42 protein-coding genes (1 of these 42 only partly in view) are annotated in these 57,656 nt (G+C 67.3%); 9 read left to right on the top strand and 33 right to left on the bottom strand.

The window, feature by feature from the left end; translation table 11 throughout:
* From LQD00_RS17090 to LQD00_RS17065, 6 genes are all read right to left on the bottom strand, one after another.
* The coding region (locus LQD00_RS17090; protein ID WP_232718320.1) for a non-ribosomal peptide synthetase at positions 1 to 4,046 on the bottom strand (4,046 nt) is incomplete at its 3' end.
* A 16-nt stretch (positions 4,047 to 4,062) separates the two neighbouring features.
* Positions 4,063 to 13,986 carry a non-ribosomal peptide synthetase gene (locus tag LQD00_RS17085; protein ID WP_232718319.1) on the bottom strand — a complete coding sequence of 3,308 codons (9,924 nt, stop codon included), beginning with the start codon at positions 13,984 to 13,986 and terminating at the stop codon, positions 4,063 to 4,065.
* Complete coding sequence (locus LQD00_RS17080; RefSeq protein ID WP_406567049.1) at positions 13,983 to 22,025, bottom strand: amino acid adenylation domain-containing protein; 8,043 nt, start codon at positions 22,023 to 22,025, stop codon at positions 13,983 to 13,985. Before LQD00_RS17080 ends, LQD00_RS17085 begins: the two co-directional genes overlap by 4 nt.
* Before the next feature lie 434 nt (positions 22,026 to 22,459).
* The gene (locus LQD00_RS17075; RefSeq protein WP_232718318.1) at positions 22,460 to 23,353 is read right to left on the bottom strand and encodes an ABC transporter permease; all 894 of its coding nucleotides are present in this window, start codon (positions 23,351 to 23,353) and stop codon (positions 22,460 to 22,462) included.
* Positions 23,350 to 24,165, bottom strand: coding sequence for an ABC transporter permease (locus LQD00_RS17070; RefSeq protein ID WP_232718317.1), 816 nt, complete (start codon positions 24,163 to 24,165; stop codon positions 23,350 to 23,352). The genes LQD00_RS17075 and LQD00_RS17070 overlap by 4 nt, the downstream gene beginning before the upstream one ends.
* 5 nt (positions 24,166 to 24,170) lie before the next feature.
* Positions 24,171 to 25,556: an ATP-binding cassette domain-containing protein gene (locus tag LQD00_RS17065; RefSeq protein WP_232718316.1), complete on the bottom strand. Its 1,386-nt coding sequence runs from the start codon at positions 25,554 to 25,556 to the stop codon at positions 24,171 to 24,173.
* Between the two features lie 208 nt (positions 25,557 to 25,764).
* On the opposite strand from LQD00_RS17065, the gene LQD00_RS17060 reads away from it, so the two are divergent.
* Both LQD00_RS17060 and LQD00_RS17055 read left to right on the top strand, forming a co-directional pair.
* A complete protein-coding gene (locus LQD00_RS17060) occupies positions 25,765 to 26,229 on the top strand; it encodes a phosphoribosyltransferase (RefSeq protein ID WP_232718325.1) in 465 nt (154 codons plus the stop codon).
* Positions 26,230 to 26,233: 4 nt separating this feature from the next.
* Positions 26,234 to 26,626 (top strand): GNAT family N-acetyltransferase, encoded by a 393-nt coding sequence (locus LQD00_RS17055; protein ID WP_232718315.1) that lies wholly within the window; start codon positions 26,234 to 26,236, stop codon positions 26,624 to 26,626.
* Between the two features lie 9 nt (positions 26,627 to 26,635).
* On the opposite strand, the gene LQD00_RS17050 is transcribed toward LQD00_RS17055, so the two are convergent.
* The 15 genes from LQD00_RS17050 to rpsJ all read right to left on the bottom strand — a co-directional run bounded on the left by LQD00_RS17050 (position 26,636) and on the right by rpsJ (position 36,853).
* On the bottom strand, positions 26,636 to 27,793 hold the full coding sequence (locus LQD00_RS17050) for a hypothetical protein (protein WP_232718314.1): 1,158 nt from the start codon (positions 27,791 to 27,793) through the stop codon (positions 26,636 to 26,638).
* A complete protein-coding gene (locus tag LQD00_RS17045; protein ID WP_232718313.1) occupies positions 27,790 to 29,040 on the bottom strand; it encodes a sensor histidine kinase in 1,251 nt (416 codons plus the stop codon). Before LQD00_RS17045 ends, LQD00_RS17050 begins: the two co-directional genes overlap by 4 nt.
* Positions 29,037 to 30,134: a hypothetical protein gene (locus LQD00_RS17040; protein WP_232718312.1), complete on the bottom strand. Its 1,098-nt coding sequence runs from the start codon at positions 30,132 to 30,134 to the stop codon at positions 29,037 to 29,039. The genes LQD00_RS17045 and LQD00_RS17040 overlap by 4 nt, the downstream gene beginning before the upstream one ends.
* On the bottom strand, positions 30,131 to 31,402 hold the full coding sequence (locus tag LQD00_RS17035) for a sensor histidine kinase (protein WP_232718311.1): 1,272 nt from the start codon (positions 31,400 to 31,402) through the stop codon (positions 30,131 to 30,133). The genes LQD00_RS17040 and LQD00_RS17035 overlap by 4 nt, the downstream gene beginning before the upstream one ends.
* A gap of 147 nt (positions 31,403 to 31,549) precedes the next feature.
* Entirely contained in the window at positions 31,550 to 31,840 is a 291-nt protein-coding gene (gene rpsQ, locus LQD00_RS17030) for a 30S ribosomal protein S17 (RefSeq protein ID WP_005194649.1), read from the bottom strand.
* Positions 31,837 to 32,070 carry a 50S ribosomal protein L29 gene (rpmC, locus tag LQD00_RS17025; protein ID WP_005194647.1) on the bottom strand — a complete coding sequence of 78 codons (234 nt, stop codon included), beginning with the start codon at positions 32,068 to 32,070 and terminating at the stop codon, positions 31,837 to 31,839. The genes rpsQ and rpmC overlap by 4 nt, the downstream gene beginning before the upstream one ends.
* On the bottom strand, positions 32,070 to 32,486 hold the full coding sequence (gene rplP / locus LQD00_RS17020) for a 50S ribosomal protein L16 (protein WP_004020548.1): 417 nt from the start codon (positions 32,484 to 32,486) through the stop codon (positions 32,070 to 32,072). The genes rpmC and rplP overlap by 1 nt, the downstream gene beginning before the upstream one ends.
* Positions 32,487 to 32,489: 3 nt before the next feature.
* Complete coding sequence (rpsC, locus tag LQD00_RS17015) at positions 32,490 to 33,296, bottom strand: 30S ribosomal protein S3 (protein WP_004020549.1); 807 nt, start codon at positions 33,294 to 33,296, stop codon at positions 32,490 to 32,492.
* Positions 33,297 to 33,298: 2 nt separating this feature from the next.
* The gene (gene rplV / locus LQD00_RS17010; protein WP_005194644.1) at positions 33,299 to 33,709 is read right to left on the bottom strand and encodes a 50S ribosomal protein L22; all 411 of its coding nucleotides are present in this window, start codon (positions 33,707 to 33,709) and stop codon (positions 33,299 to 33,301) included.
* Entirely contained in the window at positions 33,709 to 33,990 is a 282-nt protein-coding gene (rpsS, locus tag LQD00_RS17005) for a 30S ribosomal protein S19 (RefSeq protein ID WP_004020551.1), read from the bottom strand. Before rpsS ends, rplV begins: the two co-directional genes overlap by 1 nt.
* A 17-nt stretch (positions 33,991 to 34,007) precedes the next feature.
* Positions 34,008 to 34,844 carry a 50S ribosomal protein L2 gene (gene rplB / locus LQD00_RS17000; protein ID WP_127962541.1) on the bottom strand — a complete coding sequence of 279 codons (837 nt, stop codon included), beginning with the start codon at positions 34,842 to 34,844 and terminating at the stop codon, positions 34,008 to 34,010.
* Between the two features lie 31 nt (positions 34,845 to 34,875).
* Positions 34,876 to 35,181: a 50S ribosomal protein L23 gene (gene rplW / locus LQD00_RS16995; protein ID WP_005194638.1), complete on the bottom strand. Its 306-nt coding sequence runs from the start codon at positions 35,179 to 35,181 to the stop codon at positions 34,876 to 34,878.
* A 1-nt stretch (position 35,182) separates the two neighbouring features.
* On the bottom strand, positions 35,183 to 35,872 hold the full coding sequence (gene rplD, locus LQD00_RS16990; protein WP_006866075.1) for a 50S ribosomal protein L4: 690 nt from the start codon (positions 35,870 to 35,872) through the stop codon (positions 35,183 to 35,185).
* Entirely contained in the window at positions 35,872 to 36,528 is a 657-nt protein-coding gene (gene rplC, locus LQD00_RS16985; RefSeq protein WP_005194633.1) for a 50S ribosomal protein L3, read from the bottom strand. Before rplC ends, rplD begins: the two co-directional genes overlap by 1 nt.
* A gap of 19 nt (positions 36,529 to 36,547) precedes the next feature.
* Entirely contained in the window at positions 36,548 to 36,853 is a 306-nt protein-coding gene (gene rpsJ / locus LQD00_RS16980; RefSeq protein WP_003938093.1) for a 30S ribosomal protein S10, read from the bottom strand.
* Between the two features lie 405 nt (positions 36,854 to 37,258).
* Here rpsJ and LQD00_RS16975 point away from each other — a divergent pair, with 405 nt between their 5' ends.
* The gene (locus tag LQD00_RS16975) at positions 37,259 to 37,735 is read left to right on the top strand and encodes a hotdog fold domain-containing protein (protein ID WP_232718310.1); all 477 of its coding nucleotides are present in this window, start codon (positions 37,259 to 37,261) and stop codon (positions 37,733 to 37,735) included.
* A gap of 16 nt (positions 37,736 to 37,751) precedes the next feature.
* Here the strand turns inward: LQD00_RS16975 and LQD00_RS16970 are convergent, their stop codons facing one another.
* Complete coding sequence (locus tag LQD00_RS16970; protein WP_232718324.1) at positions 37,752 to 38,951, bottom strand: hypothetical protein; 1,200 nt, start codon at positions 38,949 to 38,951, stop codon at positions 37,752 to 37,754.
* A 317-nt stretch (positions 38,952 to 39,268) separates the two neighbouring features.
* Here LQD00_RS16970 and LQD00_RS16965 point away from each other — a divergent pair, with 317 nt between their 5' ends.
* The 4 genes from LQD00_RS16965 (at position 39,269) to LQD00_RS16950 (ending at position 45,461) form a co-directional block, all read left to right on the top strand.
* Complete coding sequence (locus tag LQD00_RS16965; protein ID WP_232718309.1) at positions 39,269 to 41,068, top strand: N-acetylglutaminylglutamine amidotransferase; 1,800 nt, start codon at positions 39,269 to 39,271, stop codon at positions 41,066 to 41,068.
* On the top strand, positions 41,065 to 42,978 hold the full coding sequence (locus LQD00_RS16960; RefSeq protein WP_232718308.1) for a S9 family peptidase: 1,914 nt from the start codon (positions 41,065 to 41,067) through the stop codon (positions 42,976 to 42,978). Before LQD00_RS16965 ends, LQD00_RS16960 begins: the two co-directional genes overlap by 4 nt.
* A gap of 8 nt (positions 42,979 to 42,986) precedes the next feature.
* Complete coding sequence (locus LQD00_RS16955) at positions 42,987 to 43,679, top strand: GntR family transcriptional regulator (RefSeq protein ID WP_232718307.1); 693 nt, start codon at positions 42,987 to 42,989, stop codon at positions 43,677 to 43,679.
* Positions 43,680 to 43,838: 159 nt separating this feature from the next.
* Positions 43,839 to 45,461 carry an NCS1 family nucleobase:cation symporter-1 gene (locus LQD00_RS16950; protein ID WP_232718306.1) on the top strand — a complete coding sequence of 541 codons (1,623 nt, stop codon included), beginning with the start codon at positions 43,839 to 43,841 and terminating at the stop codon, positions 45,459 to 45,461.
* A 93-nt stretch (positions 45,462 to 45,554) separates the two neighbouring features.
* Here the strand turns inward: LQD00_RS16950 and LQD00_RS16945 are convergent, their stop codons facing one another.
* The 6 genes from LQD00_RS16945 to mftE all read right to left on the bottom strand — a co-directional run bounded on the left by LQD00_RS16945 (position 45,555) and on the right by mftE (position 51,585).
* A complete protein-coding gene (locus LQD00_RS16945; RefSeq protein ID WP_232718305.1) occupies positions 45,555 to 46,418 on the bottom strand; it encodes an LLM class flavin-dependent oxidoreductase in 864 nt (287 codons plus the stop codon).
* 170 nt (positions 46,419 to 46,588) lie between these two features.
* Positions 46,589 to 47,173, bottom strand: coding sequence for a hypothetical protein (locus tag LQD00_RS16940; RefSeq protein WP_232718323.1), 585 nt, complete (start codon positions 47,171 to 47,173; stop codon positions 46,589 to 46,591).
* Positions 47,174 to 47,261: 88 nt separating this feature from the next.
* Positions 47,262 to 47,693: a PPOX class F420-dependent oxidoreductase gene (locus tag LQD00_RS16935; RefSeq protein ID WP_232718304.1), complete on the bottom strand. Its 432-nt coding sequence runs from the start codon at positions 47,691 to 47,693 to the stop codon at positions 47,262 to 47,264.
* 178 nt (positions 47,694 to 47,871) lie between these two features.
* On the bottom strand, positions 47,872 to 49,209 hold the full coding sequence (gene mftG, locus LQD00_RS16930) for a mycofactocin system GMC family oxidoreductase MftG (protein ID WP_232718303.1): 1,338 nt from the start codon (positions 49,207 to 49,209) through the stop codon (positions 47,872 to 47,874).
* A 49-nt stretch (positions 49,210 to 49,258) separates the two neighbouring features.
* Entirely contained in the window at positions 49,259 to 50,878 is a 1,620-nt protein-coding gene (mftF, locus tag LQD00_RS16925) for a mycofactocin biosynthesis glycosyltransferase MftF (RefSeq protein ID WP_232718302.1), read from the bottom strand.
* Positions 50,875 to 51,585, bottom strand: a complete 711-nt coding sequence (gene mftE / locus LQD00_RS16920) for a mycofactocin biosynthesis peptidyl-dipeptidase MftE (protein ID WP_232718301.1) — start codon at positions 51,583 to 51,585, stop codon at positions 50,875 to 50,877. Before mftE ends, mftF begins: the two co-directional genes overlap by 4 nt.
* Before the next feature lie 178 nt (positions 51,586 to 51,763).
* Between mftE and LQD00_RS16915 the strand changes: the two genes are divergently transcribed.
* The gene (locus tag LQD00_RS16915; protein WP_232718300.1) at positions 51,764 to 52,873 is read left to right on the top strand and encodes a CaiB/BaiF CoA transferase family protein; all 1,110 of its coding nucleotides are present in this window, start codon (positions 51,764 to 51,766) and stop codon (positions 52,871 to 52,873) included.
* 71 nt (positions 52,874 to 52,944) lie between these two features.
* Here LQD00_RS16915 and LQD00_RS16910 read toward each other — a convergent pair whose 3' ends face one another.
* From LQD00_RS16910 to mftA, 5 genes are all read right to left on the bottom strand, one after another.
* Complete coding sequence (locus LQD00_RS16910) at positions 52,945 to 53,757, bottom strand: mycofactocin-coupled SDR family oxidoreductase (protein WP_006866089.1); 813 nt, start codon at positions 53,755 to 53,757, stop codon at positions 52,945 to 52,947.
* A gap of 133 nt (positions 53,758 to 53,890) precedes the next feature.
* Positions 53,891 to 55,090: a pre-mycofactocin synthase MftD gene (mftD, locus tag LQD00_RS16905; protein WP_232718299.1), complete on the bottom strand. Its 1,200-nt coding sequence runs from the start codon at positions 55,088 to 55,090 to the stop codon at positions 53,891 to 53,893.
* 92 nt (positions 55,091 to 55,182) lie between these two features.
* Complete coding sequence (gene mftC / locus LQD00_RS16900; protein ID WP_006866091.1) at positions 55,183 to 56,472, bottom strand: mycofactocin radical SAM maturase; 1,290 nt, start codon at positions 56,470 to 56,472, stop codon at positions 55,183 to 55,185.
* A 70-nt stretch (positions 56,473 to 56,542) separates the two neighbouring features.
* Entirely contained in the window at positions 56,543 to 56,902 is a 360-nt protein-coding gene (gene mftB, locus LQD00_RS16895) for a mycofactocin biosynthesis chaperone MftB (protein ID WP_232718298.1), read from the bottom strand.
* Complete coding sequence (gene mftA, locus LQD00_RS16890; RefSeq protein WP_035753529.1) at positions 56,902 to 57,009, bottom strand: mycofactocin precursor MftA; 108 nt, start codon at positions 57,007 to 57,009, stop codon at positions 56,902 to 56,904. The genes mftB and mftA overlap by 1 nt, the downstream gene beginning before the upstream one ends.
* Before the next feature lie 159 nt (positions 57,010 to 57,168).
* On the opposite strand from mftA, the gene mftR reads away from it, so the two are divergent.
* Positions 57,169 to 57,656: the 5' portion of a mycofactocin system transcriptional regulator gene (gene mftR / locus LQD00_RS16885; RefSeq protein WP_232718297.1), read on the top strand. Its footprint extends 139 nt past the window's final position; the window shows 488 of its 627 coding nt (coding positions 1–488); the start codon lies at positions 57,169 to 57,171; the stop codon falls past the right edge of the window.

The raw sequence follows: 57,656 nt of genomic DNA, 5'->3' as shown, positions 1-57,656 counted from the left end.
GCCAACGCCTCACCCGAAGCAAACACATACCGAAGCGACGTCAACCCGCCGAGCCGATCACCCAACACATCGACAAACGCCGACAACATCGACGGCACGAAATGCACCACCGACACCGAACGATCGACGATCACCTCGCGCAGATACTCCGGATCACCATGACGACCCGGCTCCGCGATCACCAACGGAACCCCGGCAACCAACGGCCAGAACAACTCCCACACCGACACGTCGAACGTCACCGGCGTCTTCTGCAACACCCGATCCGACCCCGACACCGGATACCACGCATCCATCCACGCCAGCCGATTCAGCACCGACCGATGCGACACCGTCACACCCTTCGGCCGCCCCGTCGATCCCGACGTGAACAACGTGTACAACGCATCATCGACACTCAACGGCGCACGACGATCCGCATCCGACACCGGCCCCACACCGGCATCGAACGAACCCGACGCATCCACCTCACGCACCGACAGACCATCGACCTGCGCCACCGCAGCCGGCACCGGCAACCCGCCGGCCACCAGCACCAGCGAAGCACCCGACGTCGCCAACATGTACTCCACACGATCAGCAGGCGCATCCGGATCCACCGGCACATACTGCCCACCAGCAGCAACAACCGCGTGAACCGCGACCAACAACTCCACCGACCGCGGAATCACCACAGCCACAGCAACATCCGGCCCCACACCAACCGCGATCAACTCACGCGCCAACCCCCACACCCGAGCACCGAACTCACCGAACGACACACTCCGATCCCCGAACACCAACGCATCACGACCCGGGTACGCCGCCACCGCACGCGACAACCCGTCCGCCAACGAGCCAAGCCCGGCAAACGCCGCCGAATCGATCGTCGGCGAACCAGACTCCAGGGACGCGACAGCCGACGCCTCATCGTCCGACATCAGCGCGACGTCTCCCACCGGCGATGTCGGCGCCGCCGTCAGTTCATCAAGAACCGACACCATTCGAGTCGCGAAGGCATCCACCGTCGACGGATCGAACAGATCTGCGGCCGCGACCACCGAACCCGTCCACGAGCCGGTCTGGGAGATCTCGATGTTCACAGTGAGATCACGTTGCGCGGGTACTTCCTCGGTGACCACGGGGGCGAATTCGAGTTCCCCGAGTTCGATCGAACGCGGCACCCCAGCGGAGCGGGGCGTGGCGACGAGCATCACCTGCGCGAGCGGTGCGAATGCCTCACTGCGCACGGGGGCGACTGCATCGACTACCGACTCGAACGGCACATCCGCGTGGGCGAACGCATCCACATCGACGACGTGGACGTGGTCGAGCAACTGGGTGAACGAGCCACCGGGGTCGACCGTTGTCCGCAGCACAAGGGTGTTGACGAACATGCCGACCAGCGGGTCGAGCACCTCGCGTCCGCGCCCCGCGATGGGCGTACTGATGGCTATGTCGTCGGTACCACTGAGCCGGGACAGGGTCACGGCGAGAGCCGAGTGCAGCACCATGAACGGGGTGACCCCGTGGGCATCAGCAACCTGCCGGACGCGCGAGGTGACCTGGGGCGGGACCTGGAAAGGCCGTCGGACTCCGTGACCGGATGCCACCGGCGGTCGGGGTCGATCCGTCGGCAATTCCAGCACGTCCGGCAGACCCGCGAGCCGCTCGGTCCAGTACGCCAGCTGCCGACCGACCACCGACTCGGCATCGTCTGGCGAACCCAGCACCGCACGCTGCCACAACGCGAAGTCGGCGTATTGCACCTCGAGAGGCGCGAACACCGGCGACTCTCCGCCTGACCGCGCAAGGTACGCAGCGACGAGATCCGACACCAGAGGTGCGAGGGACTCTCCGTCTGAGGCGATGTGGTGCATCACCACCGCGACCACATGCTCCCCTGGTGCGGACTTCCAGACACGTACGCGCACAGGCCATTCGCGCTCCAGCGCGAATCCACTTGCGACGACAGCCTCGATGTCGCCGGCCGAGTCCACCTCCCGCCAATCCAGCCGTTCGGCGATCTCGGAAACCTCGTGCACCGACTGAAACGGCTCCCCTTCGACATCCGGGAACGTCGTCCGCAACGATTCGTGACGCGTCAACACATCACCCACTGCGGAACGCAGAGCCAGCAGGTCCAGCTCACCACGGACCCGCAACACCGCCGGGATGTTGTACATCCCGCTCGAAGGTTCGAGCTTGTTGATGAACCACATCCGCTGCTGCGCAAACGACAACGGAATACGATCCGGACGCGGATCCACCGCGGTGATCGGCGGCAGCGCGGCACCGCGGCTACTGGTGGCGCCCAACAACTCCCGCACGCTCGGGGCGTCGAACACGTCCCGGACCGTCACCTCGAAGCCCAGTTCATCCGAGACGCGTGCCGCGATACGGGCAGCCGAGAGGGAGCTTCCGCCGAGATCGAAGAAAGATTCGGTGACACTCACCTGCTCGAGCCCGAGCAGGTCGGCGAAAAGTGCGGCGACGGCCGCTTCCTCAGATGTTTCCGGAGCCACGAACTCGACGGCACCGAATTCCGGCGCCGGCAACGAACTGCGGTCCACCTTGCCAGATGTGTTCAGAGGCATGGATTCCAAGCGCACCCAGGTGGTCGGCCGCATGTACTCCGGTAGGCGTGCGGTCACACTGGCCGCCACGGCGTCCACGTCGACGTCGGCCGGGGCCAGATAGCCGACCAGTTGCTGCCCGCCGGGTGCGTCCACCACTGTCGCGGCCGCGTGCAAGACACCGGGAGCCGCGGCGAGCGCCGCTTCGACCTCCCCGAGTTCGAGGCGCTGTCCGCGTAGCTTGACCTGGAAGTCGTTGCGTCCGAGGTATTCCAGCTGGCCCTCGGTGTTCCAGCGCGCCCGGTCCCCGGTCCGGTAGAGGCGGGCTCCCGGCTCCCCGAACGGATCGGCAACGAAGCGCTCCGCTGTCAGGTCGGCTCGGCCGGCATATCCGCGGGCGAGCTGTTTTCCACCCAGATACAACTCGCCCGGCACGCCTGCCGGAGCGATGTCCAGCGAGTCGTCGAGAACGTAGGCTTCGACCCACCTCGTGGGGGTTCCGATCGGCACCGTCCGGCTGTCCGGCGTCACTCGGTGGACGGTGGCGACGATGGATGCCTCGGCCGGACCGTACTGATTCTGGACCCGCGTCTGCGGTAGGTACGCAATCAGGTCTCGCGCGACCGGTGGCGTGAGGGCTTCGCCTCCGGTCATGACCAGCCGCAGAGAGCACAACTCCCCGACTCGAGCCCCGAGGACCTCTGTGAACGCGGCGAGCATGGCCGGCACGAAGTGCACGATCGTGACGCCGTGACGACGGATCAGATCCGCCAGGTGGGCGGGATCGCCGTGCCTGCCGTGTTCAGCGATCACCATGGTCGCCCCGACCGTCACCGGCAGGAACACCTCGCGAACCGCTACGTCGAAATTGATCGGCGCCTTGTACAGAAAGACGTCCTCGTCACACAGGTCGTACTGTTCGGCATCCGCCTCGAGTCGATTGGCGACGCCCTCGTGCGTGATGACCACTGCTTTGGGGCGGCCTGTCGAGCCGGACGTGAACAAGGTGAAAGCAGCGTTGTCCGGCCTCACCGGCACGGCACGATCGGCGTCGGTGATCGGTGATTCGTCGCCGGCGGGACCCGTCCCGTCGAAGACGTGGACATCGGCGAGGTCGCCGAACCGTTCCATCGCCTCGGCTTGGCCGCTGCCCGTCACGACGACCAACCGGACCCCTGCCGTGGCCACCATGTACCGGGAACGGTCAACAGGGAGTTGCGCATCCAGCGGAACGAAGTGGCCACCGGCAGTGATCACTGCATGGATCGCGATGACCTGCTCGATCGAGCGCTCCATCTGGATCCCGACGGCGACCTCCGAACGGACACCGAGCGCGATGAGCTCACGTGCCAACGTCGCCACTCGCGATTCGAACTCGCGGCGACTGACCTCGCGATTGCCGTGGACGATTGCCGGACGGCTTGACCTGTTGCCCGGATCGGTCACCTTCGACACCTTTCGCGATTCCTCACTGTCAGTACGCTTACTCATCAGTTGACCACCGGGCTCATGCAGGGCTCGTCAGATGCACGAGCGTCGGAGACCCGATCACGCTCCGACGGCCTCGGGACCACTCCAGTATCTGATTCCGTTCACTGTCGGTGAGCAGTCGAGTACCCCCGATCGTCATCTCGGGATTCGTCGTGACCTCTGCGAGAACTCTGACGAACCTCTCGCCGAACCGGCTCACCGACTGTTCGTCGAAGAGATCGGTCGCGTAGGTCACGCGGACCTCGCCGTCGCCTGCCCGATTGGTGCCCACCGATATGGACAGATCGTTCTGCGCCGGGACGACCGGCGGCTCGAGCGGCGTGAACGCCAGATCGTTCGCGACCGCGTCGACGACGCCGGCTCCTAGGTCGACCGACCGGTCGATCACCGAGAGCACGACCTGCGCCAGGGGCGCGAACGCCTGCGAGCGCACGGGCTGAAGTCGCTCGACGACGGATTCGAAAGGTACATCCGCGTGTTCGAACGCCTCCAGGTCGACCGAACGAACCTGGTCGAGCAGATCGGCGAAACGCCCCCGCGACGTGACCTTCGTCCGCAGCACGAGTGTGTTGACGAACATGCCGATCACCGGTTCGAGAGCCTGCTGTCCCCGCCCTGCTATCGGGGTGGCGACCGCGATGTCGTCGGTCGCCGACAACCGCGCCAGCACCACCGCCAGGGCCGCATGCACAACCATGAAGGGCGTCACGCCGCGTCGGCGCGCGAGTTCCTCGATGCCCAGACTGACCTCTGCGGGCAGCGGCACCGAGACCACCGCGCCCCGGTGGGAGGCCACCGTCGGGCGGGGACGATCGGCCGGCAGCTCCAGGACATCCGGCACCCCGGCCAACTGCCGCGCCCAGTAGGCCAACTGGCGACCGACCACCGAGTCCGGATCTTCCGGCGATCCCAGGACGTCGCGCTGCCACAGCGCGAAGTCGGCGTACTGCACATCCAGTGGCGCGAAGGCCGGGGTTCGACCGTTCGAGCGGGCCGAATATGCAGTGACCAGGTCGGAGACGAGTGGTGCGAACGACTCCCGGTCGGAGGCGATGTGATGCATGATCACCGCGACCACGTGCTCGTCCGTGGCGGTCTTCCAGACACGCGCCCGCACCGGCCATTCGAGGCCGAGTCGGAAACCGGCTGCGACGGCGTCCTCGATGTCGGAGGCAGAGTGCACCTCTCGCCAGTCCAACCGCTCGGCGATCTCCGAGACGTCGTGCACCAGCTGGAAGGGCTCACCGTCGACGTCCGGGAAGGTCGTGCGGAGTGACTCGTGCCTCGCCACCACATCGCCGATCGCCGTCCGCAATGCCGCCACGTCGAGTCCACCGTCGACCCGTAGGATCAGCGGGACGTTGTACATCCCGCTCGACGGGTTGAACTTGTTGATGAACCACATCCGCTGCTGCGCGAAGGACAGCGGGACGTTCCCCGGACGCGACTCCGGCCGGGCCACCGGGGGCAGCGGGGCACGTCGCCCCCGGACTGCTTCGGCGAGCTCGCGCACCGTCGGGGCATCGAACACATCGCGGACCGTCACCTCGACACCCAGGGCATCCGACACCCGGGACGTCAGACGCATCGCCGACAGCGAGTTGCCGCCCAGGTCGAAGAACGACTGGGTGACACTCACCTGCTCCACGCCCAGCAGCCCGGCGAACACGCAGGCGATCGCCTCTTCGGCTTCCGAAGCGGGAGCGACGTATTCGGCCGCTTCCAGCTCGGGCTCGGGCAGCGAACGGCGGTCGACCTTGCCGGCGGAGTTCAGCGGCATCTCGTCGAGGAGCACCCACGCGGTGGGGCGCATGTACTCGGCGAGCGCGTCCGAGAGCGATGTGCGCACGGCATCGAGATCGACGGTCGCGGGGGCGACGTAGCCGACGAGCTGGTCCCCGCCCGGCCCGGCGACGACGCGGGCCGCGGCGTGGACGACACCGGGCGCGTCGGCGATCGCGGACTCGACCTCACCGAGTTCGAGTCGCTGTCCGCGCAGCTTCACCTGGAAGTCGGTGCGGCCCAGGTAATCCAGATCGCCGGTGCGGCGTCGGCGGACGAGGTCACCGGTCCGGTACAACCGCGCTCCCGGGGCCCCGAACGGATCCGCGACGAAGCGCTCTGCGGTCAGGTCCGGCCGGGCCGCGTAACCGCGCGCGGATTGGACACCGCCGAGGTAGAGTTCGCCGGCCACCCCGTCTGGGACCGGGTGCAGGCGATCATCGAGCACATAGGCGGTGGTGTTCGGCATCGGTCGACCGATCGGCACGACGTCGACGGGCTCGTCGAGTGCCGACGACATCGTGTAGACGGCGGCCTCGGTGGGACCGAACAGGTTGACCACCCGGGCGTGGGGCACGCGCTCGGTGAACCGCCGCAGAACCGCCGGAGGTAGGGCTTCGCCGCCGCTGAACAGCATCTGCAGCCCCGTGAGCAGATCCGGTCGATCGACGACGTCGAGGAACACCGAGAGCAGCGACGGCACGAACTGGGCGACGGTCACGCCGGTCTCGGCCATGACGTCGGCGAGATAGTTCGGGTCGCGGTGACCTTCGGCGTCCGCGACCACCATCGTCTGCCCCGCCGTCAACGGCCAGAACAGCTCCAGGACCGACGCATCGAATGTGTGCGGCGTCTTGAACAGCAGCCTCTGGGGCCCGGCGGGAATGAGCGAATCGAACCAGGCGACGAAGTTGGCGACGGCCCGATGCGAGATGGTCACACCCTTCGGCCTGCCGGTGGAGCCGGAGGTGAACAGCGTGTAGGCGGCGTCGTCGAGACGCAGTGTGGCGAGTCGTTCGGAAGGCGACAGCGGGGCCGCGTCTGCGGAAAGCGGTGCATCGGCGTCGAGTTCGATGATCGGCGACCGTCCGTCGAGCACATCGAGAACCTCGACGGGCCGGTGTCCCTTCTCCACGAGGACCGGTCCGATACCGGCGGTCTCGACCATGTACCGCGCGCGGTCGGCCGGGGTGTCGGGATCGATGGGGACGTACTGGCCACCCGCTGCCATGATGGCGTGCACCGCGATGACGGTGCCGGCAGACCGGCGCATGACGACGCCGACGGCCGTGTTCGGACCGACGCCCTCGGCGATCAACGTCCGGGCGACCGCGGCGACGCGGAGTCCGAACTCGCCGTAGGTCAGCGTGCGCTCCCCCGTGACGAGCGCGAGGGACTGGGCGGAGTCGGCCACGCGGGCACCGACGAGATCGGCGATCGTCTCCTCCGCGGCGGACGCCGCCGGCCCGACGGACCCGGCGAGCAGTGCCTGATCCTGTTCTGCTGCGAGGAGCCGGATGTCCCCGACGGCGGTCTGCTCGGATGCGAGCACACCGTCGAGCAGGCGGAGGAACCACCGGGACATCTCTTCGACGGTTCCTCGGTCGAAGAGATCGGTGGCAAAGGTCAGGATTCCCGACCAGTCCTCGTCGGCAGAACCGGTGGAGACGGTCAGATTGAGATCGACCTGGGCGGGGGCCTCGGTGATGTCCACCGGGGCGACCGTCAAACCGTTGACCGTGGCGGCACCGCTGACGTCGGTGCCGATCGGATCGACCGACAGGATGACCTGAACCAGAGGCGAGAAGGCCTCGGAGCGAACGGGATTGACCGCATCGACCACCGACTCGAACGGCACCTCGGCGTGCGCGAAGGCATCGAGGTCGTCGGCTCGGACGCGGTCGAGAACAGCGTCGAACCCGCTGGCGGAATCGATCTCGGTTCGCAGCACGAGGGTGTTGACGAACATGCCGACCATGGCGTCCAGCTCGCTCTGCCCGCGGCCACCGATCGGCGTACCGACCGCGATGTCGTGGGTACCCGTCAGACGGGCGAGCAGGACCGCGAACGCCGCGTGCAACACCATGAACCGCGTCGCGCCGTGCCGGGTGGCGATGGCATCGACGCGGCGGCCGATGTCGGCGGGGATGCCGAAGGTGAGCACGTCGCCCCGGTGGCTGGCGACGAGCGGCCGGGGCCGGTCGGCGGGCAGTTCGAGGACATCCGGCAGGCCTGCGAGTCGGTCTCGCCAGTAGGCGAGTTGTCCGCCGAGCACCGAATCCGGATCCTCGGGCGCGCCGAGCACCTCGCGCTGCCAGAGGGCGTAGTCGGCGAACTGGATGTCGAGAGGAGCGAACTCCGGTGCTGCGCCACGGCTTCGCGCTTCGTAGGCGGCGAAGAGATCGGTCGCGAGCGGACCGAACGACTGACCGTCGAAAGCGATGTGATGGGCGACGAGGGCGAAGGTCGCCCGCCCGTCACCGGTGAGCAGAACGCGGGCACGCAGGGGCCACTCGTGCGCGACATCGAACCCGCGACGCAGGTCGGTCGCGAGTTCGTCGGCGCTGGCCACGACCCGCCAGTCCAGGCGTTCGGCAACATCCGCGGGCTCGGCGATGTGCTGGTACGGCAGACCGTCGACGGCCGGGAAGGTCGTCCGGAGGATCTCGTGTCGGGCGACGACATCGACGGTCGCCGTCCGCAGGAGGTCCACGTCGACCTCGCCGGACAGCGTGAACACGGCCGGGATGTTGTATGTCGCCAGCTCCGGTTCCATCTGGTTGATGAACCACATGCGCTGCTGGGCGAACGACAACGGAATCCGTTCGGGCCGAGACTCGACACGACTCACCGGCGGCAGAGCAGGACGACGATCGGCCACCGCGGCAACCAGATCCCGCACTGACGGCGCATCGAACACATCCCGGATACCGACCTGCACACCCAACGCATCCGACACCCGCGCCACCAAACGCATCGCCGACAACGAGTTACCACCCAAATCGAAGAACGACTCGGTCACCGAAACCCGCTCGGCATCAAGCAAAGTCGCAAACACCGCCGCAACCCGCTCCTCGGCATCCGAAGCCGGAGCCACATACTCGACAGCCTCGAACACCGGCGCAGGCAACGCCTTACGATCCACCTTGCCCGACGACGTCAGCGGCATCACATCCAACCGCACCCACACCGACGGACGCATATACCCCGGCAACACCGACGCCACCGACTCGGCAACCACCTCCACATCCACATCAGCCGGCGCCACATACGCCACCAACTGCTGCCCACCACCAGACTCAGCCACCACCGCCGCCGCATGCACCACACCCGGCGCCGCCGCCACCGCAGCCTCGACCTCACCCAACTCCAGCCGCTGACCACGCAACTTCACCTGGAAATCGGTACGCCCCAAATACTCCAACTCACCCGAAGCATTCCACCGCACCAGATCCCCGGTCCGATACAACCGCTCCCCCGGCCCACCAAACGGATCAGCAACAAAACGCTCAGCAGTCAGATCCGGACGCGCCGCATACCCCCGCGCCACCTGCACACCACCGAGATACAACTCACCCGGCACACCCACCGGAACCCGCGCCAACCGCGAATCCAACACCCGCGTCACCGTATTGGGCACCGGCGAACCAATCGGCACCACCGCATCACCGGCCTGCACCGAATACGCCGTCACATCAACCGCAGCCTCGGTCGGCCCGTACAGATTGTGCAAACCCACACCCGGCAACCGCGACAACAACCCGCCCGCCACCGCCGGCGCCAACGCCTCACCCGAAGCAAACACATACCGAAGCGACGTCAACCCGCCGAGCCGATCACCCAACACATCGACAAACGCCGACAACATCGACGGCACGAAATGCACCACCGACACCGAACGATCGACGATCACCTCGCGCAGATACTCCGGATCACCATGACGACCCGGCTCCGCGATCACCAACGGAACCCCGGCAACCAACGGCCAGAACAACTCCCACACCGACACATCGAACGTCACCGGCGTCTTCTGCAACACCCGATCCGACCCCGACACCGGATACCACGCATCCATCCACGCCAGCCGATTCAGCACCGACCGATGCGACACCGTCACACCCTTCGGCCGCCCCGTCGACCCCGACGTGAACAACGTGTACAACGCATCATCGACACCCAACCGCGCACGACGATCGGCATCCGACACCGGCCCCACACCGGCATCGAACGAACCCGACGCATCCACCTCACGCACCGACAGACCCTCGACCTGCGCCACCGCAGACGGCACCGGCAACCCGCCGGCCACCAGCACCAGCGAAGCACCCGACGTCGCCAACATGTACTCCACACGATCAGCAGGCGCATCCGGATCCACCGGCACATACTGCCCACCAGCAGCAACAACAGCGTGAACCGCGACCAACAACTCCACCGACCGCGGAATCACCACAGCCACAGCAACATCCGGCCCCACACCAACCGCGATCAACTCACGCGCCAACCCCCACACCCGAGCACCGAACTCACCGAACGACACACTCCGATCCCCGAACACCAAAGCATCACGACCCGGGTACGCCGCCACCGCACGCGACAACCCGTCAGCCAACGAGCCAAGTCCTGCGAACATGGCCGAATCGATTGTCGCCGAGCCGTTCTCGAGGGACGCAACGGTCGACGTCTCGTCCTCGGAGATGAGTGGCGCGTCTCCGACGGACATCCGTGGCGTCGAGGTCAGGGCATCGAGCAGCCGTACGAATCGGCGCCCGATGAGCGCAGCCGTCGACGGATCGAACAGATCCGTGGCGAAGGTGACCGTTCCGGACCACTCACCCGAGTCGAGGGAATGCAGACCGACCGTCAGGTCGTACTGCGCGGGGATGACCGGCGGATCGATCTCGGTGAACTTCAGTCCGCCGACCGTCGCGTCCAGCTTGTGGGCCGACCGCGCGGGATCGAACGACAGCATCACCTGCGCGAGCGGTGCGAAGGCCTCACTGCGCACGGGCGCAAGGGTTTCGACGAGTGTCTCGAACGGGACGTCGCCGTTGGCGAAGGCGTCGAGATCGGCGGCCCGCACCTCGTCGAGGAAGTCGAGAAAGGACTTGCCGGCATCGACACCCGTGCGCAGGACGAGGGTGTTGACGAACATACCGACCAGCGGCTCCACCACGGCATGCGTGCGACCGGCGATCGGCGTGGCGATGGCCACGTCGTCGGTGGCGGCCACCCGTGACAGCAGCACGGCCAGTGCGGCGTGGGCGACCATGAACGGTGTGGCGCCGCTGATCCGGGCGATGTCCTCGACGCGTGCGACGACTTCGGCGGGTACGTCGAAGGCGACCTGGTCACCGCGGTTGGTCGCGACGCGAGGCCGCTCCCGGTCGGTGGGTAGGTCGATGACGTCGGGGAGATCGGCCAATCGCTCCGTCCAGAAGCGCAGCTGACCCGCGACCAACGAAGTCGGGTCGGACGCGTCGCCGAGAACGCGATGTTGCCAGAGCGCGTAGTCGGCGAAGTGCACCTCGAGCGGCGCGAAGTCGGGCTCGCGGTGCTCGGCCCGCGAGGTGTAGGCGGTGAGGAGGTCGGCGACCAGCGGCCGCATCGACTCGCCGTCGGCCGCGATGTGGTGCACCACCACGCCGAGGATCGTCTCGTCGGTGTCGGTGCGCAGCACAGCGACTCGGATCGGCATCTGCTCGGTGACGTCGAAACCGGCCGAGACCGCGGATTCGAAGACCTCCGGCGAGTCGGTGACCGTCCAGTCGAGAACCGATTCGGCCTGTGCGAGCGGCAGAATGACCTGGTTCGGCCGACCGTCGGCGGCCGGGAACACCGTTCGCAGAACGTCCTGGCGGGCGATCACGTCGGCGACGGCGGTACGCAACACATCGACGTCGAGATGTCCGGTGATCCGGAGCAGGACCGGGATGTTGTACGTCGGCAGCGTCGGGTCGAACTGGTTGATGAACCACATCCGCTGCTGGGAGAACGACAGCGGGATGACATCCGGGCGGGGATCGGCGGGAGTGATCGGCTCGAGACCGGGCGCCGCATCCTTCACCCGGGCTGCCAGGCCGCGGACGGTGGGTGCATCGAACAGATCGCGCATGTTGAGGTCGACGTTGAGGACCTCACACGCCCGACCCACGATCTGGGCTGCGATCAACGAGTTGCCACCGACGTCGAACACGGACTCGGTGACGCTGATGTCCTCGAGACCGAGTACCGCCGTGAACACGTCGACGAGCGCGCGTTCGGTGTCGTCCGCGGGCGGCACGTACTCGACACCGGACTCGAAAACAGGCTTGGGCAGTGCTTTTCGGTCCAGCTTCCCGTTCGCGGTGAGCGGCAGGCGTTCCACGCCGACGACTGCGTCGGGAACCATGTACCCGGGCACGTGTGCGGCCATCGCCGACCTGACCACGGCGGCGTCCACGTCCTCGCCGGGAGCCACCACGAGGTAACCGACCAGCTGGTCACCACGGTCCGGGTCCTCGATCACCCGAGCGGCTGCTGCGGCCGCCTCCGGCATCGCGGCCAGCAACGCCGCCTCGATCTCACCGAACTCGATCCGGAAACCGCGCAGTTGGACCTGCGCGTCGTTACGGCCGAGATACTCGATGTCGTCACCGACCCGCCGGGCGCGATCGCCGGTCCGGTACATCCGGGAGCCGTCATCGGCGAACGGGTTCGCGACGAATCGCGAGGCCGACAGACCCGGCCGTTTCAGGTAGCCGGAGGCCAACTGGCCTCCGGTCACATAGATCTCGCCCGGCACGCCCTGCGGTACCGGGTTCAACCGCTCGTCGAGTATGTGGATACCCAAGGAGGTCAGCGGTCGGCCGATCAGTGACGCGTCGGTGCCGGCGACCGAATCCCGGTCGAGCGCACGGAAACTCACATGCACGGTGGTCTCGGTGATGCCGTACATGTTCACCAGCTGCGCGGTGTCGGACGGGTTCTCGTCGTACCAGCGGCGGACCTGATCGAAACTGAGCACCTCGCCGCCGAACACCACGTACCGCAACGCCAGTTCGCGCCGATCGCCCCGACGAGCGTCGATCAACTGGTAGAACGCCGACGGGGTCTGACTCAGCACCGTCACCTGTTCGGTCACCAGGATGTCCAGGAATGCTCGTGGATCCCGTGCCAGGTCGCGATCGATCACCACCAGCCGAGCCCCGGAGAGCAGCGGGCCCCACATCTCCCACACCGAGAAGTCGAACGCATACGAGTGGAACATCGTCCACACGTCCGTGGCGGAGAACTCGAAATCGTCTGCCGCGGCGTCGATCAGGGTGACGACGTCACGATGGGTGATCTCGACGCCCTTCGGCCGCCCGGTCGACCCCGAGGTGTAGATGACGTACGCCCGCGAGTCCGCGGGCACCCGCACCAGGTCCGTGGAGGCGACAGGTTCGGCCGCGAGAGCCTCCACGTCGACGACCATCGCCCCGTCCGGGAGGCGATCCCACAGGGCGTGATCGGCCGACGACGCATCGCCGATGACCACCGCCACCTCGGCGTCGGCGACGATGAACGACAGGCGTTCGACCGGGTTACCCAGATCCAGCGGCAGGTACCCGGCCCCGGCCTTCATCACACCGAGGATCGCGGACATGAGGTCGACCGTCCGGGCGGTGGCGATGCCGACCAGGTCACCGGCGGCGACCCCGCGGGCGGCGAGCCCGGCGGCCACCGCGTCCGAGCGAGCATCGAGCTCGCCATAGGACAGCGACCGGCCCGACGCCGACACCGCGACGCGATCCGCGAACCGATGCGCGGCAGAGCGGAACAGACCCGGCAGCGACTCCCAATCGGAGGTTCCGGCCAGTGCCCACGCCGCGGTCCGGATCTGCTCGACGACGCGACTCGTCGTCGTGGCGATCTCATTCGGCGCGAGTCCTGCCAGCGACAACTGACCGGTGACGGCGGCTCCCACCGCCGCCTCCGTGTCGATCCCCTGCGCCGCGAGAACTCCCGCGGTCATCGAGACCGTCGCGTTCAGTGCGGCGAACGGAACCGGGCCGGACTTGCCCTCGAACGCGGTCTGCGCAGGAGCGACCGACGCGGCATGTGCGATCAGTTGCAGGGTGGACGGCCGAGCGCCCCAACCACGCGAGATGTCAGCGGCGTCAGAGTCGACGGTCACGTCCTGTTGTTTCCTTCTGAAGCGGTGGACAGATCGATGATCGCGGAGGCGTTGGAGCGCAGGCCGCTCAGAACCTCGTCGAGCGCGGCCGGACCACCTGCGGCCAGACTGGGCACCACACTCATCAGTGCCATCGTGAGCGTGGCGTCGGAGTCCGATCCCGGAAGGGCGGCCGCCATTGCTCTCACCATGTCCGCCAGTTGACCGAAGTCGACGCTCACGCCGTCGTGTTCCACGGCGATCGCCCCGGGATCGGTATCGCCGGCGATGGTGACGAGATCGGTGAGTCGGATGTCTGCCGGAACCGGATCGACGGCTTCGGCCTGCTCATCAGCGGTGAGGATCACGATGTCCCCGACGATACACTCGGCGTCGGCGGCGACGGCTTCGAGGATTCCGAGATACCGCTGCGCCATGACCTCGATCGTGGACCGATCGAAGAGATCGGTAGCGTAGACGAGCTGCGCCTTCATCGCGCCGGCTCCCGGGTTGTGTCCGGCCGCTGCCGGGTCGTTCGGGTACAGATTCAACTGCAGATCGACCTTGGCCGGGATGATCCCCTCGGCCACCGGTGACACGACCACGTCGCCGAGTTCGAGCGACGGGAAGTCGATGTTCTGGAAGGCGAACATCACCTGGAACAACGGATTGTAGGACGTAGTCGGCGCACTCAGGATCTTCGCGACGATCGTCTCGAAGGCGACGTCGGTGTTGGCCATGTCGGCGAGGTCATCACGACGCACCCGGGACAGCAGATCGCTGAACTTCTCCCCGTGGTCGATCCGGGTCCGCAACGCGAGGCTGTTGACGAACATGCCCACCACCTCGTCGAGCGCCTGTTCGCCACGTCCGGCGTACGGCGTGCCGATCACGAGGTCGTTGCGTCCGCTCAGACGCGACAACAGCACCGCGTAGGCGGCATGGGTGACCATGAACATCGTGGTGTTGTTCGCGCGTGCGACGGACTCCAGGGACCGCGCGAGATCCTCGGGGATCTCGAACTCCACCTGATCGCCGACGTACGACGGCGTCCTCGGCCGGGGCCGATCCGTCGGCAGATCGATGGTCTCGGGGGCCCCGGACAGGCGGTCGAGCCAGTAGTCGAGCTGGCGCTGCGCCTCGGTGACACCGTGGTCGTCGGTGGTCGCCAGCCGCTCGGCCTGCCACAGGGTGAAGTCTGCGTACTGGACCGGCAGCGGCGCCCACGTCGGCGGGAGCCCGTCGTGGCGGGCTGCGTAGGCCATCATCAGGTCGCGGGCCAGCGGCGCCATCGAGGCGCCGTCGGCGCTGATGTGGTGCACGACGAAGACGACCACGTGCTCGTCCTCGTCGACACGCAGCAGGGCGAGGCGGACCGGCGGGGCGGTCGTGATGTCGAACCCGCGGCCGGTCACGGCCGCGATGGCGTCGGCCACGCTCCCCGAGACCGGTACCGGGGTCACGTCGAGGCCGGCGACCTCGTCGGGTGGGCTGATGATCTGCATCGGTTCGCCGTTGATCATCGGGTAGCTGGTCCGCAGCGATTCGTGCCTGCGGAGCAGGTCGTCCACCGCGGCGCGCAGTGCGTCGACGTCCAACCGGCCGCGCAGCTCGAGAGCGAGGGCGACGTTGTAGGCCGGGGACTTCGGATCGGCGCGGCTGAGCAGCCACATACCACGCTGAACGGCGGACACCGGGACCATCTCGGCGCGCTGACGCGCGATCAGCGGTACCGCCGAGTGACCGGAGAGGCTGTTGGTGATGTATTCGGCGAGCCGGGCCACATCTGCGGACTCGAAGATCGCCTTCACTGGGACCTGCCGGTCCAGCGCCGCCGACAGACGTGCGGACACCTTGGTGGCCGACAGCGAGTTGCCACCCATCTCGAAGAAGCCGTCGTGCACGCTGACCCGCTCGACCCCGAGCACCTGGGCGAAGACCTCGGCGACGATGGCTTCGAGCTGCGTCCGCGGCGGGACGAAGTCCTTGCTCGCGCTGAAGTCGACCGGCGGCAGCTTGGTGCGGTCGATCTTGCCGACGTTGGTCAGTTCGAAGGAGTCGACCACGACGATCGTGTGCGGGACCATGTAGCGCGGCAGGAGCTGCGTGACGTGCTCGGTGAGCGCCTCGGGCATCGGCGAGCGATCGTCGGTCGCGGTCACATACGCCACCAGAACGTCTTCGCCGGCCGGTCCGGGCACACCGAGGCTGACCGCGTTGGCGACATCCGGGTGGGACATCAACGCGTTGTCGACCTCACCGAGCTCGATGCGGAGTCCGCGCACCTTCAGCTGGAAATCGTCGCGGCCGTGATAGATCAACCGCCCGTCGGCACGACGGACGACCCGGTCACCGGTCCGGTACATCCGCGTCCCGTTCGAGTACGGGTTCGCGATGAACCGCTCGGCGGTCAGACCGGGGCGGCCCAGATAACCGATGGCCAGCTGATCGCCCACGAGGTAGAGCTCGCCGACCACCCCGGCCGGGGTCGGCCGCAGTCCGCGATCCAGGACGAGGGCCCCGACTCCGGGTACCGCCGTTCCGATCGTCATGTCGTCGGCGGGCGAGAACGGTCCGTCCGCGGTGGCCCAGATGGTCGTCTCGGTGGGGCCGTAGAGGTTGAAGAACCGGCGACCCGCGGACACCCAGCGGCGCATCAGTTCCGGCGGGCATGCCTCGCCCGCACTCAGCACCGTGGTCAGCGACGGCACCGCTGCCGGCTCCAGGGTCGCCAGTGCCGACGGCGTCATGACCGCATGTGTCACACCGGATTCCGCGATCAGCTGCTCGAGCTGGTCGCCGGCGTAGGTGTCCGGGTCGGCGACGACCAGCTGACCGGCCGACCCGAAGGCCATCGTCAGCTCGAAGACCGACGCATCGAAGCTCGGGGACGCTACGTGCAGTACCCGCGAGGTCTCGTCGAGCCTCAGGATCTCACGCTGATTCGCCATCAGGTTCGCCAGACCGCGATGGCTCACCGCAGCGGCCTTGGGCTTGCCCGTCGAACCCGAGGTGTAGATGAGGTACGCCATCTCGTCGACGCGTGTGGGTCGGACGAGTTCACCCGCTCCGATCGGGGCGATGGGGTGGCCGGCGAGACGCAACTCGGTCTCGCTGTCGTCGACGATGATCCACTCCGCACCGCTGTCTATCGCGTCGACCCCGGCATCCGCGGTGGCCAGTCCGACGCGCGCGCCGCTGTCGCTGACCATCGCGGATCGGCGCTCGGCCGGGTGCATGGGATCGATCGTGACGAAGGCGGCACCGGAACGGATCACCGCGATCGTGCACAGCACCGAGCGCGCCGATCGGCGAGCACTGATGGCGACGACGTCGCCGGGTCCGATTCCCCGCGAGATCAGTTCCCGCGCAAGCTGATTGGTCCTAGCGTCGAAGACATCCGGGGTGATCTTCTCGCCGGCGACGAGTACCGGTGTCGCCGAACCGGGCGAGCACGTCCCCAGCAGATCGGCGAACACCACCGGCGTCCGACCGGCGGGCTCGGCGGTCAGCTCCCGAACATCGGCAGCGGGCACGATGTCGAACCGGCCGATCGCCTCGGTGGGGGTGGACGTCATCTGATCGAGCAGCATGGTCAGCGCCTCGGCCATCGACTCCACCGTCGACCGGTTGAAGAGATCGGTGGCGTAGGAGAATTCGAGCGCCACACGTTCGGAACCCGTACCGGCGAACTCGGTGGCGGTCACCGACAGGTCGTACTTCGCGGACGGGATCCGGATGTCGAGGACGTCGAACTCCCCCGTCTGGGCGAGAACGGCCGACGAATCGCGCTGGAAGGTGAAACCGACCTGAAACAGCGGGCTGTGGGCGCGCGACCTGCTGGGCGACACCTCGTCGACCACCATCTCGAACGGCACCTGGGAGTACTCGAGCGCGCCGGTACGTGCACGGTGTGCGCGATCCAGCAGTTCGGCGACCGAATCACCCGGGCGGATGTTCAACCGCAGGACGACGGTGTTGACGAACATGCCCACGAGGTCGGCGAGTTCGGGTTCGTCGCGCCCGGCGACCGCGGTACCGATGGACACGTCGTCGGTGTCGCCGAGCCGGCCGAGGACGGCCGCCAAGGCCACATGCAGGACGGTGAACGTGGTGACGCCGAAACGTCCGGCCAGCGAGCGGATCTTTGCGAACTGCTCCGGCGAGATCTCTGCGTCGACGTAACCGCCTCTCCCCGTGGGGATCTGCGGACGGGGCCGATCGGTGGGGAGCGCCAGCAGCTCGGGCTGGCCGGCCAGCTGATCCCTCCAGTAGGCGAGCTCTCGCGCCATGCGGGCATTCTCGTCGTCGGCCGAACCGAGGATGTCGCGTTGCCACACCGCGAAGTCCGCGTACTGGACCGGGAGAGGTTCCCAGGCCGGCGCCAGTCCGTTGACCCGGGCCCCGTAGGCGGCGAGGAGGTCGACGATCAGGGGGCGCAGCGACGCGCCGTCGCCGACGATGTGATGGAGGACCACCAGGAGCACGTGGCCGTCAGCGGGGGTTTCGAACAGGGAGGCACGGAAGGGTACCTGCGAGACGAGGTCGAAACCGGCCGCGGCCTGCGCGGCGACGGCGTCGAGGAGATCGGCCTCGGTCGTGGTGTGGACGCTGAGCCGTACCTGGTCCTCGACGTCGGCGACGTCGACGATCTCCTGGATCGGCTCACCGTCGATCGACGGGAAGCGAGTACGCAGCGGCTCGTGCCGGATCACGACGTCACGGACCGCCGCGCGCAGTGCGTCGACATCGACGTCGCCGCGCATGCGGACCGCGCCGGGCATGTTGTAGGTCCCCGAAGACGGATCCATCCGGTTGATGAACCAGAGTCGGGATTGCGAGTACGAGACCGGGATGGTCTCCGGCCGCGTACCCCGACGCAGGGGCGGCCGCGCCTCGACCACCGCGGCATCGGCGATGGCGGCGGCCAGCTCGCCGACGTCGTTGCTGTTGAAGATGTCGCCCAGCGCGACTGCCCGCGAGTACTGCTTTCGCAGCCTCGACGCCAGCCGGGCCGCGGCCAGGGAGTCGGCACCGAGAGCGAAGATGTTGTCCCGCATGCCGATTCGCTCGACACCGAGGACGTCACCGACGATCTCGGCCACCTTTTCCTCGATCTCCGACCGGGGAGCCACGTAGACACGCTCGGCAGCCGTGGTGGAAGCGGGCGCGGGGAGCGCGCGTCGGTCCAGCTTGCCCGAGGCGTTCACCGGGAAGGCCTCGAGAACGACCACTGCGGACGGAACCATGTGTGCGGGAAGGCCGTTGCGCGCGGCACGCATCTGCCGGTCGACGATGACCTCGGCCGGGATCGTGGTGTCGCGGGGTTTGACGTAGGCGACGACTGCGGCGCCGCCGGCGTCGGTGCGGACGATCGCCACGGCCGCGGAGACCGATCCCTCGGCCAACAGCACGGACTCGATCTCGCCGAGTTCGACGCGCTGTCCACGGATCTTGACCTGGAAATCGGTGCGCCCCAGGTACTCGAGCATCCCGGTTGCGTTCCACCGCACCAGATCTCCGGTCCGGTACATCCGGGTGCCGGCGTCGAACGGATTGGCCACGAACCGCTCGGCAGTCAGCCCGCCACGGCCGAGATACCCGTCCGCGAGCTGAGCACCGGCGAGGTACAACTCGCCGACCACCCCGACGGGCACCCGACGGAGCTGGGAGTCGAGCACATAGGTGTCGGTGTTGGCCACCGGTCGCCCGATGGGCATGTGGACTTCCCCACCACCGACGCGATACTCGGTGACGTCGACCGCCGCTTCGGTGGGACCGTAGAGGTTCACCAACTCCGAATCCGAGTGTTCGACCACTTGGGTCGCGAGATTCGCCGGCAGCGCCTCACCGGAGGTGAAGACCCGTCGGACCGTGGCCGGGATCGCCGGCTCGCCGGTCGCCGCCACTTCGACGAACACGTCCAGCATCGACGGCACGAAGTGGAGCGTGGTCACCCCGCGTTCGACGATGGTGTCGCGGAGGTAGGCCGGGTCCCGGTGCCCACCGGCGCGGGCGACCACCATTCGCGCGCCGATCTGCAAGGGCCAGAACAACTCCCAGACCGAGACGTCGAATGTGATCGGCGTCTTGTAGAGAACGGCGTCGGAAGGGCCGATGCGGTAGTGGTCCTGCATCCACGCCAGTCGGTTGACGACGGCACCGTGCGAGACCTGCACGCCCTTCGGGACACCGGTCGAACCGGACGTGAAGATCACGTAGGCGGCCGAGTCCGGACGGATGCTGCCCTCGTCCACCGGAAGCCGGCGAGACGATGCATCGGCCGCTGAGGAACCGGCGTTCGCGAGGAACTCGCGGTCGATCACCACGGTCGGTTGTGCGGTGTCGAGGATCAGGCTCCGACGGTCCTCGGGTTGCTCCACGTCGACGGGTACGTATGCGGCGCCGGCCATCAGGGTCGCGTACACGGCCATGACCTGCTCCACGCCGCGTTCGACCAGTACTGCCACCTTGTCACCGGGTCGTACGCCCGCCTCGACCAGGGCGGCTGCGAGCTCACGGCTTCTCGCATCGAACTCGCGGTAGGTGAACTCGGCGTCGTCGGTGACGATCGCCGGCGCATCGGGGTTTTCGGCCACACGCGTGGCGAACAGGTCGAGAAGCGTGTGGTTGCCGGCCTGCGCCGCGGTCCAGTCGGTGCGCGGCCCGCGTTCGAAGTGATCGAGTTCGGCGTCCTCACCCGGGAGCAGGACCGGCATCGAATCGATCGGGGCGTCGACGTTGTCGAAGAGATGCTCGACGAAAGCCAGGAACCGGCGATGATGCGACGCGATCTCGGCCTCGGAGTACAGGTATGGATTGCCGTGCAGATCGACGACGAGGGGCGCGTCAGGGCTCGACTGGTACAGGTTGATGAGCAGGTCCTCGAGGATGCCCGAGGTGAGGATGCGGTAGTCCATCGTCGTGCCGTCGATGGCGACCTGGTCGTCGAAGAAGACCATGTTGATGGTCGGGCCGAACGAGACCGAGTTCGCCTCGAATCCGGCGTCGCGGCGGATGTCGTCGGACCGGTACCGCTGATGGCGGAGCGCGCCGGTCAGCTCGAGCTGAGCTGCGGCGACCAGTTCCCGGCCCGTACTCGCCGGGACATCCCGCAGTCGGATCGGCAGCACGTTCGAGACCATGCCGCCGGAGGCCTTGATCTTCGCGGTGGTCCGACCCGTCACCGGCAGCGTCATCACGATGTCGTCGGAGCCGGTCATCCGCGACAGGAATGCACCGAAGGCCGCCGACATGAGGACGGCCAGTGAGCTGTTGAACTCGGTGGCAAGCGATTCGAGGCGCCGCTGCTGGGCGACCGGCAGGTCGCCACCGGCCACGACGTTGTCGAACGAGAGCGGGGCGGTGCCGGCACCGTGGGCGAGGGTCACCCGTTCGGGCAGATCCGAAACACGCGACAACCAGTGCGCGCGGTCGGTGTCGCGGCGGCTGCTGGCCTGATACGTGTCCTCGTAGGCCACGATCTCGGCCATCGTGGCCGGTGTCCTGTCCTTCGGCTCTTCACCGCGCCGGATCGCGTTGTAGCGGTCGACGGTGCGTCGCATGATCGACAGCGCTGCGTAACCGTCGATGATGATGTGGTGGGCGCGGTTGTACCAGAACGTCCGGTCGTCGGAGACCCGCAATATCGCGATGACGATCAGCTGGTCGTTCATGAGGTCGACGGGACGCCGGTATTCGGCCTGCATCCAGGCCATCGCGGCCGCGACCGGATCGGCTTCGCCGCGGAAATCGATGATGTCGACGTGCTGGTCGAATTCGAGATCGACGTACTGCATCGGAACCCCGTCGATCTCGGTGAGACGGACATACGGGGATTCGAGGGTCTTGCCGACCTCGACGCAGCAGTGTTCGAGGAGGTCGATGTCGAAGCCGCCGGGTTCGTGGCGGATGTCGACGTATTGGGCGATGTTCACCGAGTAATCCGGCGACAGGGTGTCGGCGAACCACATTCCTCGCTGTGCCGCGGTGAGAGGCAGGACTTCAGTGATGTTGTTTCCGACAACGTTCGCGCTGTCGCTGTTATCGGCGGTCGCCACGGACGCTGACACTCCTCACTGCTTCGACTGCCTCGGTTCTATCGATTAGACCTGATACGACCGATAGATTTCGTCCCACAAACACCAAAACTAGGCTGTTTTTCCAGGTTGCGATTGTGGCACGCTCGGAAATGCCCGGAAAATCACTCCAGCAACCGAGCAGGCACCACTTCTGTTAATCGGCCCGAACCCTCCTCATCGTTACATTCGGCAATGACATCAGCTTTCCACGCGTTTGTGTGCGAGCAGGGCGGCTCGCCGTGTTCACATCCGGTTTCAGCAGATCGGCGGGCCTGGAACCGACAGTCGAGACCGAGCGTTCGAGTCGTTGACCTGCCTGCGGCACGTGCCTCGAACCCTGCTCTCATCGCGGTGTACCCACCGATCGAACGCTCAACACGTTATCGGATGCGAACGACCGGTCGATGATGGCCTCACCGGGCGGTTGCGGCCTTCCGGTATCCGCGCAGCGCCGGGTAGATCGACAGCGCCAGCAGCGCAACCGTCCAGATGCTCACCTTGAGGAGGTTCTCCGCGATCGGGCCGCCGACCGCGAGCGCTCGCATCAGATCGATGGCCGGCGTCATCGGTTGGTTCGCCACGATCGGCTGCAACCAATCCGGGTATGCGCTCAGTGGCGAGAACCCCGAGTTGAAGAACATCAACAGGCTCGAGAAGAGCCCCAGGTACGGCACGATCGGCGCACCCGGTGCCGCGTTGACGGCCAGCGCCAGCGTCATGATCCCGAACGCTGCACCGTAGGCCAACGCGACCAGCACCAGACCGATGGCCGGTCCGACGCCCTGCGTGAAGCGGAAGCCGATCAGGTGCCCGGCGGCCAGCAGCAGCAGCGTCGTGACCAGCACTCGGGTCAAGTCGGAGGCCACGCGGGCGGTGAGGTCGGCGCCCCTGTTGATCGGCAGGACGTACAAGCGGGCCAGCAGCCCGGTTGACCGTTCCCGGTTGAGTCGTGTGGCCGACGCGATCGACCCGAACATCGCGCCGACGAGGATCACCAGCGGAACCGTGCCGTAGGCGCTGTCCTGGCCGGTTGCTCGTCCGACAGCGTCGCCGAGCACGACCTTGAACATCAGCATGCTCAACGCGGGAACGATCAGCGACTGCAGAAGCGTCGGGACGTCGCGGACGAAGACGAGCAATTGGCGCCCGGTCAGTGCGAGGCTCTGGCTCCACCAGGCGCGGATCGAGCCTTCGGGATGAACGCTGATCGCACCTGCGGCAGGGGATTCGGCGTGCGGGTCCCCCTGAATCGTCGACGGTTCGGTCTGCAGCGTCGTTGCGCCGCTGTCGGCGTGAGGCGCGCTCATGAACGACCCTTCCGGCTACCCATCACGAGGAGGAGCACGGCGACTGCGAGAAGCCCGATGCACCACAGGATCGTCGGCTGGAGGATCTCCCAGCTCAGCGCCCCATAATCCGTGGCGCGCATCACGTTCACGAACTGAGAGATGGGTTGGTTGCGAACGAACGGCTGAATCCACTCGGGGAACTGCGAGACGGGCACGAAGCCGGTCGACATCATCCCCAGGATGAGGGTCGGGAGCATCATGGCCTGACTCGTCGCCTCTGGACTGCCTGCCACCAGGCCGATCCCATCCGCCAGCAGGGCGATGAGAACACCGACGGTGAACGCCACGGTGTAGAGACCGACTGTGCCGACGAGTCCACCCATCGGGCGCCACCCGATGGCGGCGCAGGCAACTGTCGCGCAGATCAAGGACACGACGAGCAGGGCCACATTCGTGGCCAGCCGCGCACACATCGGAACCGCAACCGGCATCGGCAGCACGCGAAAACGCGTGTTGATTCCCTGGGTGTCGTCGAAAGACGAGCGCATCGCGGCCGACGATGCGGCGAAGCCCACGGATTGCAGCACGATGATGGGCATCAAGAACTGTCCGTAGCTCACGCCGAACGAATCCATCAGGCTACTCAGGGGCAGATAGAAACACACTGCGAGGAAGACCGGGGAAACGAACGCGAACACGAACTCACCGTTGCGGAAAACCTTGGAGACACCACGCAATGTGAGCGCCCACCACTGTTGCAGCGGGCGGGTTCGGGCTTCTGCGGGTACGCCTGCGGACGCAGACAAGGAGCCGACTTCGGACACCGACATGACGCCTACTTCCCGCTGCGATCGGGATCGGTCAACGCCAGGAACACCTCGTCGAGCGAAGGGCGTCGCATCGCGACGTCGGAGAGTTCGATCTCGGCTTCGGTGGTGCGACGGATGACTTCCACCAGCGTCTCCGTACCGCGTGGCGCCGGAACGGAGACCGCGTGATCGTCGGTGTGCGCCGCGCCCTCCGGGACGAGATCGGCCAGGACGTCCAACAGCTGCGGCAGATCAGCGGCACGGGCGGGGGTGACCTCGCAGTACGCCGCGCCGGTGGCCTCCTTGAGCTCGTCGGAGGTTCCCTGGGCGATCACGCGTCCCTTGTCGATGACAATGATGTTGTCGGACAGGACGTCGGCCTCTTCGAGGTACTGCGTGGTGAGCAGGATGGTGACGCCCTCGTCGCGGAGTCGTCCGACCAACGACCACACCTCGAGACGACTGCGGGGATCGAGACCGGTGGTCGGTTCGTCGAGGAAGACCACTTTCGGCGAGGTGACGAGTCCGCAGGCGATGTCGATACGCCGCCGCATGCCGCCCGAGTACTGCCCGACACGTTTGCCGCCGGCCTCGACCAGCGAAAACGTCTCGAGCAACTCGTCTGCACGGGCCCGGGCAGCAGACTTGGAGAGCCCGAGCAGGCGACCGAACAGGATCAGGTTCTCGCGCCCCGTCAGCGCCTCGTCGAGAGCGGCGAACTGCCCGGTCAGCATGATGGACCGACGGACTGCGGCGGATTCGGCGACGACGTCGTGCCCGTTGACGGTTGCCGAGCCACCGTCCGGCTTCAGGAGCGTGCACAGCATGTTGACAGTGGTCGTCTTGCCGGCACCGTTGGGTCCGAGTAGCGCGACGATACTGCCGGCCGGCACTGTGAAGCTGACGTCCTGCACGGCGAGAGTGTCCTTGAAGCGCTTCTGCAGGTTCCTCACATCGATCGCAGCCGCACCGGTCGGTGCAAGGCGTCCCGACTCGCGAACATCAGCAGGACTCGCGTCGGCAACCATCGTCGCCGACTGTTGAGGGGCGTGAACATGCAGTTGCAGATCGTCTTCGGCAGGTCGATCGCTGCCGTCGAGGCCAGTCACCCGCGTTGCGGTCTCGACACCCGAACCGGCGGATGTCGCCGATTGCACGAGATGCGCTGGTTCGTCCTCTTCCGAGGTGGTCGCTGCGTCCACAACCGGTGTCGTACTCTCTCGCGTGCCGGTGGCTGCGTTCCTCCGCTCGTTCTCCAGGCGCCATTCCCGCAATTTCGCCGCAACGGCGTCTGGGTCGTTCTCGGCGGCTGCCGGCGCGGTCCGATCGTCCGTCGGGAGATCGTCTTCGGGTCGCCGATGCCGAGGTTGGCGCATCTCATCGGAGGATTGCTGACCAGAGGCCACGGGCATCTCTTCTTTCAGTCGATTACCTACGCTGCGACTCCGAGCTTCGGACCCGGACCCATACCAGCCTATCCATCCCAGGGTTGGCAATCACCCGGTGACTGTCGTGTCTCTGGACTGGCGGACACATGTCCGATTTCGGGCCCGAACGCAGCGCCGCCGGCCGTGCTCTGGGACAGTCTCCTCATGCCCCCCTTCTGACACCGAGCGAGAGATCCTGTCCTGGGAGCTCAACGGCGTCGCCTGCCGCGAGCTCGCCCAACAGGTCGTCGACGACGGTTTCGCGCCCGACATCATCCTGGGCATCGCGCGCGGCGGCCTCATCCCCGCCGGCGCGATCGCATACGCGCTCGACTGCAAGTTGATGATCTCGCTGAACGTGGAGTTCTACACCGGCGTCGGAGAGACCCTCTCGGAGCCGGTCATGCTGCCCTCCCTGCTCGAGTCGAGCGGATTGACCGACCAGCGGGTGCTGGTCGTCGACGACGTGGCGGACACCGGGAAGACTCTCAAGCTGGTCAACGACTTCTGTGAGGAGCAGGGCCGCGTCGCGGAGGTACGCAACGCCGTTCTGTACAAGAAGCCGTACACCATCACGGTTCCCGACTACACCTGGCGTACGACGGACAAGTGGATCAACTTCCCGTGGTCCGCAGAGGGGCCGATCATGGCAAGGTGACACCGTGACCCAACACGAGCAGACCACCGACAAGACCGGTGCAACCACGTCGGTACGCGACAACGGCTCTGCCCGACGCTACGAGATCACCGTCGAAGGGACGTCCGACGGTGATCTCGTAGCGGGCTTCGCCGAGTACCGGGACCGCGCCGATGACTCAGGCGCGGTCACCGAACGGGTCTTCTTCCACACCGAGGTCGCCGAGGAGTTCGGTGGCCGGGGACTCGCGACGATCCTGGTTCGAGAGGCACTCGACGACGCCCGGTCGCGCGGGCTGGTCATCGTCGGGGTCTGCCCCCTCGTTGCGGCGTTCCTGAAGAAGCATCCGGAGTACGCCGATGCCGCGCGACCGGTCACGCGCGACGTCCTGGCCTGGCTCCGGGATCAGCAGCCCTGACGGATCGCCTCAAGCCGGGGCGACCGGACCTGGGGCGGTCCCCGAGGTGTCCACATCTCCCACCGGGGTGGCGTCCACGCTGACGCCGGAGTCCCGGTGGATCTCCACCCGGCGCATGCGGAGGCCGACGTCGACCACGATCGAGGCGAGCACGTCCCGTCCCGCCGGCAGGATGCGGGCGGTGACACTGCCGTGAGCGGCGGATGTCGACTCGACCGCGGTCAACTCTTCGACGAGCATCCGACGTGCGAGGCTCCCGGGCGAGGATTCGTCGTCGAGGTCGTCTGACGCGTAGTCGTCGAGGGCGCCGTCGTCGAGCAACCGGACGGAGACGCCGCGTCGGCGCACGGCCCACACCGACTCAGCCACCTCCGGCGCGTCCCAGCCGGGCGCGCGGATGGTGTCGCGGAGCTGCGCCTCCGTCAGGCGCACGTCGCGCGCCTCCTCGGGGCCGAACTCGTGTCCGCCGGCGATCTGCTCCAGGATCGGACGTGCGCCCGCGTCGAGACGCTCGAGCTGCCTTCTCCGTTCGTCGGCCGACGCCGCCGTCGCTGCCTCCTCCGCCGCCTGCGCGAACGCCTGCTCCCGAAGGCTGCGGAGGCGGTCGGGCATCGGGATCGCCATGAGCCCGAACAGTGTTGCCAGCACCAGGACGGGATAACAGAAGAGGGTGTTGCCGGCCCCGACCGCGTAGCCGATGCCGATCATCTGCCCGGTGACCGCAGCCAGCCCAGTGGCGCAGAACGCCCCCACCCACGCGAACAGAGGTCGCCGGTACAGCACCACCATGGCCAGGATGATCGTCAACGCCGAGCTCGCGGGCGTGGTCTGAAGGGTCAGGTACGTGTCGAGCGAGAGAGTCCAGAACGACATCGCGAGTCCGGCGACGGTCAGGACGGTCACCACCGCTGCGGTGCCCCACGGCAGCGTCGTCCGGCCGTAGCGCATGAGCAAAGACGTGGCCACCACGAACAGGACGAAACCCGCCGTCAGCGCGACCCAGGTGCCGACCGATCGGATCTGCCAACCGGCGCCGATGGTCACGGCCACGTAGATCAACGCGAAGACGAGGAGAGCTCTGACGAGCAGCGGCGAGCCGAGTCCGAAAAGATTTTCGGTCGTCGCGTCGAGGTCGATCGCTTCCTCGGGCATCGGATGCGAGTTCATGGCCGCCTCCATTCGACGGTGACGGCCGTGCCCTGGCCCGGCGCGCTCTTGATCTCGGCGCTGCCGCCCGGCAGACCGGCCATTCGCACACGGATGCCGACCGCGATACCGAAGCGCCTCGGATCGACGACGGCGGGATCGAAGCCCACTCCGTCATCGACCACGGTCACCTTCACGAAGCCGCGCCCGAACTCGGCGGTGACCTCGCAGCGCGCGTCCGGGCCCGCATGCCGCACACAGTTCCGGGTGGCCTCGGCCACGCAGTCGACCACATCCTCCACGACCTGCGCCGGATAACCCACCCCGGGTGACGTGACGACGTGCGTGTACGAGGCGAACCCGCCCATCGAAGCGACGGTCTCCTCCATCCGCGAGTCGAAGGTCCGAGCCGTGACTTCTGACGGCGGTACGGTGCTGCGGTCGAGTTCGTCGATCGCCGATGCCGCCTGCTCCGCGAGCCGCGGGTCGGGTGGCCCCTCCCGAACGGCCAGGAGGGTGGCGATCACGTGGTCGTGGATCAAGGAGGCGAACCGGGAACGCTCCGCCTCCTGTGCCGCGCCGGCAGCGGCCCTCGCGGTCATCGAAAGGACTGCGGGGTGCCGCGCGTCGAGGGCACGCACGTTGCGCACCGCAGCCAAGGCCACGGCCAGGAACACCCCGGCAAGCGCCGCGGACAGCGGGACACTCAGCAACTCGACGGGACGGAGCTCCCCGTAGCGGGCGATCTGGTTGGCGGCGTGCACGGCGAAGGTGGCGACGACCAGGTTCGTCACGGCCAGGCCGGTGCGCAGCATGACGACCAGTCCGAAGCTCGGCACCGACGGGAACTGCAACAACCACACCGCCCAGCGGGCCTCCTCGTCCGGTTCACCGAGCCAGGCCGGGAACCACAGGAGCGTCGCGGCGAGATAACCCAATGCGCAGGCACAGACCAGTCCCAGCAGAGCTCGCGGAACGGTCAGGAAGGTCGAGGCCACCAAGAGAACGGCGGGCACGACCACCAGCAGAAAGCTCACCGGCGTCCACCAGGATGCCGCGAGGTCGGCTCGCATCACGGCGACCGGAATCATGACGGTGGCAAAGGCGAGGAGTCCGCTCCCGACGAACCTGCACCCGATCCGCTTCTGCCGGTCGAGGTCGGAAGAGTCCTCGCGGATACCGCGCCCCAGGCCTCGGCGAACGCGATCGACGACACGCGCCGCACGCACCGCACCCACGGTGCTGTGGGACCGTGTCGTCGTGCTCATCTGGACAACCGCCGGTCCGCCGAAGCCTCTTGAAGAGCTGCCCCCGCGGTCGTGAACTCGACCAGTTCCACCTGATCGTCGGTGTCGACCCCCACCGACGCCAGAGTGTTCCGACCCGGCGGGTGGATGCGAACGGTCACGCGACCGCTCTCGGCGTCGGCGAGGAGTTCGGCAACCGCGGCACCAAGCCGGTCACGAGTCCGCGCGGCCTCCTCTTCGGCGAGGACGGACAGACCGCCGTCGTCGAGCAGCACCACCTTCACGCCCCGCTGCCGAGCACGCCACGCCGCGTCCCGGACCTCCGGCACGTCGAGATCCGATGCTCGGATGCCGTCGCGGAGCTGGGCTTCGATGAGGCGGGCGACGGCGACCTCCTCGGCACTGAACTCCTGTCGCTCGGCGATGCGGGTGAGAATCGGCCGGGCACGTTCGTCGAGCGCTGCCAGGCGCCGGCTCCGAACCTCGGCCGCCGCAGCCGCCGCAGCATCACGCGCCGCCTGCCTTTCGTTGGCCTCACGCAGCCCGTACAGTTGCCGGGCCATCGGCCGCAGCATGAGCGAGAACAACGAGCCCATGATCATGATCGCGTAGCCGGGCAGGGTCACCGCCAGACCCCACATCGCATCCCCGATCGCGACATGCCCCCACTCGGTCGCCACCAACGAGATCACGATGCTCGCGCTCCACGCTGCCAGTGGTCGGCCGCGCACCGCGACGAAGGCGAGGACGATGACCGACGCACCAATGGACGGGCCGGTCTGCATGACATGCGTCAACGGGAACGGCAGCGAGAACAGGGAGGCTGTCACCCCGGCGACTGACAGCACCGCGATCAGCACCGTGGTCGGCCCCGGCAACGGGTCGCCGGGCGCGTCGAGGATCAGGAATGCGCCGGCTGCGAAGAACAGGAAACCGGCGATGATCCCGACCCACTGCCACACCCCGGTGACATCCGCGTTGGCGTACACGGTGACGGCGAGATAACCGCAACCGAAGGCTCCCATCGTCACCCACAACGGACGCGAGCCGATGCCGAAGGCGTTGACGACCGCTCCCCGCTCCGCGTCCAGGTGGCGTGCCCGGTCCCCGATCACGACCGCTCCCACCCGATCTGGACGGTGGTCCCACGGCCCGGCCGACTGTGCACCTGCGCGTGGCCACCGGGCAGTCGGGACATCCGGCCGCGGATGCTGACCGCGATCCCGACCCGACCGGGGCCCACCGAGTCCGGATCGAAGCCGGTGCCGTTGTCGACGACCGCCATGCTCAGCACCTCCGGCGCGAGCTGCACGATCACCGCGCACTCGGCCTCGGGCCCGGCGTGCCGGACGACGTTGCGCAGCGCCTCGGACATCGCCTCGACAACCGCCTGCACGACTTCCACGGGATAGTCGACGTGGTCCCACCGAGCGACCCTCGTACCGTCGGAGTCGGCCGCAGCGCCGAGGATCTGGACCTCGAATCGCTCGGAGACGTCGGCGGCGGCCGACCTGATCCGGCGGAGCGTCTCCGCTCGTGACACCAATTCGGCGTCGCCTTCGCTCGGCACGCGGACCAGTTCCTCGAGAGCGGAGCGGGCCTGTGCGGCGAGGCGGTGATCCGGTGTGCCCGGTTGCACCGCGAGCAGGGACGCGATCACCCGGTCGTGGACGATGGCGTCGAACCGTGCCTTCTCGACCTCGCGGGCCGCCTCCGCGGCGACATTCGCCGCGTTCCGGTAGGTCTCCTCACGGGTCTCGTCCAGATGCCGTCCGGTGCGGGCGGCCACGAGGACAACCGCGAGGAAGACCGCGGTGAACACGACCGACCACACGATCTCGAACACCAGATCCGAGGTGATCGCCCCGAACCGCCCGAGTTGCTGCGAGACATGCGAGACAACGGACGACACGACGAGACTGATCGCACCGAGCCTGGCATTGACGAGCATCAACACCATGCTCGGCATTCCGCAGAACGCGATCATCCACTGCGCCACGTCCTCCGGGTCGGCAAGCGTGGTCCCGGTCCACGCCGGGAACCACAGCGCGATTGCCAACAGATAGCCACCCCAGGTGGCCAGGGCCAGTGGGCCGAGCCAGGACACGCCCCGGCGGAAGCTGAAGAGAATCAGGAGGATTCCGGGCCCGACGGACAGCAGGATGCTCAGCGGAACCCACCAGGAGGCGGTCACCGTGGCGGCGGAGGCGATCGCCGCGAACGAGACGATCGGGTAGCCGATGAAGCCGAGGCCGAGGAAGCGCGCGCCTATCCGGCGGACATGGTCGAGATCCGGCTCGGCCGAGTCGGATTCGAAGATCCGACGCACCCAAGCCGGATGTTCCGTCGGTTTGTCGGAGAGAGATGCATCGGTCGCGGCCATCAGGTCAACCCTCACATCCACCGGTGACGCGGTCAATCCATCGGGGGAACCAACGGGAACGGCGTACGCACCCCCGGCACGACAAACGGCCCGTCCCCCTCGAGAGGGGAACGGGCCGTTCGGGTGTCGATCTCGCTGGGAGTCGGCTTACTTGGCCTTCTCCAGCACCTCGACCAGACGCCAGTGCTTGGTCGCCGACAGCGGGCGGGTCTCCATGATCCGCACGCGGTCACCGACGCCGGCATCGCCGTTCTCGTCGTGTGCCTTGACCTTGCTCGTGGTCCGGATGATCTTCTTGTAGAGCGGGTGGCTCTTACGATCTTCCAGCTCGACCACGATGGTCTTCTGCATCTTGTCGCTGACCACGTAGCCGATCCGCTCCTTGCGGCGGTTACGCTCGGCAGCCTGGTTTTCGGTCACTTTCTGGTCCTCACTCATGCGTCTTCACCTTCCGGTCCCGACGCCAGGCCCAGCTCACGCTCACGCATGACGGTGTAGATACGTGCGATCTCGCGACGCACGGTGCGCAGACGGCGGTTGTTGTCGAGCTGGCCGGTGGCCATCTGGAAGCGAAGGTTGAAGAGCTCTTCCTTCGACTCCTTCAGGCGGTCGACCAGATCGGCGTCGTTGAGCTCGCGCAGCTCGTTCGCAGCAACTCCGAGAGACATCAGAACTGCTCCTCTCGTGTCACGATCCGGGTCTTGATGGGGAGCTTGTGCTGGGCGCGGCGCAGGGCCTCGCGAGCGATCTCCTCATTCGGGTAGGTCATCTCGAACAGCACGCGACCCGGCTTGACCGGGGCGACCCACCACTCGGGCGAACCCTTACCCGAACCCATGCGGGTTTCGGCCGGCTTCTTGGTGAGCGGGCGGTCCGGGAAGATGTTGATCCAGACCTTGCCGCCACGCTTGATGTGCCGGTTGATCGCGATACGAGCGGACTCGATCTGACGGTTCGTGATGTACGCGCCTTCCAGAGCCTGGATGCCGTAATCGCCGAACGTCACCTTGGTGCCGCCCTTGGCCTGCCCCTTGAGGCTGGGGTGATGCTGCTTGCGGTGCTTGACCCGACGTGGGATCAACATGGCCTAGCCCTCCTGCTTCTCAGCCGCACCAGCAGTGGCCTCGGCGGGAGCGGCCTCGGCCGCGCGAGCGGCGTCGGTGCTCGTCGCAGTGGTGCCCGAGGCACCGCTACGCCGGGGCCGGCTGGGCCGGCGCGGACGGCGATCCTCGGCTGCCGGAGCGGCCGCAGCCAGCTCGCGGCGTCCACCGACGATGTCGCCCTTGTAGATCCACACCTTCACACCGATACGGCCGAAGGTGGTCTTGGCTTCGTAGAGTCCGTAGTCGATGTCGGCGCGCAGCGTGTGCAGCGGCACGCGTCCCTCGCGGTAGAACTCACTGCGGCTCATCTCAGCGCCGCCCAGACGACCCGAGCACTGGACCCGGATGCCCTTCACGTTCGGCTGACGCATCGCCGACTGGATCGCCTTGCGCATCGCGCGGCGGAACGCCACACGGTTGCTCAGCTGCTCGGCGACGCCCTGGGCCACCAGCTGGGCCTCGGACTCTGCGTTCTTGACCTCGAGGATGTTCAGCTGGACCTGCTTACCGGTCAGCTTCTCCAGGTCGCCGCGGATGCGATCGGCCTCGGCGCCACGGCGACCGATGACGATGCCCGGACGCGCGGTGTGGATGTCGACGCGAACCCGGTCACGGGTGCGCTCGATCTCCACCTTCGCGATGCCTGCGCGCTCGAGCCCCGTGGAGAGGAGCTTGCGGATCGCGACATCTTCCTTGACGTAGTCCGCGTACTGCTTGTCGGCGTACCACCGCGACTTCCAGTCGGTGGTGATGCCCAGACGGAAGCCGTGCGGGTTGATTTTCTGGCCCACTACTAGGCTCCCTTCTTCTTCGGCTGACGCGAGCGGCCACGGCCGCCGGCTGCCTTCTCCGGCAGGCTCTCCACGACCACGGTGATGTGGCTGGTGCGCTTGCGGATACGGAATGCGCGGCCCTGGGCACGCGGCTGGAAGCGCTTGAGGGTCGGGCCCTCGTCGGCGAACGCGGTAGCGACGACCAGGGTCCGGCGATCCAGATCCAGGTTGTTCTCTGCGTTGGCGACAGCGCTGGCCAGCACCTTGTACACGGGCTCGGACGCCGACTGCGGGGCGAACCGCAGAATGTCCAGTGCCTCGTCCACGTTCTTGCCGCGGATGAGGTCCAGCACGCGGCGGGCCTTCATCGGCGTGACGCGCACGAACTTCGCGGTGGCCTTGGCGGTCGGATTATCGGTCTGCGTAGTCATCAGCGGCGCTTCGCTTTCCGGTCATCCTTGATGTGACCCTTGAAGGTGCGGGTGGGGGCGAACTCGCCCAGCTTGTGACCGACCATCGAGTCCGAGATGAACACCGGCACGTGCTTGCGTCCGTCATGGACGGCAAAGGTGTGACCGATGAAGTCGGGAATGATGGTCGAACGGCGGGACCAGGTCTTGATGACCTGCTTGGTGCCCTTTTCGTTCTGGACGTCCACCTTCTTCAGGAGGTGGTCGTCGACGAACGGGCCCTTCTTGAGGCTGCGTGGCATTCTCTTACCTCCTCCTGTTATCGCTTGTTCTTGCCGGTGCGACGGCGACGGACGATCAGCTTGTCGCTGGCCTTGTTCTTACGGGTGCGGCCCTCGGGCTTACCCCACGGCGAGACCGGGTGGCGACCACCGGAGGTCTTGCCCTCACCACCACCATGCGGGTGGTCAACCGGGTTCATGACGACACCGCGGACGGTCGGGCGCTTGCCCTTCCAGCGCATACGGCCGGCCTTGCCCCAGTTGATGTTGCTCTGCTCGGCGTTGCCCACCTCGCCGACGGTTGCGCGGCAGCGCACGTCGACACGACGGATCTCGCCGGAAGGCATACGCAGCGTGGCGTAGGAGCCTTCCTTGCCGAGCAGCTGGATCGACGCGCCGGCGCTACGTGCCATCTTGGCGCCACCGCCCGGGCGCAGCTCCACGGCGTGGACCTGGGTACCGGTCGGGATGTTGCGCAGCGGCAGGTTGTTGCCGGGCTTGATGTCGGCGGCCGGACCGCTCTCGACGATGTCGCCCTGCTTCAGGTTCTTCGGCGCGATGATGTAGCGCTTCTCGCCGTCGACGTAGTGCAACAGCGCGATGCGCGCGGTGCGGTTGGGGTCGTACTCGATGTGAGCGACCTTGGCGTTGATGCCGTCCTTGTCGTTACGACGGAAGTCGATCAGACGGTAGGCACGCTTGTGGCCGCCACCCTTGTGACGAGTGGTGATGCGGCCGTGAGCGTTACGGCCACCGCGCCCGTGGAGCGGACGCACCAGCGACTTCTCCGGATGGTCACGGGTGACCTCGGCGAAGTCGGAGCCGCTGGCCCCACGACGACCCGGGGTCGTCGGCTTGTACTTACGAATAGCCATGAGTATCTAGTCCTTCTCGCCGAAGTCCCGGTCAGCTGACCGAGCCTCCGAAGATCTCGATGGGCTTGCTGTCTGCGGTCAACGACACGATGGCGCGCTTGGTGGACTTGCGCTGGCCGTAGCCGGAGCGGGTCCGCTTGCGCTTGCCCTGTCGGTTCGCGGTGTTGACGCTGGCAACCTTCACACCGAAGATCTTCTCGATCGCGATCTTGATCTCGGTCTTGTTGGACTCCGGGTGCACCAGGAAGGTGTACACGTTGTCCTCCATGAGTCCATAGGACTTCTCGGAGATCACGGGCGCCAGGATGATGTCGCGCGGATCGGCAACGGTCGTCATGTCAGGCCTCCTCTGCTGTCTTCTCGACGGCAGCCTTGGCATCCGCCGTGTTCTGCTCGATGAAGGCATTGAGCGTCTCGACGCTGAACACAACCTCGTCCGAATCCAGGACGTCGTAGGTGTTGAGCTGATCGGGAGCGATCGGGAGCACGTTGTTCAGGTTCGCCACGCTCTTCCACGCCGTCAGGTCCTCGCGGCCGAGAACGACCAGGAACTTGCGACGATCGGAGAGGCTCTCCAGGAACTCGCGAGCCGCCTTGGTCGAGGGGGCCTGCCCCGCAACCAGTTCGGTGATCACGTGGATGCGCTCGTTGCGAGCGCGATCGCTCAGGGCACCGCGCAGGGCGGCGGCCTTCATCTTCTTGGGGGTGCGCTGGCTGTAGTCACGCGGCTGCGGGCCGTGGACGGTGCCACCACCGGTGAACTGCGGTGCACGGGTCGAACCCTGACGCGCACGGCCGGTGCCCTTCTGGCGGTAAGGCTTGGCGCCACCGCCGCGGACCTCGCCGCGGGTCTTGGTCGAGTGCGTGCCCTGGCGAGCCGCGGCCTGCTGGGCCACGACGACCTGGTGCATCAGCGCGATGTTGGCGGGAGCGTCGAAGAGCGCGGCCGGCAGGTCAACGGTTCCGTTGGTCTTGCCGTCGGCGGTCTTGACGTCCAGCGTCAACTTGGTCGTGGTCTCGGTGCTCACTACTTCGCACCACCCTTCACTGCGTCGCGGACCACCACGATGCCGCCCTTGCGACCCGGGATCGCTCCCTTGATCAGCAGCAGGCCGGCCTCGGCGTCCACCTTGTGGACGGTGAGGTTCTGCGTGGTCACCTTGTCGTTACCCATACGACCGGCCATCCGCATGCCCTTGAACACGCGGCCCGGGGTGGCGCAGCCACCGATCGAGCCCGGTGCGCGGTGCACGCGGTGAGCGCCGTGGCTGGCGCCCAGACCGGCGAAGCCGTGGCGCTTCATGACGCCGGCGAAACCCTTGCCCTTCGAGGTGCCCGTGACGTCGACCAGCGCGCCGTCGGCGAAGATCTCGGCGGTCAGTTCCTGGCCGATCTCGAACTCGCTGACGTCGTTGACGCGGATCTCGGCCAGGTGACGGCGCGGGGTGACCCCGGCCTTCTCGTACTGGCCGGCGACCGGCTTGGTCACCTTGCGGGGATCGATGGCACCGTAGGCGAGCTGGACGGCGGTGTAGCCGTCACGGTCCTGCGTACGGAGCTGGGTGATGACGTTCGGGCCGGCCTGGATGACCGTGACCGGAACGACGCGGTTGTTCTCGTCGAAAACCTGGGTCATGCCGAGCTTGGTGCCCAGGATGCCCTTGGATGAACTCTGGTTGCTCATGATTTATCTCGTCCCCGTCCTACTGGATGTTGACGTCGACACTGGCCGGCAGGTCGATGCGCATGAGCGCGTCGACCGTCTTCGGGGTCGGGTCGAGGATGTCGATGAGTCGCTTGTGGGTACGCATCTCGAAATGTTCGCGGCTGTCCTTGTACTTGTGCGGCGAACGGATGACGCAGTACACGTTCTTCTCGGTGGGCAACGGCACCGGGCCAACGACACGTGCACCCGTACGGGTCACGGTCTCCACGATCTTGCGCGCCGAAGCGTCGATCGCCTCGTGGTCGTAGGCCTTGAGCCTGATGCGGATCTTCTGTCCCGCCACGCTGTGTCCTCTTCCGTCAGTTGTTCTCGACAGACAAACACCGCGTGACCAGGGCAGGCTCTCGCCGGCTGAGCACATGACCGCCGTGTGAGATTCGGCAATCGACGCTGTTCATCTGTCGTTGTACGTTGGCTCGTCTCTGGAACGAACCTGTTTGCTCCGGCACCCGCGGTCGGGCGTGTCGAGTCCGTGAAACTGATTCGGAGCACGCGTTACACGCCCATTCCCCGTTAACCGGGCCTGGGAGTCATTCACCTGACCACTTCGGCGGTGTCGGCACAGAGTGCGACGTGCGTCTGCCGGTCAAGGCAACCCGACAAGTATGCAACAGAGGCGGGTGCCGATTCAAATCCGACCTCGTCACACCCCCGGTCCGCTCAACTGACCCGTGAGTAAGATACCCGCATGGCTGCTATCGGTTCCACCTACGCCCTGCGCAAGAAGCTTCCCGACAACGCTCTCGGGAACGTCCTGTTCTCGCTGGGCCTGGTCGCCAAGGCCCCGTACTTCGGTACCGTCTTCCCGCTCGTCCAGGAGATGGAGCCCGGTTTCGCCAAGGTCACCGCCCCCAACTGGTTCGGGGTCCACAACCACATCGGCACGTTCCACGCGATAGCGGCGTGCAACCTGGCCGAGGCCGCGATGGGTGTGCTCATGGAGGCCACCACCCCGACCTCGCACCGCTGGATCCCCAAGGCGATGGAGACGCGGTACCTGGCGAAGGCCACCACCCGACTCATCGCGGAGGCCCGCCTGGCCGAGCCGGTCGACCTCGCGACCATCACCACCGGCACGGACGTCACCGTGTCGGTCAGCATCACCGACACCAAGGGCACCGAAGTCGTGCACTGCGACATCACCACCTGGGTGACCCCGAAGTAGACATCGGTAGCGGTGGCTACCGGTAGCAGGCCTGCCAGCCGGCCGTGCGCACCGTCTCGGCCGAGCAGTAGGTCGCGCGCGGATAGTAGGGCCCCATCGACGACGCCGGGTCGGACTTGTTCGCCTGCGACGCCTGCACGCTGCTCGGGTAGAACTCCGACGACGGCAGCATGTTGCGGAGGAAGACGACCTTCGACACGGCCGTGCTGCCCCATGGGATGACGGTCAGGTCGGAGCCGGCCACCTGCGCCGCGGTCAGGTCACCGGGCGCCGCGACGACGTAGGTGTAGTAGCCGTCGGCGTCGATCCGGGTCGCGTGGTCGGCCGCACAGGCGACGACCGGGTAGGGCGTCACCTTGTCGTTCTGACACATCGACCAATACCGAAGCTGTTCGCCCGGGGTTGCCGGCGACTGCCCGGCGCGAGTGTCGGGGAAGCTCGGCGCCTTTCCGCGGATCACCGCGACGCGTCCGGGCTGGTAGTTGAGCAGCGAACCGATGTACTTGTTGTCGCCGTTGGGGAACAGGCCCGACGTGCTGGCCGGGTTCACGAAGGTCGCCTCCTTCGCGTTCCCGGGGAGGGAGGCCGACGCGGCGTTGCCGATCGCGTCGTCGAAGACCGTGGTGAGGGCCTGCGCGATCGGCCCGTCGTAGTCGCGCGGGTTGAACGGTTGCGCGCACGGCGCGACGGGGATCTTCTGGCCTCCGATCGAGAAGGTCACGTTCGGCAGTGGCACGCCGCCGTTCGGGGAGTTCGGGTCGTCGGGGACGTAGATCCGCACGATGAGGAAGCCGACAGGCGCGTTCTGACCACCGGCCGGGAGACCGCGGATCTCGTTGCGCGAGTGGTCGGCGGCGCCGGGCACGACCGTCGCCTGCCACGTGCGCTTCGACGCGGGCGGCATCGCGACCGGCGCGGCGAAGGGGTTGATGCTGCCTGCATCGGGCCGGATCTGGTTGTCGCGCAGCGTGTCGACCGTGTCGAGGTCGGTGCCGTAGGTGTTGAGCGAGAAGTACCGGGCAGCCGGAAAGGTCCCCGACAGGCGGATCGAGTCCCCCGGGCCGAGGGCGTACGGCAGCACCCAGTAGGTCGCGTTGGCGTCGGGGAAGGCGACGTTGAGATCGGTGCTGTTCGACATCAGCTGCCATGCGCATCCGGGCCCCGGCGCATAGCCCTGCGGGGCCGCCGACGCGGGGGCCGACCCCACGGCCGTCATCGCGAGCACCGCACCGACGACGACACCGGCAAGCCCGCCGACACGGCGCCTGACCTGTGTGAACAATGTTGCTCCCTCCGCCTCGCCAGATCGTAGCCACAGCTCACCCGGCTCGCCGGGCCAAATCCGCGACATCATCTCGGCCTGCCTCTCGGCGGCGATGCTCATAGGGTGAGAGATGGCCCTGCGGTCGACGCCCTCCCCGCCGGAGCGGCGCAAGACCCCGGGCTCCGCCCTCCGCGTGCGGCAGTATCGAAGAGGGACGGTATCGACGGGGAACCGCCCGACAGGCGCCACCGAGCAGGAGGACAGAGATCATGTGCGGAATCTGCGGCGAGATCCGTTTCGACGGCAGCGTGCCCGACGTGGCGACCGTCGACGCGATGACCTGCGAGATGACGCGCCGGGGGCCCGACGGGAGCGGCGTCTTCGCGAAAGGGTCTGTGGCTCTCGGACATCGGCGCCTGAAGATCATCGACCTGTCCGAGAAGGGCAGCCAGCCGATGATCGACCCCGCACTCGGACTGGCGCTCGTCTTCAACGGCTGCATCTACAACCACCACGAGCTGCGGGCCGAACTCGAGGGGAAGGGTTACTCCTTCTTCTCCCACGCCGACAGCGAGGTGATCCTCAAGGCCTTCCATGCCTGGGGCCCCGACTGCGTGGACCATTTCATCGGCATGTTCGCGTTCGCGATCGTCGACACCGACACCGGCGTGGTGACCCTCGGCCGCGACCGTCTGGGCATCAAGCCCCTCTACCTGGCCGACACCCCGGGCCGGTTGCGCTTCGCGTCGTCGGTGCAGGCGCTGCTCCGTGCCGGTGACGTCGACACGTCGATCGATCGTGTTGCTCTACACCACTACTTCAGCTTCCATGCGGTGGTACCGGCCCCGCACACCATCTACAACGGCATCCGCAAACTGCCCCCGGCCACGGTCATGGTCATCCACCCCGACGGTCGGCGCACCGAACGGAAGTACTGGGAGCCGCGATTCGAGGCCCACCCCGACCGCGCGGACTGGGACGAGCAGCGTTGGCATGCCGAGCTCCTGGACTCGCTGCGCACCTCGGTGAAGCGACGCATGGTCGCCGACGTCCCGGTCGGCGTGCTCCTGTCCGGCGGCGTCGACTCCTCGCTCGTCGTGGCATTGCTCGCCGAGCAGGGGCAGACCGACCTGGCCACCTTCAGCATCGGATTCGATTCGGCCGCAGGCGAATCCGGCGACGAGTACGCCTACTCCGATCTGATCGCCGACACCTTCGCGACGGATCACCACAAGATCCACATCGGCACCGATCGGTTGCTGCCCGCGATCCCCGACACCGTCGCGGCCATGGGCGAGCCGATGGTCAGCCACGATTGCGTGGCCTTCTATCTCCTGTCGCAGGAGGTCAGCAAGTCCATCAAGGTGGTCCAGACCGGGCAGGGCGCCGACGAGATCCTCGGCGGTTACAGCTGGTACCCGCCGCTGCGCGGTGTGCCGCGCCAGGACACGACCCGCGCCTACGCGAACGTCTTCTTCGACCGCGACGACGCCGACATCCGCAGCATCCTCGCCGACGAGTACCTCCTCGAGGCCGGCTACGACCCCAGTTTCGCCTTCGCCCAGGCACACCAGTCGGCGCCGGGGGCCGACACCTCGGTCGACGCGGCACTGCGCCTCGACACCACCGTCATGCTCGTCGACGACCCGGTCAAACGCGTCGACACGATGACGATGGCCTGGGGACTCGAGGCCCGCGTGCCGTTCCTCGACCACGAGTTCGTCGAACTCGCCGCCGGCTGCCCGGCCGAACTCAAACTCGCACACGGGGGCAAGGGCGTTCTCAAGGAGGCGAGCCGGTCGCTCCTGCCGTCGGCGGTGATCGACCGGACCAAGGGCTACTTCCCGGTGCCCGGCATCCGCCACCTCACCGGCGGGGTCCTCGACCTCGTCAACGACACCCTCCGGTCGCAGGCCGCCGTCGACCGCGGGCTCTACCGGCCCGAGGCGCTCGACAAGCTCTTCGGCGACCCCAACGGCATCCGCACCCGCCTCGACGGCAACGAACTCTGGCAGGTCGCGCTCCTCGAGATGTGGCTCCAGACGACGGAAGCGAACGCCCGCCGGTGACTGCTCTGCGTTTCGACGACCGCGGTTGGAAGACCTATGGCGCCTCCCTCTCACCCGACGGGAGTGCGTTCGCCTACATCGTCGACGACGGCAACGGGTATCCCCGTGCGGCCCAGCGATCCCTGTCGCGTGACGGGGTCGGCGACCTGCGCTGGGTCAAGCTGCGGTCCACCGGTCCGGTCCGCAAGATCGTGCATTCCACCGACAGCCGGTGGCTGGCCGTCGAGATCGCACCCAGTGGCGGTGAGCACCACCAGGTCTGGGTGGTGACCACCGACCCCGACGACGACACCGCGCACCGGATCGCGGCTACCCGCCCGGACGGCCGGTCCTACGGGACCGTCCGCCTCGTCGGCTGGGACACCGACTGGGTCCTGCTCACCGCGATCGACCATGACGGCACCACGCACGCGCTGCGCGTCCACCCGGGCACCCAGACCACCCGGACCCTCGACCTGCGCGTCGGCAGCGAACTGATCGATTCCTGGAAGGGTGCGACCCTCGTCCGCGTCGGCCCGCGCGGTTATCACGACATGCTGCTGATCCGGCGCCGTCCCGACTCGTCCGACGACGAGGTCACGATGACGCCGCTGCTCCCCCAGGACCCCGGCGCCGTCACCGACCAGGGTTATGTGCTCGACCAGGGCTTCGACCACACATCGATGGTCTTCGTTCCCGCGCCGAACGAACCCATCCGCGACCTCGACAGCGTCCAGGCGTTGGTGCGCAGCGACTTCGACGCGAAGTTCCCCCGGCTCCTCGGCGTCGAGGTGAGCAAGTTCGGCGTCCGGTTCCGGGTGATGGCGCAACGCGTCGACATCGGGCTCGACGAGTTCGCCGTCAGCCACGACCAGTCGACCGTCGCGCTGTTGTGGAACGTCAAGGGCCGCAGCGAGTTGCAGATTCTCACCCTCCCCGACCAGACGCTGCATCCGCCGATCGAGCTCCCCGGCGAGGTCGCCCACGATCTGTCGATCAGCGCGGCGGGCTCGGTGGTGTCGGTGACCGTGTCGAGCCCCCAGCACTCCCCGCTCGTCCACCTGATCGACGTCCCGAACCGGAAGGTGACGCCGGTGCGCGACGACGTCGTCACCGGCGAGGGTCCGTCGAGCCTCCTCCGCCCCGAGCTGGTGGAGTTCTTCGCGCGGGACGGCATGCCGCTGTCGGGTTTCCTGTATCGGGCCGCGAAGGAGAACCGCGACGACCGACCCGGTCCGACGCTGCTCTACTTCCACGGCGGCCCCGAGGGACAGACCCGCCCGGACTACCAGTTCCTCTTCGGCCCGCTCGTCGACGCCGGGATCACCGTCTTCGCCCCCAACGTCCGTGGCTCGTCGGGCTACGGTCGCCTCTTCTCCCACGCCGACGACCGCTACGGCCGGTATGCGGGCATCAACGATGCCGCGGATTGCGCGGAACTGCTGTGCCGCCTGGGAATCGCCGATCCGGACTCGGTGTACTGCTCGGGCCGCTCCTACGGCGGTTATCTGACACTGGCCTGCCTGACCTTCCACCCCGACCTGTTCGCGGCCGGCATCGCGATCTGCGGCATGAGCGACCTCGAGTCGTTCTTCCGCAACACCGAACCGTGGATCGCCGTCGCCGCGTACACCAAATACGGTCACCCCGAGTCGGATCGCGAGCTGCTCGCCGACCTCTCCCCCATCCATCGCATCGACGACGTGCGCGCCCCGCTCCTCGTGGTGCACGGTGCACACGACACCAACGTCCCGGTCAGCGAATCGCAACAGATCGTCGCCGAACTCCAGGCCCGCGGCGCGGTCGCCGAGATGCTGATGTTCGACGACGAGGGCCACGAGATCGTCAAGCGCAGCAACCAGCATCGGCTCACCGAGGCGGTCGCCGAGTGGATCTCGAAGTACCCGACGCGCCCCGGGGTGATGCGGTGAACCGGCGGATGACCGATCGGTTGCTCGCGCAACTGGCGGACACCCGCACCGGCAACGAGCGTGCGAACGTGCTCGAGGAACTCCGCCGGCTGATCCTGTCCGGTGGTGCGCCCCCGGGTACCCAGATTCCGCCCGCCGAGATCGCCGACGCCTTCGGGGTCAGTCCGATACCCGTGCGCGAAGCACTGAAGACCCTGGTCGGCGAAGGTCTTGTCGTGCACCGACCCAACGCCGGGTACCGCGTCAACCAACCCTCTGCCGACGAGCTCCGTGAGATCTACTTCGTGCGCGGCACCCTGGAACAGGCCGCGCTGGCCCGGTCGGTCGAGCTCATCGACGAGTCCGCTCTGCAGGTCGCCCGGGACCGTCACGCCGAACTCCTCGTCGCGGTGAAGTACAACGACGGCAAGGCATTTCACGATGTGTCCCGCGAGTTCCACCGCGCCCTCACCACCCCGTGCGCGATGCCGCGACTGCTCAACATGTTCGAGGCGACTTGGAACCTCACCGAGCCGTTCCAGATGATGCGCTCGGTCACCGCCGAGACGCAGGCGGCACTCAACGCCGATCACGAGGACCTGCTCGGGGCCTTCGCCGACCGCGACACCCCGTCGGTCCTCGAGGTCGCACGCCGGCACCACCAGCGACTCGAGATCGCGATCGTCGAGACCGCCGACCTCCTCGACGTCCGCCACGACTGACGAGTCCCACGACGAACATTCTTCGGAGGCGACCGGCTCACCCGCCGGAATATATTTGCGCGTTCATCGTCGGGTAACAAACCGTTCCTATTTTTGTCCCATCAGCATCGCCGCACCTGAGAGCGGTCTTCCACGCTGAGAGACGAACCGGGAGAACACATGTCCACACCGACCCCTGCCGAGGCGGCGCAGTCGCATCACGGCGCCGCGGGCGAGAGCGTCATCAAGGCCGGCTACGACGACCGGCTCACCAACACCGATCTGGCCCCACTGAAAGAACAGAAGTGGACCTGGTACAACATCTTCGCGTTCTGGATGTCCGACGTGCACAGCGTCGGCGGTTACGTCTTCGCCGGTAGCCTGTTCGCGCTGGGTATCGCCGCGTGGCAGGTTCTCGTCGCCCTCGTGGTCGGCATCGTCGCCGTGAACATTCTCAGCAATCTCGTCGCCAAACCCTCGCAGATGGCCGGTGTCCCGTACCCGGTGACGACACGAGTGTCCTTCGGGGTGAAGGGCGCCAACATCCCGGCGATCATCCGCGGCGCGATCGCGGTCGTCTGGTACGGCATCCAGACCTATCTGGCCTCGGTCGCGTTCGGCCTGCTGGCGTTGAAGTTCTGGCCGGGTCTCGAACCATGGGGCGACGTCGACCAGCACGGGTTCATGGGACTGTCGGCGCTCGGCTGGGCCGGCTTCCTCCTGATGTGGGTCCTGCAGGCGTTCGTGTTCTGGAACGGAATGGACACCATCCGCAAGTTCATCGACTTCTGCGGTCCCGCAGTCTATGTCGTCATGATCGCGCTCGCCGGCTACCTGATCGCCAAAGCGGGCTGGGACAACGTGAGCCTCGACCTCTCGGTCGGCGACGGCCTCACCGGATGGTCGTCGATCACGATGATGATCAGCGCCTTCGCGCTCGTGGTCTCCTACTTCTCCGGTCCGATGCTCAACTTCGGTGACTTCTCCCGCTACGGAAAGACTTTCGGCGAGGTGAAGAAGGGCAACTTCTGGGGCCTGCCGGTGAACTTCCTGTTCTTCTCGCTGCTCGTCGTGTGCACCGTCTCGGCAGCGGTGACGGTCATCGGCACGGATGCGGACGGCAACATCATCACCGACCCGGTCCACATCGTCGACAAGATCGACAACACCACCGCCGCGGTGCTCGGTGTGCTGACCTTTGCCATCGCCACGATCGGCATCAACATCGTCGCCAACTTCGTCTCCCCCGCCTTCGACTTCTCGAATGTGGCCCCCACCAAGATCAGCTGGCGCACCGGCGGCATGATCGCCGCCGTCGGTTCGGTCCTGATCACCCCGTGGAATCTCTTCAACAACCCGACCGCGATCCACTACACGATGGACACGCTCGGTGCCGTGATCGGTCCGCTGTTCGGCATCCTGATCGCCGATTTCTACCTGGTCAAGAAGCAGAAGATCGTCGTCGACGACCTGTTCACGATGAAGCCCGAGGGCACCTACTGGTACCGCAACGGCTGGAACCCGGTGGCCGTGGGCTCGACCGTCGTCGCCTCCGTTCTGCCGATCTGTGTCGTCATCTTCGGCACCGCCTACCAGGCCAGCTTCACCTGGTTCATCGGCGCCGGTCTCGGTATGGCGGTCTACTGGCTGGGCATGAAGTTCGTTCCCACCCAGATGATCTACGGTTCCGCACCCACCGCACACACGACCACCGACATCGCGGTCGACGCCGCGGGTGAACCCGAGCCGACGCCTGAACCGGTGGTCGCCGGGGCCGCTGCCGAGGAGACACCGAGCAGCTGAGGCGTCCGACCGTCGTCGACCCGACACCTTCTCGGAGCTGACAGCGGTATTTCGATCGGGCCGCGCGATCTCTTCGCGCGGCCCGATCCGTGTCTACGGGGTCCGACCGAGCCCGCGTGCCGCGATCGCCTCGAGAACGACCCCCGACGCCTTGTAGGGTTCGGTGTCGCGCGGCCAGGGGACGATGACGTCGGTGAAGCCGAGTTCGTCTGCGCGTCCGACCATGTCGTCGAAGAGGTCGATGCTCTCGAGTGGGTTACGCGGAGCAGCCTCGAGACTGAGGTATCGGTCGATCCGACGGCCCGGTTGCCGACCCAGTTCCTCGTCGAGGACCCCGACGGCCCGTGCGACGGATGCGAACCACTCGTCGAGGTCCTCTGTTGCCTGGCCGGTCGTCACCCAGGCGTCGCCGTGACGCGCGGCGAACCGCACCGAACGTGGACCGTTGCCGGCGAGCAGGAACGGCACCCGATCTCGTACCGGCCCACGCCCCAGGCGCATGTCCCGCGCGCGGAAGTACGGGCCGTCCGCGTCGACGTGATCCTCGCTCAGGGTCCGGTCGAGAAGACCGACGAATTCCTGGAATCGGTCGACGCGCTGCCCGACGGTCAGTTCCGGCTGCCCGAGCACGGCGTCGTCCGGTGTGCCGCCGACACCCAGCCCCAGCAGGAAACGGCCGTCAGAGATGTCCACGAGGGTCTCGACCTCACGCGAAAACGCTGCCGGGTGACGGAAATTGGGCGACACCACGAAGGCACCGAGTCCGATGGTGCTCGTGACGACGGCGGCCGCCGACAGCAGCGGCACACAACCCGACCACAGCGAGTCCGGCAGGCCGCCCCAGACGAGGTGGTCGTAGGTCCAGGCGTGATCGAACCCCATCTCCTCGGCCAGGATCCATCGCGGTCGGGACTGTTCCCAGGTCAGGTCGGGGAGGATGCAGATGCCGTGGCGCACGGCTCACACTGTACTTCGGCTCAGCGAGCGACCGGCGGGACCGCGCCGAGGATATCGATGACCGATCCTGCGTGCGTGGTCACGTAGACGCTCGTGGCCGAACAACACGGCACCGGTTGCGCCGACGGAGATCCCGGCCCGCGTCGACAGGTTCTCCCGTGCGACGCGGATCAGCGGTGCCGGGTTCCCGGCAGCACGATCGCCGACGCCACGAAGAAGCAGAGCGCGCCCACGAATGTCCCGGCGTTGGCGGCGATGGCATCGGCTGTCACACCGTCCTTGTTCACGAAGGCGCCGACGGCCGACACCCCGAACGCGACACACCCCACCCAGTTCACCAGGACCGACCACCAGCCCCGGTCCTCGAAGTCGAAACCGTGACCCGTCGACCGGGAGTACGCGGCGAAGGCGACCGCGCCGCTGATCAGGAAGGCAACCGAACCACCGGCGTCGGGAGACCACACGAGATGGCGCTCGCCGGCAACCGTGTGGGCGAACAGGGCGCTCGTCGTCGAGATGTTGAACAGCAGGGTCCCGACGGACTGGGTTGCGGCGCTGAGCCATTCGGCACGGATTGCTGATCCCGGCATCGATGCCTTCAGCTCGACGGGCGATGCGCTGCGCACCAACTGGATCAGCCCGGCGCCCGTGAAGAACCATGCGCCGACGAAGTAACACAGATTGACGACATCGGCGCCGGCGAGATCGCCGAATCCGGGTGCCGAGCCGAGAGCGAACAGCGCCGACCCGACCATGAATCCCCAGCACTGCTTCGGCAGCGTGGGCGCGAGCGGGGCGGTGGGCCAGGCACGACGCCGCGTCGGCGTTCGGGGTGCCGGCCGCTCAGGCGGTGACATCGAGACCCGCGATGACCTTGCTCGGTTCGATCCAGACACCCAGTTCGCCCGGCACGCCGTTGCGCGCACCGAACTCCTCGGCCCGTTCGGCACCCATGTATCGAGCGCCGCACAGCGTGGCGATCCGTCGGACTTCGTCGAGATCCTCCGTCACCACCGCGCGGCCCTGCACCTGGACGAAGCCGTACGGCGGTTCCGCCAGGTCGATCGACATCGTCACGCGCGGGTCACGTAGGAGCGCACGTCCTTTCGCGGTTGTCTCACCGGTGTTGAACGCCAGTCGGTCGCCGTCAACGACGAACCAGACCGGGACCACCAGGGGCCTGCCATCGGCGGCGGTGTATCCGAGGTGGCCGGTCTTGGTACCGGAGGCCAGGAATTCCCGGACCGCGGGATCCGACAGCGACGTTCCAGACATGTGTTCAGCCTAGGTGCTCCCGGCCCGGACGGTCTCGGTTCCAGTAGCCGGCGACGACTTTCGGTAGTAGATGCTTCCGCGTGGCCGATTCCCTCCCGCTTATCGGACAGCACCCGCGGGAAGGAAACAGACACCGCGGGAAGGAAACGGTCACGCGGGTAGACGAACAGTTCCTCGCTCACCCCTCATCCGAGATGAGGTTGCCGATATGGACGGCCACCATCATGATCGTGGCATGCGGCCCGCTGTGGCCCCCCGTCGGCAGGATCGACCCGTCGACGATCCGCAGGCCCTCGGCCCCGTGGACCGCGCCGAGCGCGTCGGTGCGCACACCCATGGGCATGGTGCCCCAGGCGTGCTGTGAGAATCCCGGCACCGCGGCCACCGAGACGCTGCCCGGCACGACGAGGCCGGCGAACTCCGCCGAGTGCAGCATCTCCACCGCCAGGTCGGCGCCCGCCCGCATTGCGGCGGTGACCTCGGCCGACGGCTCTCCGAACGCGAGGCGGATCCGTTCACCGTCGGCGACGAGACGCACCGGCGATCTGTCCATCGCGGTGACCTCGACCATCGGCCCGCCGCGCGGGAGGCCGTCGATGTAGGTTGCGAAATCATCCCGATAGCAACGGATCTCGAGTCCATCGTCGGTGTGCAGCACCGTCGGCAGCACCATGCCGGGCTCGGCCGGTTGCTTCCGACGGTAGGAAACGGCCAGTCCGCGATGTTCACCGGCGTCGAGGAATGCGGCCCCGCCGAGCGCCTCGAGGTCCGAGGCGAGCAGGAGCTGGGCGGTGCCCAGCGTGCCGGCGGCGAGGATCACCTCGCCGGCCCTGACCGTGAATCGATCGGTGTGCACACCGGTGACACGGCGCCGGTCGGCAACCTCGAGCCGTCGGACCTCGCAGTCTGGGACGACGCGGAGATTGGGCCGGCCGAGGGCCTGATCGAGGTAGGCCTCGGCGGCGGTCCGGCGCAACATCCCGGACCGGTTGCCGAGCACCCGGTTCACGCCGACCACCGGCCAGCGGTCACGAAGCGACCGAACGGCCGTCCGCGCCGACCAGTACCGCTCGAAAGCCTTTCCGGCGTCGCCGAGTTCGTCGTCGGACACCGGTGAGACACTCATCGTGCCCCCACCCCCACTCTCACCCCCGTCGAGCTCGGAGTAGGCGGCGTCGATCGCGTCGAGGTCCCAGCCGTGCGGCCAGTCCGCGAAGTCCTCCGGGTGCCAGCGCAGGAAATATCCGCCGTTGACCGCGGAGGAGCCCCCGACCGCGCACCCCCGCGCGGCGGTGAGACCGTCGAGATCGGTGGCGTGCCGGACCGCGTAGGGCGCGTGGTCGCCGATGGGCAGACGTCGGAGGTCCCGCTCCTCCGGGCCCGGCCACCGCCCGGGTCCCCGCTCGAGCAGCACGACGTTCCGCCCGGGTTCCCGCGACAACCTCTCCGCGAGGACGCAACCGGCGCTCCCCGCACCGACGATGACGACGTCGGCAATCATCACATCTGCGCTCATGACACCTCGCTCATGACATGAGGGATCAGATGCGCATTGCGGGGCAATGTCATCGGGAGATGACCGGGCGCAACGCCTCCGCGTCTCGGTGGGTGATGACGCCCTGCCACAGACCCGCGCCATAGGCGAGGTCGTCGAGGCGGCGCATCATCAGGTAGCGGAACGGTCCCAGGGCCGGCGGGGTCGTCGGGTCGGCGAGGAGGTCCCGGAACCAGGACACCACCCCCTCGACGATCGCCACCTGGATCGCGAGCGTGCGGAACCGTCTCGACACGAGGGCCATCAGCAGGGCCACCGGCCAGTAATGCCGGCAGATCGCATCAGCCGCCTGGAGTAGTCCGAAGCCCGCGGCCCGGCCGGTGAGTTGCGCCGAGACGAGCGGCGCCGACGGCAGGTCGCCCAGCCGCTTGCGAAGCCGGGTCGCGAGATGGGTCAGGATCAGCATCGCCAGCGCGGCGCCGAAGCGGGTGCGGGTCAACAGGGCGGCGACGGCCGCGGCCATCGGCACCGACATCACCAGCGGGGCGGCACGGTTTCCGTGGCGTGCGGCGAGGTGGGCTGCTCCGGTCCCGTAGAAGCATCGCCGGGACAGCACCGACCGCATGTCGGTGCGATGGTCGTGTGCCACCCGCGCGACCGGGTCGTACCGTATACGCCACCCTGCAGCGTGCATACGCCAGCATGCATCCACATCCTCGGCGACCCTGAGCGACTCGTCGAATCCGCAGAATGCACTGCGCCGCACGACAATTGCCGCACTGGGAACGTAGGGGACCCGGGTGGACGGCAGGACCGCGGACTCCTCGGGACCCATGTCCAGCGAGGACCAGCCGTTCTCGTAGCGCTCGGCCAGCGAGGACGACCGGTCGGCGGACCGGAGTCCGACGATCCGCGGGGCCACGATCCCCACCGTCGGGTCGGAGAAGTGGGTGAGCAGAACCGTCAGCCAGTCCGGGTCGGGCACGACGTCGGAATCGAGGAAGGCCACGAAATCCGTGGTGGCAGCGGCCGCTCCGGCGTTCCGGGCCGCAGCAGGGCCACGGTTCTCGTCGAATCGGATGACGCTCACGCCCGGCCGGTCGGCGCCGATCGGGACGTCCGATCCGTCGTCGACGACCACGACGGTCAGACCGTCGAGTGCATCGAGGAGGCGGTCGACGCCGGCCTGATTGTCCTTGACCGGGATCACCACGGTGACGTCGGCAGGTTTCGGACCGAACATCGGACGTGGGTTGGCGACCCCGGCATCCAGGAGAGCGCGGGCGAGACGACGGGTCACGTTGTCGCACACCTCGATTCGACCGTCGTCGGAGGTCATCCCCAGCGCGGTGTCGGACATGCGCATCAGCCGCGTCGGCGAGCCTCCGACCAGGTACCGCAGGTCACCGCCGCGCGCGGATCGCAGGTCGATCTGGACCTGGAAACCATCCGGGAGGTCGGTGCGGTTCTCCGCGGACGCCCCGTCCGCGGTGTCGGCATCGTCACCCGGCTCGTCTCCCGAAACCGTCTGTGCACCAACGGTTTCGCCGTCGGAGATGGCTTCGCTGCCGAGCGTGTCCTCATCGGCCGGGTTCCTGTCGGTCACGTCCCTGCCCTCGGTCGCGTCGTCGCCACTGATGCCCTGGGCCGAACCACTGCCGCGAGGGGCCGAATCGTCGAGCGCGGTCATCCGAGTCGCCCCTGGTCATCGACCTGCCAGGACACGAGCGCCGCACCGAGGCGATCGGTCACCTCGGCCACCAGGCGCCGGCCCTCGTCGGCGGAGGCCTCGGTGGGATCGCCCAGCACGCCGTTGGGGCTGACCGCCCCGACACCGCCCTCACGCATGGCACCGAGAAGCGCGCCGACCGGCTCACGATTACCGGCGACCGCCCGCGACGTGTCGACCGATGACGGCGAGACATGTAGCAGCACCGAGGTTTCCGTGAAACCGGCATGTGCGTCCGCGCCCGGGAAGGCGCACGGGAACCAGGCGGCATCCCGCCCCTCGTACCGGAGGCGGGTCACCGCGTCGATCAGGGTCCGGGTGTTGCCGCCGTGTCCGTTCACGAACACGATGCGCCGCGCCCACCGGCAGGCACTGCGTCCGTACTCGATGAGCATCCCGCGCAGTGCGTCGTGACCGATGGAGATCGTCCCGGCAAAGCCCTCGTGTTCGCCGCTCGCGCCGTAATTGAGGTCGGGCGCACGGAGGATGTCGGAATCCCCGAGGCGCTCACAGACGGCGTCGGCCACTGCCGTGGCGATACGCGTGTCGGTGTCCAGAGGCAGGTGCGGACCGTGCTGCTCGACAGAACCGAGAGGTACCACGAGAGTGATCACCTTTCCATCGAGGTCCGGCCAGCTGCACTGCCCCAGCGTCGACGGTCCTGTCATCTGACCAATGCTAGCCATCGCGCTCCCAAGCTTCTGCCCCTCGGCCCAAAAACAGCGAGAAAAACGGGCCGAAAACGTCGTGCCGACCACATTGACGAGCGTTCGATCGGTTATGGAATGCTATTGCGTGACACGTGACGCCTGACACAGTGGCGGTACAACGACCGGAGGACGACACATGAGCAGTACGACACCCCACAACAGCGGAAAACCCGGCCCACTCAGCTCCATCCGGGTCATCGAGTTCGCAGGTATCGGCCCGGGACCCCACGCGGCCATGCTGCTCGCCGACCTCGGTGCCGATGTGGTCCGTGTCCAGCGCCCCGGCACGCTCCCCAAGCCCGGCGTGAACGCTGATGCGCTGCTGCGCGGCCGTCGCGTCGTCGAGGCCAATCTGAAGGACGAGACCGATCGCGCGACGATCCTCGATCTCGTCGCCAAGGCTGACGTCATCATCGAGGGTTTCCGCCCCGGCGTCATGGAACGTCTCGGTTTCGGCCCCGATGACCTCACCGAGGTCAATCCCGGCCTCGTGTACGGCCGTATGACCGGCTGGGGACAGGAAGGCCCCCGTGCCAACCTCGCCGGCCACGACATCAACTACATCTCGCTGACCGGCCTGCTCCACGCAATCGGACGCAAGGACGATCGTCCGGTGCCGCCGCTCAACCTCGCCGGCGACTTCGGCGGCGGATCGATGTTCCTCGTCGTGGGCGTGCTCGCCGCTCTGCTCGAGCGCGGCATCTCCGGCAAGGGACAGGTCGTCGACGCCGCCATGGTCGACGGCGCTTCCGTTCTGGGACAGATGATGTGGGCGTTCCGCGGCACCGGCCTGTGGAGCGACACCCGCGGCACCAACATGCTCGACACCGGCGCCCCCTACTACGAGGTCTACGAGACCTCGGACGGCAAGTACATGGCCGTCGGCGCCATCGAGCCGCAGTTCTACGCCGAGCTGCTCAAGGGCCTGGGCCTGGCCGACGCCGACCTGCCGGCACAGAACGACATCGCGAACTGGGGCAAGCTGAAGGAGATCTTCACCGAGACCTTCAAGTCCCGCACCCGTGACGAGTGGGCCAAGGTCTTCGACGGCACCGACGCCTGCACCTCGCCGGTGCTGACCTTCGCCGAGGCGCCCGCCGATCCGCACATGGCCGCGCGCGCCAACCTGATCGACATCGACGGCGTCACCCAGGCGCAGGTCGCCCCGCGCTTCTCGCGCACCCAGCCGGAGACCCCGGCCGGCCCGTCGACCGAGGCCGTCGACCCAAAGACCCTCTGGGCCTGATCCGTCACCGGATACGAAGATCGCCACCTCCGTGAGGGAGGTGGCGATTTTCGTGTCCGAGGGGTCGGCGTCTAGACCTTCGAGTGCCCCATGTCGATCTGGAACTCGGCGCCCGTGATGCCCTTGGCGCTGTCGGAGGACAGGTACAGGACGGCGTCGGAGATCTCGTCGCACGCCGCGACCGGGTGGTAATCCAGCATCGACACGAAATGCGGGGTGACCCACGGCTTTTCGAAGAGTCGGTGGGCTTCCGTGTCGGCGACTCCCATCGGGGTGTCGACCGCGTAGGGGTGCACGCTGTTGACGCGGATCCGGTGGTGACCGAGTTCCTTGGCCGCGGTCTGCGCCAGGCCGACGAGGCCGTGCTTGGACGCCGAGTACGACGCCTGCATCGGCATCGCCTTCAGTCCTGCGACCGAGCTGATGATGGTGATCGAGCCGCCGTTGCCGGCCTCGAGCATCGCCGGGACCGTGGCCTTGAGCGTCTTCCAGGCGCCGACGAGGTTGATGTCGACGACGTCGGTGAACTGCTCCTCGGTCAGCTCCCAGACCGATCCCCAGGTGAGCACGCCGGCGTTGGCGATGACGTGATCAAGCCGGCCGAACTGCTCCACCGCATCCGCGACCAGTTGCTGCTGGAACGCGAGGTCCCGCGTATCCCCCTGCCGCGCAAGGATCTTGCCGCCAACGCCCTCGACGAGCCGGATCGTCTCTTCGAGATCCTCGGCCGTGGCGGGCGGATAGGTTGCGTGGTCGATGATCGGACCCGCGATGTCGAGACCCACGATCGCGGCGCCCTCACGGGCGAACCTGACCGCGTGATTACGGCCTTGACCACGGGCGATGCCGGTGATGTAGACGACCTTGCCGTCGAACTGTCCCATGGCCGAACTGTAACACGTTCTAGTTCTGTCGCGGGAGCTGTTTCGCACGGGTTCCACCGGAGAACGGGGACCGAGACACCCCCGCCCGCCGACCGGATCTCCGGCGGCGGGCGGGGGTGTGTGTTCGTTCGGATCAGACGTGGCCGAAGGACCGCTTGAAGTCGTCCGGGATGATCAGATCGTCGGCGGAGAGATCGTTGACGCTCTTGTGCCCCAGTCCCATCAGCGCGCCGTCGAGTCCCATACGCATCAGATCGAGGACGTTCTCGACGCCTGCCTGGCCGTTGGCGGCGAGACCCCACAGGTAGGCGCGGCCGATCATCACGGCGCGGGCGCCGAGGGCCAGGGCCTTGGCGACGTCGCTGCCGCGGCGGATGCCACCGTCGAGGAGGACCTCGATGTCGTTGCCGACCGCATCGGCGATGTCGGGCAGCAGACGGATCGTCGCCGGGGTGCCGTCGAGGTTGTTGCCGCCGTGGTTGGACACCGAGATCGCCGTCGCGCCGATGTCGACGGCGCGCTTGGCGTCATCCAGGCGGGTGATGCCCTTGACCATGAACGGTCCGCCCCACTGCTCACGCAGCCACTGCAGGTCCTCCCAGGTGGGCGGCGGTGTGCCCATCCACTCGCCGTAGGCGCCGAAGAACGTCGGGCCGGGGACACCCTGCGGGGTGAGGTTCGGCGCGGTGAGGTCGGGGATGGTGATCTTGCCGCCCTTGACCCAGTCCAGCGCATACCGCGGCTTGACCGCGATCTCCGGGCCGAGACGCACCAGCGCCTTCAGGTTCACCTTCTCGGGGATCTCCGGGCTGCCCCAGTCGCGGCCGACGTTGAACACCCAGTCGGTCGTGACGATGAGACCCTTCGCGCCGGCGGCCCGTGCGCGCTCGGCGCGGCGGAGGATGTCCTCGCGGCTGCCGAGCCAGTAGATCTGGAAGAACACCTTGTCGTTGACGGCGGTGACCTCTTCGACGGCGTGCGAGGCGAAGCTCGACAGGCCCATCGCGGTACCACGCGCTGCCGCGGCACGTGCGACGGCGACCTCACCCTCGGGGTCGACGGCCTGCACACCGGTGGGCGAGATCATCACCGGGAAGGACAGCTCCTGCCCCATCACCGAGGTGGTCATCTCGCGCTCCGGCTGTGCGCCGACTACGTGTGGCGCCCAACCCAGTTCGTTGAAGGCCTGCACATTGTCGTCGACGGTCACACCGGCCTGCGTGCCGGCGACCAGCGACGAGTAGACCGACTTCGGCAGTCGCTTCTTCGCCCGGCGCTGGGCCTCGGTCACCGTTTCGAACCAGGGGTTTTTCGCCCAGGGGTTGAGAGCCATTTCTCCTACTCACTCACTTCTCGGATGCGTGCCATCGCCCGGGGTACCCGTGTACCCCGGGGAGGACTCGACACTGTTGGGCCGCGGGCGGATTACCGCGCAGCAGGGGTGAACCCGGCGAGCGGGTTCTCATCACAGGACTTGGTGGGCCGACCGATCGGGGTGAGGTCCCCGTCGGGTCGACGGGTCATCAGCGTCAGCGGGGTTCCGCGCGAATGATCCTTGTTCGCCGTCGGTTTGGTGCGTTCGCCGGCGAGCAGTTCCTCGCCGTAACCCTGCACGCACTCGGGATCCGGTCCGGCCAGCGGCAGACCGGTGAAGAACTTGGCGGCCATGCAGCCACCGCGGCAGGCGTCGAAGTGCGCACACTTGGTGCAGGCACCGGCATTCTGCGGTTCACGCAGTTCGGTGAACAGATCCGAACGCTGCCAGATCTCCTGGAACCCGCCGTCCGAGAGGATGTTCCCGGCCAGGAAGTTCTCGTGGATCGCGAACGGGCAGGCGTACACGTCGCCGACCGGGTCGATGAGGCACACGACGCGCCCCGCACCGCAGAGGTTGAGGCCGGGCAGACCGCCACCGGAGTCCCCGCCGAAGGCCGACAGGTGGAAGAACGAGTCTCCGGTCAGCACGCGATCACCGTGTGCGACAAGCCAATCGTAGAGTTCACGCTGCTGCTCGGGCAGCGGGTGCAGGTCGTCCCACACGTCGGCGCCACGGCCCGACGGACGCAGGCGGGTGATGCGCAGGGTGGCGTCGTACCGATCGGCCAGCGCCTTGAACTCGTCGAGCTGCGCGACGTTCTGCCGCGTCATGACGACGCTGATCTTGGCGTCCTTGAAGCCGGCCTCGGCCAGGTTCTCGAGTGCCCGGACCGCCATGTCGAAGGAACCGGGGCCGCGCACGGCGTCGTTGACCTCCGCGGTCGCGCCGTCGAGGGAGATCTGGACGTCGACGTAGTCCGACGCGGCCAGGCGTGCGGCGACCTTCTTGTCAATGCGCAAACCGTTGGTGGAGAACTTGACTCCCACCTGATGGCTGGTGGCGTAGTCGACGAGCTCCCAGAAGTCGGGGCGCACCGTCGGCTCACCGCCGCCGATGTTCACGTAGAAGACCTGCATGCGCTGCAGTTCGTCGATGATCGCCTTGCACTGTTCGGTCGACAGCTCGCGCGGGTCGCGCTTGCCCGACGAGGACAGGCAGTGCACGCATGCCAGGTTGCAGGCGTAGGTGAGTTCCCACGTCAGGCAGATCGGCGCGTCGAGGCCGCGCTCGAACTGGTCGACGAGGCGGCCGACCTTGGGCACCTGGTCGGCGGGCGCGCTCGCCCGCTGGGAGGTCACGAGTTCGGCTGCGGTGGGCGGCATCTCGATGGTCGTCATCGTGTCGGTCCTAGGGTCGGGGCGGAAGCGGGGTACCGATCGGGGGCTGTCGATCGGCGGTGGTGGTCGGTCAGGCCGCGCGAGGCGTGATCATCGCGCTGTCGGCCAGCGCCGTGAGCGCCTGCACGTACAGGGGCCGCTGTGCGGGCGTGACACCCGCGGCGAGGAGGGCTGCCTCGGCGGAGTCGTGATCGGCGAGCGACGAGACGATCCCGACCACGGTGAGGTTCTTGAGGAACGAGAGCTTACGGGTACCGAAGTGGTAGAGCAGGGCGCCGAACGGCTCGGGGCGCAGCGCCACCTTCGGGTTGAGCTCCCACGCGGCGAAGGTGTCGAAGCCGGCGGGGGCATCGGGGGCTGGGGTGTCGAACCGGACCCCGGCGACCGCAGAACGGTCGCCGGAGGTCGGATTCGATGTCGGGGCTGACATCAGTAGACCCCGCACATCCCATCGATCGACACCTCTTCGACGAGCGACTCGGCGATGAGTTCGGTCTCGTTCGAGTTTGCAGCGGTAACGGCGGACTGGTCGGCCATGATCCATACCTCCTGATCTTCTAAGTGACTCGGATCACGAAGGACTATAGTGGCACTCAGTGCAGATTTCTACCGCTAGAGCAAAACTGCCCGTTCGGACAGGCGATTCGGGCACGTTCAACCGCTGCGCGAGGGCGCATCCCATATGGTGAGGTCTCGATGACTCCGACAACACAGCAGGACACGAGCCCTGGGCGGACGCCCGGGCGACGCCCGATCTCTTCGCGCGCCCGGATCAGCGCGCTCGCGATCGGCCTGTTCACCACCCGGGGTTTCGAGGAGACCAGCGTCGACGACATCGCCGAGGCCGCGGGCATCGCGCGTCGCACACTGTTCCGGTACTACTCGTCGAAGAACGAGATCCCCTGGGGAGAGTTCGACGACCACCTGGGCGAGCTGCGCGGACTCCTGGCCCAGATCCCCACCGACATCCCCATGGCCGATGCCCTCGTGGATGCCCTGGTGGTGTTCAACCGGGTGCCGCCGGAGGAACTCGAGAACCACCGACGACGCATGTCGCTGCTGCTGGGAGTTCCGGCGCTCCAAGCACATTCGATGATCATGTACGCCGACTGGCGGCACGTCATCGCCGAGTTCTGCGCGGCCCGGCTCGGCCTGGACGAGAACGATCACCTGCCCCAGACGAT

Origin of the sequence: Gordonia metallireducens (assembly GCF_021245825.1) — a bacterium.
Classification (GTDB): Bacteria; Actinomycetota; Actinomycetes; order Mycobacteriales; family Mycobacteriaceae; genus Gordonia; species Gordonia namibiensis.
The sequence above is the reverse complement of the archived record's forward strand: the minus strand, read 5'-3'. Positions and strand labels throughout refer to the sequence as shown.

Bases quoted from the DNA above. Each gene is read 5' to 3' on its own strand.
- LQD00_RS17075 (WP_232718318.1), bottom strand. From the start codon at position 23,353: ATGAGCGCGCCTCACGCCGACAGCGGCGCAACGACGCTGCAGACCGAA.
- LQD00_RS17070 (WP_232718317.1), bottom strand. From the start codon at position 24,165: ATGTCGGTGTCCGAAGTCGGCTCCTTGTCTGCGTCCGCAGGCGTACCC.
- LQD00_RS17065 (WP_232718316.1), bottom strand. From the start codon at position 25,556: ATGCCCGTGGCCTCTGGTCAGCAATCCTCCGATGAGATGCGCCAACCT.
- LQD00_RS17050 (WP_232718314.1), bottom strand. From the start codon at position 27,793: ATGAACTCGCATCCGATGCCCGAGGAAGCGATCGACCTCGACGCGACG.
- LQD00_RS17045 (WP_232718313.1), bottom strand. From the start codon at position 29,040: ATGAGCACGACGACACGGTCCCACAGCACCGTGGGTGCGGTGCGTGCG.
- LQD00_RS17035 (WP_232718311.1), bottom strand. From the start codon at position 31,402: ATGGCCGCGACCGATGCATCTCTCTCCGACAAACCGACGGAACATCCG.
- rpsQ (WP_005194649.1), bottom strand. From the start codon at position 31,840: ATGAGTGAGGACCAGAAAGTGACCGAAAACCAGGCTGCCGAGCGTAAC.
- rpmC (WP_005194647.1), bottom strand. From the start codon at position 32,070: ATGTCTCTCGGAGTTGCTGCGAACGAGCTGCGCGAGCTCAACGACGCC.
- rplP (WP_004020548.1), bottom strand. From the start codon at position 32,486: ATGTTGATCCCACGTCGGGTCAAGCACCGCAAGCAGCATCACCCCAGC.
- rplV (WP_005194644.1), bottom strand. From the start codon at position 33,709: ATGACTACGCAGACCGATAATCCGACCGCCAAGGCCACCGCGAAGTTC.
- rpsS (WP_004020551.1), bottom strand. From the start codon at position 33,990: ATGCCACGCAGCCTCAAGAAGGGCCCGTTCGTCGACGACCACCTCCTG.
- rplB (WP_127962541.1), bottom strand. From the start codon at position 34,844: ATGGCTATTCGTAAGTACAAGCCGACGACCCCGGGTCGTCGTGGGGCC.
- rplW (WP_005194638.1), bottom strand. From the start codon at position 35,181: ATGACGACCGTTGCCGATCCGCGCGACATCATCCTGGCGCCCGTGATC.
- rplC (WP_005194633.1), bottom strand. From the start codon at position 36,528: ATGAGCAACCAGAGTTCATCCAAGGGCATCCTGGGCACCAAGCTCGGC.
- LQD00_RS16975 (WP_232718310.1), top strand. From the start codon at position 37,259: ATGGCTGCTATCGGTTCCACCTACGCCCTGCGCAAGAAGCTTCCCGAC.
- LQD00_RS16970 (WP_232718324.1), bottom strand. From the start codon at position 38,951: ATGACGGCCGTGGGGTCGGCCCCCGCGTCGGCGGCCCCGCAGGGCTAT.
- LQD00_RS16965 (WP_232718309.1), top strand. From the start codon at position 39,269: ATGTGCGGAATCTGCGGCGAGATCCGTTTCGACGGCAGCGTGCCCGAC.
- LQD00_RS16955 (WP_232718307.1), top strand. From the start codon at position 42,987: ATGACCGATCGGTTGCTCGCGCAACTGGCGGACACCCGCACCGGCAAC.
- LQD00_RS16950 (WP_232718306.1), top strand. From the start codon at position 43,839: ATGTCCACACCGACCCCTGCCGAGGCGGCGCAGTCGCATCACGGCGCC.
- LQD00_RS16940 (WP_232718323.1), bottom strand. From the start codon at position 47,173: ATGGTCGGGTCGGCGCTGTTCGCTCTCGGCTCGGCACCCGGATTCGGC.
- LQD00_RS16935 (WP_232718304.1), bottom strand. From the start codon at position 47,693: ATGTCTGGAACGTCGCTGTCGGATCCCGCGGTCCGGGAATTCCTGGCC.
- mftG (WP_232718303.1), bottom strand. From the start codon at position 49,209: ATGAGCGCAGATGTGATGATTGCCGACGTCGTCATCGTCGGTGCGGGG.
- mftF (WP_232718302.1), bottom strand. From the start codon at position 50,878: ATGACCGCGCTCGACGATTCGGCCCCTCGCGGCAGTGGTTCGGCCCAG.
- mftE (WP_232718301.1), bottom strand. From the start codon at position 51,585: ATGACAGGACCGTCGACGCTGGGGCAGTGCAGCTGGCCGGACCTCGAT.
- LQD00_RS16915 (WP_232718300.1), top strand. From the start codon at position 51,764: ATGAGCAGTACGACACCCCACAACAGCGGAAAACCCGGCCCACTCAGC.
- LQD00_RS16910 (WP_006866089.1), bottom strand. From the start codon at position 53,757: ATGGGACAGTTCGACGGCAAGGTCGTCTACATCACCGGCATCGCCCGT.
- mftD (WP_232718299.1), bottom strand. From the start codon at position 55,090: ATGGCTCTCAACCCCTGGGCGAAAAACCCCTGGTTCGAAACGGTGACC.
- mftC (WP_006866091.1), bottom strand. From the start codon at position 56,472: ATGACGACCATCGAGATGCCGCCCACCGCAGCCGAACTCGTGACCTCC.
- mftB (WP_232718298.1), bottom strand. From the start codon at position 56,902: ATGTCAGCCCCGACATCGAATCCGACCTCCGGCGACCGTTCTGCGGTC.
- mftA (WP_035753529.1), bottom strand. From the start codon at position 57,009: ATGGCCGACCAGTCCGCCGTTACCGCTGCAAACTCGAACGAGACCGAA.